General features: G+C 36.8%; 59 protein-coding genes, 1 tRNA gene and 1 other RNA gene (1 of these 61 running past the window's edge). 3 read left to right on the plus strand and 58 right to left on the minus strand.

Annotated elements, in window-relative coordinates; translation table 11 throughout:
* Positions 1-395: 395 nt before the first annotated feature.
* The 15 genes from lysS to spoIIE all read right to left on the minus strand — a co-directional run bounded on the left by lysS (position 396) and on the right by spoIIE (position 16,728).
* A complete protein-coding gene (lysS, locus tag D8M05_RS15100) occupies positions 396-1,877 on the minus strand; it encodes a lysine--tRNA ligase (RefSeq protein WP_121133255.1) in 1,482 nt (493 codons plus the stop codon).
* A 517-nt stretch (positions 1,878-2,394) separates the two neighbouring features.
* Entirely contained in the window at positions 2,395-2,619 is a 225-nt protein-coding gene (locus D8M05_RS15105; RefSeq protein WP_121133257.1) for a helix-turn-helix domain-containing protein, read from the minus strand.
* Entirely contained in the window at positions 2,589-3,104 is a 516-nt protein-coding gene (folK, locus tag D8M05_RS15110) for a 2-amino-4-hydroxy-6-hydroxymethyldihydropteridine diphosphokinase (RefSeq protein ID WP_121133259.1), read from the minus strand. Before folK ends, D8M05_RS15105 begins: the two co-directional genes overlap by 31 nt.
* Positions 3,101-3,466: a dihydroneopterin aldolase gene (gene folB, locus D8M05_RS15115; RefSeq protein WP_121133261.1), complete on the minus strand. Its 366-nt coding sequence runs from the start codon at positions 3,464-3,466 to the stop codon at positions 3,101-3,103. The genes folK and folB overlap by 4 nt, the downstream gene beginning before the upstream one ends.
* On the minus strand, positions 3,459-4,292 hold the full coding sequence (gene folP, locus D8M05_RS15120) for a dihydropteroate synthase (protein WP_121133359.1): 834 nt from the start codon (positions 4,290-4,292) through the stop codon (positions 3,459-3,461). The genes folB and folP overlap by 8 nt, the downstream gene beginning before the upstream one ends.
* Positions 4,293-4,422: 130 nt before the next feature.
* Positions 4,423-5,352, minus strand: a complete 930-nt coding sequence (cysK, locus tag D8M05_RS15125) for a cysteine synthase A (RefSeq protein ID WP_183072819.1) — start codon at positions 5,350-5,352, stop codon at positions 4,423-4,425.
* A gap of 98 nt (positions 5,353-5,450) precedes the next feature.
* Positions 5,451-6,353, minus strand: coding sequence for a peptidylprolyl isomerase (locus D8M05_RS15130; protein ID WP_121133263.1), 903 nt, complete (start codon positions 6,351-6,353; stop codon positions 5,451-5,453).
* Between the two features lie 19 nt (positions 6,354-6,372).
* On the minus strand, positions 6,373-7,242 hold the full coding sequence (hslO, locus tag D8M05_RS15135) for an Hsp33 family molecular chaperone HslO (RefSeq protein WP_121133265.1): 870 nt from the start codon (positions 7,240-7,242) through the stop codon (positions 6,373-6,375).
* 4 nt (positions 7,243-7,246) lie between these two features.
* Positions 7,247-8,029: a type III pantothenate kinase gene (locus D8M05_RS15140; RefSeq protein ID WP_121133267.1), complete on the minus strand. Its 783-nt coding sequence runs from the start codon at positions 8,027-8,029 to the stop codon at positions 7,247-7,249.
* Between the two features lie 124 nt (positions 8,030-8,153).
* Positions 8,154-10,154, minus strand: coding sequence for an ATP-dependent zinc metalloprotease FtsH (gene ftsH / locus D8M05_RS15145; RefSeq protein ID WP_121133269.1), 2,001 nt, complete (start codon positions 10,152-10,154; stop codon positions 8,154-8,156).
* A gap of 175 nt (positions 10,155-10,329) precedes the next feature.
* Positions 10,330-10,869, minus strand: coding sequence for a hypoxanthine phosphoribosyltransferase (hpt, locus tag D8M05_RS15150; RefSeq protein WP_121133363.1), 540 nt, complete (start codon positions 10,867-10,869; stop codon positions 10,330-10,332).
* 24 nt (positions 10,870-10,893) lie between these two features.
* On the minus strand, positions 10,894-12,291 hold the full coding sequence (gene tilS / locus D8M05_RS15155; RefSeq protein WP_121133271.1) for a tRNA lysidine(34) synthetase TilS: 1,398 nt from the start codon (positions 12,289-12,291) through the stop codon (positions 10,894-10,896).
* A 117-nt stretch (positions 12,292-12,408) separates the two neighbouring features.
* Positions 12,409-13,356 carry a protein kinase domain-containing protein gene (locus tag D8M05_RS15160; RefSeq protein ID WP_121133273.1) on the minus strand — a complete coding sequence of 316 codons (948 nt, stop codon included), beginning with the start codon at positions 13,354-13,356 and terminating at the stop codon, positions 12,409-12,411.
* Positions 13,325-14,059, minus strand: coding sequence for a vWA domain-containing protein (locus tag D8M05_RS15165; RefSeq protein ID WP_121133275.1), 735 nt, complete (start codon positions 14,057-14,059; stop codon positions 13,325-13,327). Before D8M05_RS15165 ends, D8M05_RS15160 begins: the two co-directional genes overlap by 32 nt.
* A gap of 215 nt (positions 14,060-14,274) precedes the next feature.
* On the minus strand, positions 14,275-16,728 hold the full coding sequence (spoIIE, locus tag D8M05_RS15170) for a stage II sporulation protein E (protein WP_121133277.1): 2,454 nt from the start codon (positions 16,726-16,728) through the stop codon (positions 14,275-14,277).
* A gap of 329 nt (positions 16,729-17,057) precedes the next feature.
* Here spoIIE and D8M05_RS15175 point away from each other — a divergent pair.
* A tRNA-Met gene (locus D8M05_RS15175) sits at positions 17,058-17,131 on the plus strand.
* A 704-nt stretch (positions 17,132-17,835) separates the two neighbouring features.
* Here D8M05_RS15175 and D8M05_RS15180 read toward each other — a convergent pair.
* From D8M05_RS15180 to metG, 25 genes are all read right to left on the minus strand, one after another.
* Complete coding sequence (locus D8M05_RS15180; RefSeq protein ID WP_121133279.1) at positions 17,836-18,225, minus strand: S1 domain-containing RNA-binding protein; 390 nt, start codon at positions 18,223-18,225, stop codon at positions 17,836-17,838.
* Positions 18,226-18,294: 69 nt separating this feature from the next.
* Entirely contained in the window at positions 18,295-18,630 is a 336-nt protein-coding gene (locus D8M05_RS15185; protein WP_121133365.1) for a septum formation initiator family protein, read from the minus strand.
* 53 nt (positions 18,631-18,683) lie between these two features.
* Complete coding sequence (gene yabQ, locus D8M05_RS15190) at positions 18,684-19,283, minus strand: spore cortex biosynthesis protein YabQ (protein WP_121133281.1); 600 nt, start codon at positions 19,281-19,283, stop codon at positions 18,684-18,686.
* Positions 19,280-19,582, minus strand: a complete 303-nt coding sequence (gene yabP, locus D8M05_RS15195; protein ID WP_121133283.1) for a sporulation protein YabP — start codon at positions 19,580-19,582, stop codon at positions 19,280-19,282. Before yabP ends, yabQ begins: the two co-directional genes overlap by 4 nt.
* Positions 19,583-19,640: 58 nt before the next feature.
* A complete protein-coding gene (locus D8M05_RS15200) occupies positions 19,641-19,898 on the minus strand; it encodes an RNA-binding S4 domain-containing protein (protein WP_121133285.1) in 258 nt (85 codons plus the stop codon).
* A gap of 6 nt (positions 19,899-19,904) precedes the next feature.
* Entirely contained in the window at positions 19,905-21,350 is a 1,446-nt protein-coding gene (gene yabN, locus D8M05_RS15205; RefSeq protein ID WP_121133286.1) for a bifunctional methyltransferase/pyrophosphohydrolase YabN, read from the minus strand.
* Positions 21,337-22,941 (minus strand): putative polysaccharide biosynthesis protein, encoded by a 1,605-nt coding sequence (locus tag D8M05_RS15210; RefSeq protein ID WP_121133288.1) that lies wholly within the window; start codon positions 22,939-22,941, stop codon positions 21,337-21,339. Before D8M05_RS15210 ends, yabN begins: the two co-directional genes overlap by 14 nt.
* Before the next feature lie 157 nt (positions 22,942-23,098).
* Positions 23,099-23,635 (minus strand): stage V sporulation protein T, encoded by a 537-nt coding sequence (gene spoVT / locus D8M05_RS15215; protein WP_121133290.1) that lies wholly within the window; start codon positions 23,633-23,635, stop codon positions 23,099-23,101.
* 138 nt (positions 23,636-23,773) lie between these two features.
* A complete protein-coding gene (mfd, locus tag D8M05_RS15220) occupies positions 23,774-27,298 on the minus strand; it encodes a transcription-repair coupling factor (protein ID WP_121133293.1) in 3,525 nt (1,174 codons plus the stop codon).
* Positions 27,299-27,375: 77 nt separating this feature from the next.
* Entirely contained in the window at positions 27,376-27,606 is a 231-nt protein-coding gene (gene fin, locus D8M05_RS15225) for an anti-sigma-F factor Fin (protein ID WP_121133295.1), read from the minus strand.
* A 97-nt stretch (positions 27,607-27,703) separates the two neighbouring features.
* Positions 27,704-28,273, minus strand: coding sequence for an aminoacyl-tRNA hydrolase (pth, locus tag D8M05_RS15230; protein WP_121133367.1), 570 nt, complete (start codon positions 28,271-28,273; stop codon positions 27,704-27,706).
* A gap of 163 nt (positions 28,274-28,436) precedes the next feature.
* Entirely contained in the window at positions 28,437-29,060 is a 624-nt protein-coding gene (locus D8M05_RS15235) for a 50S ribosomal protein L25/general stress protein Ctc (RefSeq protein ID WP_121133297.1), read from the minus strand.
* Positions 29,061-29,183: 123 nt separating this feature from the next.
* On the minus strand, positions 29,184-30,137 hold the full coding sequence (locus D8M05_RS15240) for a ribose-phosphate diphosphokinase (RefSeq protein WP_121133299.1): 954 nt from the start codon (positions 30,135-30,137) through the stop codon (positions 29,184-29,186).
* Positions 30,138-30,153: 16 nt separating this feature from the next.
* Positions 30,154-31,533 (minus strand): bifunctional UDP-N-acetylglucosamine diphosphorylase/glucosamine-1-phosphate N-acetyltransferase GlmU, encoded by a 1,380-nt coding sequence (gene glmU / locus D8M05_RS15245; protein ID WP_121133301.1) that lies wholly within the window; start codon positions 31,531-31,533, stop codon positions 30,154-30,156.
* 373 nt (positions 31,534-31,906) lie between these two features.
* A complete protein-coding gene (gene spoVG, locus D8M05_RS15250; protein WP_121133303.1) occupies positions 31,907-32,203 on the minus strand; it encodes a septation regulator SpoVG in 297 nt (98 codons plus the stop codon).
* 213 nt (positions 32,204-32,416) lie between these two features.
* Positions 32,417-33,235: a pur operon repressor gene (purR, locus tag D8M05_RS15255; protein ID WP_121133305.1), complete on the minus strand. Its 819-nt coding sequence runs from the start codon at positions 33,233-33,235 to the stop codon at positions 32,417-32,419.
* 67 nt (positions 33,236-33,302) lie between these two features.
* Positions 33,303-34,154, minus strand: coding sequence for a 4-(cytidine 5'-diphospho)-2-C-methyl-D-erythritol kinase (gene ispE / locus D8M05_RS15260; protein ID WP_121133307.1), 852 nt, complete (start codon positions 34,152-34,154; stop codon positions 33,303-33,305).
* 351 nt (positions 34,155-34,505) lie between these two features.
* Complete coding sequence (locus D8M05_RS15265) at positions 34,506-34,667, minus strand: small, acid-soluble spore protein, alpha/beta type (protein WP_183072820.1); 162 nt, start codon at positions 34,665-34,667, stop codon at positions 34,506-34,508.
* A gap of 181 nt (positions 34,668-34,848) precedes the next feature.
* A complete protein-coding gene (gene veg, locus D8M05_RS15270; RefSeq protein WP_121133311.1) occupies positions 34,849-35,106 on the minus strand; it encodes a biofilm formation stimulator Veg in 258 nt (85 codons plus the stop codon).
* Positions 35,107-35,312: 206 nt separating this feature from the next.
* Entirely contained in the window at positions 35,313-36,188 is an 876-nt protein-coding gene (yabG, locus tag D8M05_RS15275) for a sporulation peptidase YabG (protein ID WP_121133312.1), read from the minus strand.
* A gap of 116 nt (positions 36,189-36,304) precedes the next feature.
* Positions 36,305-37,180 carry a 16S rRNA (adenine(1518)-N(6)/adenine(1519)-N(6))-dimethyltransferase RsmA gene (gene rsmA / locus D8M05_RS15280; protein ID WP_121133314.1) on the minus strand — a complete coding sequence of 292 codons (876 nt, stop codon included), beginning with the start codon at positions 37,178-37,180 and terminating at the stop codon, positions 36,305-36,307.
* Positions 37,173-37,739 carry a ribonuclease M5 gene (rnmV, locus tag D8M05_RS15285; protein WP_121133316.1) on the minus strand — a complete coding sequence of 189 codons (567 nt, stop codon included), beginning with the start codon at positions 37,737-37,739 and terminating at the stop codon, positions 37,173-37,175. Before rnmV ends, rsmA begins: the two co-directional genes overlap by 8 nt.
* Positions 37,740-38,263: 524 nt before the next feature.
* Positions 38,264-39,466 carry a resuscitation-promoting factor gene (locus tag D8M05_RS15290; protein ID WP_121133318.1) on the minus strand — a complete coding sequence of 401 codons (1,203 nt, stop codon included), beginning with the start codon at positions 39,464-39,466 and terminating at the stop codon, positions 38,264-38,266.
* Positions 39,467-39,701: 235 nt separating this feature from the next.
* Positions 39,702-40,481 (minus strand): TatD family hydrolase, encoded by a 780-nt coding sequence (locus D8M05_RS15295; protein ID WP_121133320.1) that lies wholly within the window; start codon positions 40,479-40,481, stop codon positions 39,702-39,704.
* Positions 40,482-41,116: 635 nt separating this feature from the next.
* A complete protein-coding gene (gene metG / locus D8M05_RS15300) occupies positions 41,117-43,135 on the minus strand; it encodes a methionine--tRNA ligase (RefSeq protein WP_121133322.1) in 2,019 nt (672 codons plus the stop codon).
* A gap of 280 nt (positions 43,136-43,415) precedes the next feature.
* Here metG and D8M05_RS15305 point away from each other — a divergent pair, with 280 nt between their 5' ends.
* The gene (locus D8M05_RS15305; RefSeq protein ID WP_121133324.1) at positions 43,416-43,691 is read left to right on the plus strand and encodes an AbrB/MazE/SpoVT family DNA-binding domain-containing protein; all 276 of its coding nucleotides are present in this window, start codon (positions 43,416-43,418) and stop codon (positions 43,689-43,691) included.
* Positions 43,692-43,845: 154 nt separating this feature from the next.
* Here the strand turns inward: D8M05_RS15305 and rsmI are convergent, their stop codons facing one another.
* The 18 genes from rsmI to tadA form a co-directional block, all read right to left on the minus strand.
* Entirely contained in the window at positions 43,846-44,718 is an 873-nt protein-coding gene (gene rsmI, locus D8M05_RS15310) for a 16S rRNA (cytidine(1402)-2'-O)-methyltransferase (protein WP_121133326.1), read from the minus strand.
* A complete protein-coding gene (locus D8M05_RS15315; RefSeq protein WP_220667591.1) occupies positions 44,715-44,990 on the minus strand; it encodes a GIY-YIG nuclease family protein in 276 nt (91 codons plus the stop codon). The genes rsmI and D8M05_RS15315 overlap by 4 nt, the downstream gene beginning before the upstream one ends.
* The gene (locus D8M05_RS15320; protein ID WP_121133328.1) at positions 44,983-45,723 is read right to left on the minus strand and encodes a tRNA1(Val) (adenine(37)-N6)-methyltransferase; all 741 of its coding nucleotides are present in this window, start codon (positions 45,721-45,723) and stop codon (positions 44,983-44,985) included. The genes D8M05_RS15315 and D8M05_RS15320 overlap by 8 nt, the downstream gene beginning before the upstream one ends.
* Positions 45,724-45,890: 167 nt before the next feature.
* Positions 45,891-46,235, minus strand: a complete 345-nt coding sequence (yabA, locus tag D8M05_RS15325) for a DNA replication initiation control protein YabA (protein ID WP_121133330.1) — start codon at positions 46,233-46,235, stop codon at positions 45,891-45,893.
* Between the two features lie 6 nt (positions 46,236-46,241).
* Complete coding sequence (locus D8M05_RS15330; protein WP_121133332.1) at positions 46,242-47,075, minus strand: PSP1 domain-containing protein; 834 nt, start codon at positions 47,073-47,075, stop codon at positions 46,242-46,244.
* 6 nt (positions 47,076-47,081) lie between these two features.
* Entirely contained in the window at positions 47,082-48,071 is a 990-nt protein-coding gene (gene holB, locus D8M05_RS15335) for a DNA polymerase III subunit delta' (protein WP_121133334.1), read from the minus strand.
* Positions 48,072-48,177: 106 nt separating this feature from the next.
* The gene (locus tag D8M05_RS15340; protein WP_121133335.1) at positions 48,178-48,609 is read right to left on the minus strand and encodes a YaaR family protein; all 432 of its coding nucleotides are present in this window, start codon (positions 48,607-48,609) and stop codon (positions 48,178-48,180) included.
* Between the two features lie 120 nt (positions 48,610-48,729).
* Positions 48,730-49,059, minus strand: coding sequence for a cyclic-di-AMP receptor (locus D8M05_RS15345; RefSeq protein ID WP_121133337.1), 330 nt, complete (start codon positions 49,057-49,059; stop codon positions 48,730-48,732).
* Positions 49,060-49,093: 34 nt separating this feature from the next.
* Positions 49,094-49,720 carry a dTMP kinase gene (tmk, locus tag D8M05_RS15350; protein WP_121133339.1) on the minus strand — a complete coding sequence of 209 codons (627 nt, stop codon included), beginning with the start codon at positions 49,718-49,720 and terminating at the stop codon, positions 49,094-49,096.
* 140 nt (positions 49,721-49,860) lie between these two features.
* Positions 49,861-51,321: an aminotransferase class I/II-fold pyridoxal phosphate-dependent enzyme gene (locus D8M05_RS15355; RefSeq protein WP_121133341.1), complete on the minus strand. Its 1,461-nt coding sequence runs from the start codon at positions 51,319-51,321 to the stop codon at positions 49,861-49,863.
* Between the two features lie 290 nt (positions 51,322-51,611).
* Positions 51,612-51,803, minus strand: coding sequence for a sigma factor G inhibitor Gin (locus D8M05_RS15360; protein WP_121133343.1), 192 nt, complete (start codon positions 51,801-51,803; stop codon positions 51,612-51,614).
* Positions 51,804-51,873: 70 nt separating this feature from the next.
* On the minus strand, positions 51,874-52,137 hold the full coding sequence (locus tag D8M05_RS15365) for a pro-sigmaK processing inhibitor BofA family protein (RefSeq protein WP_121133345.1): 264 nt from the start codon (positions 52,135-52,137) through the stop codon (positions 51,874-51,876).
* Positions 52,138-52,277: 140 nt separating this feature from the next.
* A complete protein-coding gene (locus D8M05_RS15370) occupies positions 52,278-52,487 on the minus strand; it encodes a YaaL family protein (protein WP_121133347.1) in 210 nt (69 codons plus the stop codon).
* A gap of 15 nt (positions 52,488-52,502) precedes the next feature.
* A complete protein-coding gene (gene recR, locus D8M05_RS15375; RefSeq protein WP_121133349.1) occupies positions 52,503-53,099 on the minus strand; it encodes a recombination mediator RecR in 597 nt (198 codons plus the stop codon).
* A 139-nt stretch (positions 53,100-53,238) separates the two neighbouring features.
* Positions 53,239-53,559, minus strand: coding sequence for a YbaB/EbfC family nucleoid-associated protein (locus D8M05_RS15380; RefSeq protein WP_342772270.1), 321 nt, complete (start codon positions 53,557-53,559; stop codon positions 53,239-53,241).
* Positions 53,560-53,622: 63 nt separating this feature from the next.
* Entirely contained in the window at positions 53,623-55,311 is a 1,689-nt protein-coding gene (gene dnaX / locus D8M05_RS15385; protein ID WP_121133353.1) for a DNA polymerase III subunit gamma/tau, read from the minus strand.
* 254 nt (positions 55,312-55,565) lie between these two features.
* Positions 55,566-55,829, minus strand: an RNA gene (gene ffs / locus D8M05_RS15390) — signal recognition particle sRNA large type.
* Positions 55,830-55,878: 49 nt separating this feature from the next.
* Positions 55,879-56,331: a tRNA adenosine(34) deaminase TadA gene (gene tadA / locus D8M05_RS15395; RefSeq protein ID WP_220667592.1), complete on the minus strand. Its 453-nt coding sequence runs from the start codon at positions 56,329-56,331 to the stop codon at positions 55,879-55,881.
* 181 nt (positions 56,332-56,512) lie between these two features.
* Between tadA and D8M05_RS15400 the strand changes: the two genes are divergently transcribed.
* Positions 56,513-57,671: the 5' portion of a glycoside hydrolase family 18 protein gene (locus D8M05_RS15400; protein WP_121133357.1), read on the plus strand. Its footprint extends 131 nt past the window's final position; only the first 1,159 of its 1,290 coding nucleotides appear in the window; its start codon is at positions 56,513-56,515; its stop codon lies beyond the right edge, outside the window.

Genomic DNA, 57,671 nt, shown 5'->3' on the forward strand with positions numbered 1-57,671 from the left:
AACACCAATTAATCAGACGAGTCTTAGCTTTTAGAAGTGTTACCTTCTATAGAAAGAAACTAGCGTTTCTTTTGTATAATAAATCATACTGGTTGTTTTGTTCAGTTTTCAAAGAGCAATTCGTTTCGTCGTTTCCTAATGGCGACTTTATTAATATAACATACTTGAGTTTATAATGTCAACTCTTTTTTAAAACTTTTTTAATATGTCATTTATGTTATTGTCGTAATTTGTCGGAACAACGTAATTTACTTTACCATGTATACAATTTAAAATCAAGTGTTTTAAAAAAAATATTTTAATACCTTTATTCGTTTATATAATACCCATATTCATAAATATAAAACATCAATAAAAAATCCCCACAGGATTTTCCTATGAGGATCATTAATTATTTATTTGTTACGCATTTGCGGGAATAATAAGACATCACGTATCGATGGTGAGTTAGTAAGTAACATAACAAGGCGGTCAATACCGATTCCCAAACCACCAGTAGGAGGCATGCCATATTCTAAGGCTTCGAGGAAGTCTTCATCCAATAGATGCGCTTCGTCATTTCCTTCTTCTCTTTCCTTCATCTGTGATTCAAATCGCTCGCGTTGGTCTATCGGATCATTCAATTCACTGAATGCATTAGCATGCTCTCGTCCAACAATGAACAACTCAAACCGATCGGTAAATCGCTCATCCTCTTTATTTTTCTTCGCTAGTGGAGAAATTTCTACTGGATGACCGTAAATAAATGTTGGTTGAATTAATGTTTCTTCTACTTTTTGTTCAAAGAATTCATTTACAACGTGGCCATAAGTCATATTATCACGGATTTCTACATTATGTTCTTTTGCAAGTGCTCGCGCTTCTTCATCACTCACTTGTTTCCAGAAGTCTACTCCAGTTTGCTCTTTAATCGCATCAACCATATGAATTCTTGCCCATTTCGGCTCCAAATCAATTTCATTTTCACCATATGTTATTTTCGTAGTTCCTATTACATCTTTTGCAATGTGAGCAACTAAGTTTTCTGTTAGGTTCATAATGTCATTATAGTCAGCATATGCTTCGTATAGTTCAATCATTGTAAACTCTGGGTTATGTCTAGTTGATACCCCTTCATTACGGAATACTCGACCAATTTCATAGACTTTCTCTAAACCACCTACGATTAGTCGTTTTAAATGTAACTCAATCGCAATTCGCATATATAACGGTATATCTAATGCATTATGATGTGTAGTAAACGGACGCGCTGCTGCACCACCAGGAATACTATGCATCATTGGCGTTTCCACTTCAAGATACCCATTTCCATTTAAATACTCGCGCATAGATTGGATAATTTTGCTTCGTTGAATAAAAGTTTGTTTACTTTCCATATTTGTAATTAAGTCCAAGTATCTTTGGCGATAACGTTGTTCAACATCTTTTAAACCATGATATTTCTCAGGTAATGGGCGTAATGATTTTGATAATAAGTGAAATTCATTTACTTTAATAGATAATTCACCCATATTTGTTCGGAATATATCACCACTCACTCCAACAATATCACCTAAGTCAATTGTTTTAAATACTTCATAAGCTTCATCACCAATAGCATCTTTACGTACATAAATCTGAATTTGTCCACTCAGATCCTGGATGTGTGCAAAGCCGGCTTTTCCTTTTCCACGCTTCGTCATTATTCTACCTGCTATTGTAGCTTGTTCGCCTTTTTCATCTAATTCTTCTTTGGTTAATGATTCATATGCATCAAATATATCTTTCGCTACATGAGTACGATCGAACTTCCCACCAAATGGATCAAGCCCTTTTTCCCTATAATCTTTCAATTTGTCACGTCTTACAAGCATTTGCTCATTTAATTCTTCAGACACAATAAAGCCCTCCAGTCATTTATATAAATGTAAGTATATAAGAAATCATGATTTATTTAAAGTATGTAACACTTAACGAGGGATGTATAAGATATGTTCACAACCCCATGCCAACAATCAAACAAAAAACTGCCAGCATGTAACTGACAGATTGACATTCAATAATGATGACCTCTTTATAGAATAACACGCATCGGTATCGCCTAATATTCCATTATTCAGGTGAAAATTACGAAGCTTTACTTTCTACTTCTAATTTATCAACATACCCATTTCTGATTTACGAAATGCTTACAGATTACTTCATTTGTTTAATTATATCCCAATCAGCATACCCTTCATACATGTTTCCTTATTCTAGCATGAACTGTTAGGACATATGCACCAGCTTCTACCATCGTTCCCTCAGGTACTAGGTATCCGATATTGATAGCTGTGATTTCTGCTTTCGTATTTTTAATTTATAAAATGCGCAGTTTCCACAAACGCTCCTCTTTCAATACCAAGATTTTCAAACTCAATAGCCATTCTTGTTCACACCATCTACTATTAGTTCTTCCTCAGATATACCTAAAACCGCTGCTATATGAACTAATATTTCATTGTTTACTTCTCTCGTTCCTCTTTCTATATTTCCAATTAGCGTAATGGAAAGACCTACTTCCCTAGCAAAATCGATTTGCGTATACCCCTTTAATTTCCTGAATGCCTTTATTCTTCTACCGATTCGTGCTGCGTCCATTCTCTAACACCCTTTATATCTGATTCTAGTAACTGCTTTATCATATCACTCACACTTCTACACCATTTGGGTATTAAAATATCAGGAGCAATCTCCTCTAAGGGTATAAGCACAAAAGCGCGTTCATGCATTCTGGGATGGGGTATTGTCAATCTTTCTGCTGTACTATCTTCTTTATTGAATATTAGAATGTCAAGGTCTATTGTTCTTGGTCCGAACCTTATCTCTCGGGTTCTTCCTAATTCCAATTCTACCCGTTGACAATAATCGAGAAGCTCCATCGAAGAAAGTGACGTTCTTACTTCAATAACCATGTTTAAAAAGTCATCCTGTTCCGAATACCCAACAGGTGTCGTTTCATAGATGGTTGACTTCTTTGCAACGACAATGTCTTCATGCTTTTCTAAAAATATAATTGCATCCTCTAAATAGTTCAATCTAGGTTCAATGTTTGTTCCTAAGGATAAATATGCCCTGTTGTTCATGATGTTTTCTCCCTATAGATTTCTACCGCTACTGATTCATAGTGACCTGGAATTGGCGGATTCGGTTTCGTTAAGCGTACTGTACAAGCAGTTAGTAAATCAAAAGTTCCTAATAGTTTATTGGCAATACGTTCTGCAACTGCTTCAATCAAATTACTAGCTTCTCCCTCAACAATTTCTTTTATTATTTCATAAACTTGTCCATAGTGAATAGAATCATTCATGTCATCCGACACGCCAGCATTTTTCAAATCAAGAAACAGTTCAGCATCCACGTTAAATCGCTGTCCCAACCGATTTTCTTCAGGAAACAGTCCGTGATAACCGTAGAATTGCATCTTACTTAATGTAATTTTATCCAATTATATCGCCCCTTTTACCAAGCATCGCATCCATCATGATCGCGAGCTCCTTATTCACCTTCACATTATGTACACGTACGATATGGGCACCCTTTGCAATCCCTAAACATGTAGTAGCACCTGTCCCAATATCTCTTTCTTTAGGTGAGGCTATATTCAGCACACTCCCAATGAAGCGCTTGCGTGACGTTGCAAGTAAGAAAGGATAGCCCATTTCTACAAACTTCTCTAAGTGATTCATGACGACTAGATTTTCATTTGCTGATTTCGCAAAGCCTATACCAGGGTCGATAATGATATTTTCTTTTAACACCCCGGCATTTAAGGCAACTTCAATACTTTCCTCTAAATCATTCTTCATATCATTAATAAGCGATATGTACGATTCATTGGTTCGATTATGCATTAATATAATTGGTACATTTAATTCTGCAGCTACCTTTGCAATGTTCGGATCTTTTTTCGCTCCCCAAACATCATTAATAATGTCTGCCCCAGCCCCAATTGCATATCGGGCGGTTTCCGCTTTATATGTATCGATTGATATTGGTATATCTACCTGTTCTTTAATAGCTTTAATCACTGGTACAACACGGTCTATCTCCTCCTGAACAGAAACGGGCGCATGACCCGGTCGTGTTGACTCTCCACCAATATCAATGATATCGGCACCTTCCTTCTTCATCTTTATGGCCTGATCTACAGCCCTTTGAATGGTTGTATAGCTACCACCATCTGAAAATGAATCTGGAGTAACATTTAATATACCCATGATATGTGTTCGTTCATTTAAATTTAATGTTTTTGTAGCAGTCTTTAATATCATAAATTTCCCAACCTTCTTCCTCATGCAATTTCCCTATATATCGTACCATATATTATCGAACTTACTCTAAAGTATTCTAACGAAGCATAATAAAAGGACTAGCACGAGTGCTAATCCTTTTATTACATTCTTATTTATCGTCTTCAAATTGATAAAGAGGCGTTGATAAATATCGTTCACCATTATCAGGGAAAATCGCAAGCACCTTTTTACCTTTACCTAATTGCTTAGCAACTTTTTTAGCTGCCGCAATTGCCGCACCTGCAGAAATCCCACCAAGAATTCCGTTGGTTTTCGCAACCTCACGAGATGTTTCGAATGCAACTTCATTTTCAATAGTAATTACTTCATCATATACCTTCGTGTCTAATGTTTCTGGTATAAAACCTGCCCCAAGTCCTTGAATTTTATGTGGACCTGGAGATTCTCCAGAAAGAATTGCTGATGCGGCAGGTTCTACTGCATATATTTTTATCCCATCGAAATTTTCCTTTAATACTTTTCCAGCACCAGTAACGGTACCACCAGTTCCAACTCCAGATACAAATGCATCCAATCCATCTGTCATTTGTTTAACTATTTCTTTACCAGTAGTACGTGCATGGACTTCTGGATTCGCTTGGTTATTAAATTGTTGTGGCATAAAATAACCATGTTCCTTCTGTAAATCCTCTGCCTTTGCAATTGCACCTTTCATTCCATCGGCACCTGGTGTTAAAACTAATTCCGCTCCATATGCACGTAATAAATTACGACGCTCTAAACTCATTGTATCAGGCATAACAAAAATCGCCTTATATCCTTTCGCAGCTGCTACCATAGCTAGACCAATACCAGTGTTGCCACTTGTAGGTTCAATGATGGTATCTCCTTCTTTTAATATGCCTTCTTCTTCTGCCGCTTCAATCATTGCCAAGGCGATACGATCTTTTACAGAACTACCAGGATTAAAGAACTCTAGTTTCACATAAATATCTGCACTATTCTCATCTACCACATGATTTAGTTTTACTATCGGTGTTTCCCCAATTAAACCTGTAATTGAATCTGCTACTCTCATTATATATCCTCCTCTTTTAATTCCAAGTATTCTAATAAGGTTAATATATGTTTTTTTCGGAATTTTGTCAACTGAAACGTAAGTCATAATACAGGTTTTTATTCATCATATATCCAATTGATATCTAATTCTTCCCACAGACTTCTTGCATGTAGGGACTGTTTTTCTTCCTGTAATGCTAATTCACTTTTAACATATGGCTTCATTTCCTCATAGGTGAAATTGATAGAAGGCAATTTACGGTGAAGATAGATAATTGCTACACCATTATCGGACTGAAATGGCTCACTATACGTATATTCATCTATTTCTGCAGCTACATCTTCATATCCATTTGGGAAAAACTGACTATTGGTGTGTATAAAACCAAGATAACCACCGTCATCCTTTGTTTCTTCATCATTCGAATACTCCTTTGCTAGTAAGGAGAAAGTTGCTCCATCATTCAATTCTTGCATTACCTTCTCAGCTGCATCAAAGGTATCAACAAGAATATGAGAGATTTGCATTGCCGAGTTAAAGTTGTACTGATCTCCATTGATCGTATAAAAATGCCTCAATTCTTCCTCAGAGATATCTGTATTCATGGTTAATAGTTGTTCTAATTGGTAACGATAAATTATTTCATCGCGCCATCTAGCTTCCATTTTCTCTCTACTTTCCTCAGACACAACACCTTGCATTGTAGTTAATAACGCAATTTCCCTTTCAATTACTTTCTCGTCTATCTGTATATTTCGTTCCTCAGCTAATTGCTTAACAACAAATCGGTCTATCATAGCTTGTAATTGACTTTTCCCGTAAGAACCTTTTAATGTGTTTATCCACTCTTCATAGGTGATTTCTTCATCATTTATTGTGGCTACAGCATCCTTAACATTCACTTTCTTACCTTCTATATCATCAACATCAACACTGCCTTCATTACTCATAATAAGAATGGAAGCAATATTTGTGACTAGAAGAACAACAATAATAGCAAGTAGTAATTTTCTTGACATGAAACCGTACTCCCTTTCACTATTGTTTCAGCTCTTCCAGCTCTACTTCTGTGAATGTATATTTTTCATTACAGAAGTGACATGTTGCTTCCGCTCCATGATCCTCATCAATCATACTTTGTATTTCATCATTTCCTAAGCCAACAATCGCATTAGCGATTCTTTCCTTAGAGCATTTACACCTAAATTCAAGGGGTAGCTGTTCATGTATTTTTACTTCCTGACCCTCAAATAAACGCTGTAGTATTTGCTCGGGTGTATATCCATCTTGTATCAATTTTGATATAGCAGGAAATTGATTAATCTGATTCTCTAAGTGACCAACAACCTCTTCATCCGCACCAGGCATTACTTGTACGATAAAACCACCAGCAGCAAGAATAGTATGATCAGGATTAACAAGTACTCCAGCACCAACAGCAGAAGGTATTTGTTCAGATGTTGCTAAATAGTATGTGAAATCCTCACTTATTTCCCCAGAAATAATCGGAACCTCTCCAGTAAAGTAATCTTTCAACCCTAGATCTTTTATCACACTTATTTTCCCTTGCTTACCAACCGCACGACTGACATCTAGTTTCCCTTTATCATTTAACTCAAAGTCAATATGCGGGTTAATAACATACCCGCGAACTTGTCCTTTTGCGTTACCGTCTGTAACTATTGCACCAATTGGTCCGTCCCCTTCTACCTTAACAGTAAGGGAATCTTCTCCCTTTAACATCGCTCCCAAAATCGCGGTAATCGTAAGTGTTCTTCCTAAAGCTGCCGATGTAGTTGCCCATGAATCTTGACGCCTACGAGCTTCCTCTACCAAATTTGTCGTTGTAGCTGCATATGCACGTATCATTCCATTATAAGTTGTAGCTTTAATTAAATAGTCGTTCATCATGTCATCTCCTATATTCGCCATTTAGCTTTTGATAAATTAAATACAAGCCTTTCAAGGTTAAATTGGAATCCACAATATCAATCGTTGTTGAATCCTTTGCAATTAATTTTGCTAATCCACCTGTTGCTATCACTTTAGGTTTTACCTTTTCTTGTGCTTTTATTTGATTTACTAATCCATCAACCATACTAACTGTACCAAAGTAAATACCAGATTGCATCGCCTGGGCTGTTGACGTACCAATTACTTGTTCAGGTGATTCTATCTCTATTTTCGGAAGTTTTGATGCATTACTGTATAATGCCTCCATCGAGATATTCATTCCTGGTGTTATAATACCTCCGCAATATTCCTTATTCTCATTAATATAACAGTAAGTTGTTGCTGTACCAAAGTCTATAACGATAAGTGGCGCTCCATACGCCTCAATTGCTCCAATCGCATTCACTATGCGATCTGCACCAATTTCCTTCGGGTTATTATAATTCATATTTAGAAGTTCTTTCGTATTATCTTTCCCAACAATCAAGGGCTCCATTTTAAAATAGTCCCTACACATTTTTTCAAGTGCAAACATAATTGGGGGAACCACTGAAGATATAATAACACCCTCTATATCTGAAAAGTGAATTCCTTTATAATCAAACAGAGACTTTATTAACATACCGTATTCATCTTCTGTTTTATATCTATCCGTTTTAATTCGCCATTCATACTTTAACTGCTCTTGTTCAAATACACCTAAAACCATATTTGTATTACCAACATCTAAAACAAATAGCATCTCTATTCCCTTGCCTTTCATAAAAGGTAAAAAACACACATATAACATGTTATTTTCTAAATATACCACACTTTAGATTGATGACCAAAAGGCAGCCACGATGAAATGTGGCTGCCTTTTTTAATTATTTATTCTTTTCATCGTCCGAGGAATTCTTATCACCCATAATAGGGTCATCAATGTAATTCTTTTCTTCCTCTTCCTTAGACTCTTTCGCCTCTTCAAAAGAAGTGTTTACTTCTTCCTCTTCTTTTGATTGAATGTTAACTTTAACATCCTTTTCTGTAACATCTGGTTCAGGAAGCTTTCCTTCCTCGAACAAGGATTTTATTTGTTTCGCATCTAACGTTTCCACTTCAAGAAGCGTTTGTGCTATTAATTCCAATTGCTCTCTATGTTCCGTAAGAATCTTCTTCGCACGGTCATAACAATAATTAATAAAGTTCTGCATTTCCTTATCAATTTCATATGCAATTGTATCACTGTAGGTTTGTTCATTTTGTATATCCCGGCCGAGGAATACGTTTCCTCCACCACCACTTGTAAATTGAAGTGGACCAATTTTATCACTCATACCATATTCGGTAATCATTTTATTTGCAATGTTAGTAGCACGTTGGAAGTCATTATGAGCACCAGTGCTTACTTCACCAAATATTATTTCCTCCGCTACACGACCACCTAATAAGCCGGTAATTTTATCGAATAATTCGGGTTTTGTCATGAAGTAACGGTCTTCTTTCGGTAACATAACTGCGTATCCACCAGCTTGACCACGAGGTACAATCGTAACCTTATGTACCATATCAGCATCATCAAGTACCATACCAATAACCGTATGGCCACTTTCATGGTGAGCTACGATATTTCTTTCCTTCTGGGAGATTACCCTACTCTTCTTAGCAACACCAGCAATGATTCGATCTGTTGCTTCATCAATGTCATATTTATTAATCGATTTACGATTATCACGAGCAGCAACCAGTGCCGCTTCATTTAATAAGTTCTCTAGATCAGCACCAGAGAAGCCTGGAGTCCGCATTGCAATCGTCTTTAAATCAACTGAATCATCAAGTGGTTTATTTTTAGCATGTACTCTAAGTACGGCTTCACGACCATTTACATCAGGACGCTCAACTGCTATTTGACGATCAAAACGACCTGGACGTAATAATGCTGGATCTAGTATGTCAGCACGGTTTGTTGCAGCAATGATGATAATTCCTTCATTTGCAGCAAAACCATCCATCTCAACTAACAATTGGTTAAGCGTTTGTTCACGTTCATCATGACCACCGCCAAGTCCTGCACCACGTTGACGACCCACTGCATCAATTTCATCTATAAATATAATACATGGAGCATTTTTCTTCGCATTTTCAAATAAATCACGTACACGGGATGCACCAACCCCAACAAACATTTCAACAAAGTCTGAACCACTAATAGAGAAGAATGGTACCCCTGCTTCTCCAGCAACTGCACGTGCAAGCAATGTTTTACCTGTACCAGGAGGTCCAACAAGTAGTACCCCTTTTGGTATACGTGCACCAACCGCCGAGAATTTCCTAGGATCTTTCAAGAACTCAACAACTTCAACAAGCTCTTGTTTTTCCTCATCTGCACCTGCAACATCTGTAAATCGGACTTTTTTCTTTTCTTCGGTATACATTTTAGCCTTGCTTTTTCCAAAGTTCATCACACGGCCACCGCCGCCACCACCTTGAGCTTGGCTAAAAATAAATAAGATAAATAAACCGATTAGTAAGAATGGAAGTATGCCTGTTAAAAAGGTAAGCCAAGGGCTTGGTCTTTCTTCCTCAATTACATTTAGAACACTTTGCTCTCTTGCGGATTCTGTAACTTGAGCAATAATATCTGTATTATCTGGTAATTGAGCAACAAACGGTTGCCCTCCATCTCTCAACTCACCTGTAACACGATAGATACCATGTGCTGGTTGTAAGATCAATTCTTCAATTTCGCCATTATTTAAGGCGACCATAAATTGTTGAACATCTAATTGTTCTCTCTCTTCACCTTGTCCATTGAATACTCCGATAACGCCTATAACAACAAAGAAAATAAGTACCCAAAAGAACACATTACGAAAAATCTTATTCATTACGTACCTCCTCCCTAAATGGGAAAACTATAGTTCATCGTACCATATGAAAAACTGGGATTACAACTATTTCAGCTTAATAATTCACGAATAAAATACGGGTTAAAATATAATCATTAACAGCGATTATCTGTAACGATATTAAGCATCGTAATCACTAAAAATTAAAATGTTATTATCCACCATAAACCTCTGGTTTTAATACACCAATATAGGGCAAATTACGATATTTTTCTACATAATCTAATCCGTACCCAACCACAAACTCATTAGGAACGTTAAATCCAACCAAATCAGCTTTCAATTCCGTTGTACGCCCTTCTGGTTTATCTAATAATGTAACAATCTTGATTGATTTCGCTTTACGGTACTTAAATAGATCAACCAAATAGCTTAATGTCAAACCGCTATCAATGATGTCTTCAATAATAATTAGGTCTCTACCTTCAACTTGTGTATTAAGATCCTTAACAATCTTAACTTCTCCTGTTGAGCGCATTTCATTGCCATAACTTGAAACATCCATGAAATCCATTTCAACGTGACAATCAGTATAGCGTAATATATCCGACATAAACGGCATAGCTCCCTTTAGAACCCCTACCGCAAGTGGAAACTTACCATCGTATTCCTCTGCTAATTGTTTCCCTAACTCTTTACATTTACTACGGATTTCTTCCTCTGTAATTAATATTTCCTTTATATCATTGTGTATGTTATCTTTCTGCATTATATCCTCCTACAATTGGCCTTTTTCATAATATAATTTAACCCAAGGTCCATCCTCTTCTCGATTTAAAGCGGGTTGTCCTTTTTTTAATCCAACTATCCATAATACCTGATCTTTATTATCTACTAAAATCGGCCAATTATCGCGTTCTTTTTTTGGTATCTTAGCATCAATAAATATATCCTTTATCTTCTTCGTACCGTTTAATCCCTTCCATGTCATTCTATCCCCAGGGATTCTTGTCCTTATATGTAATGGGAAAACAGTCTGATCAACGTTGCAATAATAAACATCGTCATCATGGGTTTCTTTCCTATCCGTAAAACATGCGGTTATGGATGAGCCATCTGTAAACGTAGCTCTCCCTGGCACATCCAAAGTTTGGTGTAAAGAAGGGGCAACGGAGTGTTCAGAAAGGAAGTAAAATACGATAGCACCATAGGACTTCTCTACCTTTAATCGTAATGGGAAATCTATTTGAACGTTCCCATTATTCCTTTTCATTAAATCGAAAAACTGTACCTCATGTACATAGGATAAATCCTTAGGTATGTCCTTATATAGATATTTTAATATTAGATGAAAGGCACGTCTTTGTAAAGCACGGGCACCTCTTGTAAACATATCAATTTGGAATGTAGCAGTCCTTTCTTTAGAATCAAAATGAACAGCACCTTTAACTAAATCCCTTGCCATTTCTTGCAAATATACCTCATCCTCGTAAAGGGTTTCACTTAAGTATTGTATGGTAGAATGAACATTATGATTCCTCTCTTTTAGTAATGGGAGTATATTTTTCCGGAAAAAATTCCTCGTATAAGTCGTATCAAAATTACTGTTGTCTATTCTTGGAATAATATGATGATCACTACAATACGCCATAATATCCGCTTTTGTTACACTTAAAAACGGCCTTATAATTTCACCTTTATGGAAAGGGCGCCTCACAGGGATTCCAGAAAAATTACTTGATGTCGCTGAGCGGGTCAGTCTCATAAGCATTGTCTCTATCTGGTCGTCACCATGATGACCCAATGCAAGTATATCCGCATCATGTCTCTTCATCTGTTCCTGAAAAAATTGATACCTCAGTTCTCGTGCAGCTATCTCAGTTCCCAACTTATTCTCTATTTTATAAGCAGGGACATCGATGGATTTCCCAACAAATGGAACGTTCCACTTTTCACACATATCCTTTACATATACTAAGTCTTGATAGGATTCCTCTCCCCGAAGTTGATGGTCAACAGAAATAGCAATTACTGTTAAATTCCACTTTTCTTGTAGAGATATTAAAAAATGTAGCAATGCCATCGAGTCGGGACCACCAGATACACCAACTAATACGGTCATATTTCTTGTTAAAAGTTGATGTTTTCTAATAAATTGTAAGACATCTTGATTCATATAGCCATCTCCAGTAACTTACCAAACTAGGTTTCCTTTTCTATCCCTATTATATAGTGAAATCAATAAACCTCACAACATATAGAAACTGCTGTCCCTCTATAAGAGAGGCTTATCTTATATAAAAATAGATATAAGATAATAGATGAATGCAATCAAGGTGATTCCAGCCGTTTCGATGAGGAAAGGAACTTTATTAGCTGTTTTCGCTTTTGCTTGCCTTTGTGATCTAGTCTTTCTCTGCGCTCGGTGTACAACGTTCATTACTTCTGCTTTCATTTCAGCACTAGACTGATAGTTACCAATTAGAGCATTCTTAAGTATATATCGATATGGTGCTAATACTTTGACATCATCAATCTTTTTAAATAATTGCTTATCGGATGGTGAGCCTGACTTACTCCTAACAAACCTCCTAGGGTAGTAAATATTTAGAAATACCATAACAAGACTAAACAGATCATAGCTAGGTTCTGCTTTTCTAGTACCCATTCCCCAATACCCTCTATCGTAAAACTCGGTATATTCTTTAATTGCCCTCCCTATTTGTGTCGTACCGCCAACATCTACCCACCTTAACCTCGGTGGTGCAGACGTCACAATAAGGTTATCCTGTTTTAAATCACCAAAAACCCAACCTGATTGATGTAGTTGTTCAAGGTCTTCTAGTAATTGAAGCATAAATACACCAACCCATACATCACCATTATCCTTAATAAATGTACTAATTGACTGACCATCTAAATACTCCATTACATAAAAGGAATACGTATTCCCATAGGTTGATACCCAATCATCCACATCCAGTAAATAAGGTCCAAGACGACTTCCTTGGACCTTCTGTAAAGACTTCAGCACATTTACTTCCACTGTCATAGAAGTACCTTTATCACTTATTTTGAGGGCAGCTAACTTCGCGCCCACTTCGCATAAATAAACTGTTCCAATTGCACCGTTTCCTAGCTTTCTTTTTATCACGTAGCGTTTATTATGCCACTTCCCTTTTAAAACCATTCCAGGTTTTAAAAGAAGATCATGCTTCTTCTCTGCCTGGTTCATCTTCATTTCTTAAACTCCTTAGAAGACTCTTCTTACTAAATTGATACATTGCCTCGCGTAAGGCTGGACCAGTAGGGGTAATTCCACCACTAGTAAGTTTAGGGAAAACAGCAGAAATAGAGTCTAGTTTCGGTGACCAATCGAATACCTTTTGAATGTCTTTTCTTTTCCCAGGAAAAGAATAAATACAAAATCGATTCTTACCAATTCGAGAGTTCAGACTAATAGATAAATCAATGAGAGATTCTTTAACAGTTTGAAGTTTATCATGCATACTTGCACTTGTATCAACTAGAACTAGTACTTCTAAATCACTTGTCTCCCCAATATCCTCAACAACCTCCATGATTTCCCCTCGTTTCTCTGGGTCCACATCTTCTATTGTTTGGTTGTTTCCTAGAATTTGCTTAAGTTCCTTATTTACGAATCCTTGTATCGTTTGTGTCATTGCTTGCCTCGTAACCATCTGTACCGTTTGTGATAATGATTCAGTGTAAACAATTTGACTTACTCCACCGCCAGAAAGGGCAATATCCTCGACTTCTCTTAGGCCACTAACATCTTCCGTCTGGCCATCATCTAGTATTCCGATGACATTTATCGTCAATCCTTGTTCATAAGCAATTGCAGCAACTGCTGCTGGGTCCTCACCCTTATTTGAGCAACCATCCGTTATCAATAAAACCTGCTTTAATGTCCCACTTTTCACAACAACGCCTCCCTTATAATCCCACTAGCATCATTACCCAAAAACCAGCAGAATATACAAAGAAAAGTTGAAGGGGCTCGATCTGCGGCGACATGCGTAAGCAAGAGACCGTAGAACAAAGGGGGTGATACTCGAAGTGTCTATTGCTTACGTCACGAGCCGCATGCCCCTGAAGCTGGAAACAGAAAAGTGATGGACCCATAATTCACTCGTACCTACAAAGCCTTTTGGCCATAGACTGGTACTGCCGACCATTTTGGTTTATTTTTATTGATCTTCGCTACTAAAACTGTCATATCATCATCAATTTGTCCAGATTTTGTTCGAATAACCTCTTCTAACAATAAATCTGCAATTTCTTGCGGATCTGAAGTTGTCATTTCCTTTAACTTTCGTTTCATCCATATATCGGTATTTTCAATATGCATTGGGCCATCAAATATGCCATCACTCATCATAATTAACAGGTCCTCTGACATCATTTGTTCACTAACAATATCAACATCAAATTCTTTAATAATTCCGATTGGTAGATTACTAGCTTCTACCTTAATAATACTATCCCCTCGTTTAATGAAGCTCGGGGTTGAACCAATCTTTAAAAATTGAACAAATGCATTATGCAAATCAATCATAGCCAAATCTAACGTAGCAAACATTTCATCCGTCGTCCGTAACGCTAGAATGGAATTAATAGATTTTATCGCAACCTTCTCTGGAATACCTGTTTGCAAAATTTGCTGCAGTAGTCTTAATGTCTCTACACTTTCTTCACGTGCACGTTTTCCATTACCCATTCCATCACTAATTGCCATTGCATACTTCCCAGCCCCAAGTTCAATGGTTGTATAACTATCACCCGAAACAATTCCACCTCCTTTTGCCGCATTTGCTGCACCAATTGATACAACAAATTCCTTCGCAGAACCAAAAGCCAAATAACTTGTCCCATTTGGGAATGGAGAAACTTCTTCTTGTTTTACAATAACCATCTCATTTAGGATATCCGATATAACTGGAGCAATTAATTTTGCTCCCTCCCCATGATAATTATAAAAAGAAGCTGTCAATTCAATATCAACATTTCCCTTCTCTAGCGAATAGATATCTAGCTTTTCTAGTTCTATTCCCATATGCTTTAACGCATGAATGATTTGATCTTCTTGATGATCATGGTTTTGCCTTTCTTTTACAATTTCCTTTGCAAAGTCTCCCATGACCTCCGACACACCTTGTAATTGATCTGCTACTAGTCTTTTACTTTCCAAAACCTGTTGTTTTAGTTTACGATTGGCCTCAAATAAGGTTATCTCTTCCTTCATCACTCCTACTACCTTCTTCGATTTCACACAATGATTCTCAAACTCTCTCATTACCACTCGATTTGGTTGTGCCTCCCTTTCAATATCCCCCTTCATTTCTTCCATTAGCGAATAAGTAGTATCAAATTCCTTTTGCCAACAACGATCTTTCATAAAGCAAGTCTGACATGTCCGTTCTGTAACTTGACTTAGAAAGTAATCCGTCTCCTTCCTTTTTTCATTTTCGTCAATGCTTGACGTGTCAACAGTATCAAAACTTTTTGCCAAAGCACTGAACACCCCCGAAAATTGCTCGACACGTTTTGCAGTTACATTCCTTACCTTTTGCAAATACCTCTCTTGTTCATTCTTATATTCCTCTGTTCCTGGGATATATCGCGATATTTGCCTGAACCATGCAGCTGGCGTTACCAAAAATAAAAGAATTGCAATGGATGACTCTAATATGGATGGTAATAGATTTGCAGAACCTCCATAGATTCCTATTAAACAGGTTCCTACTAATAAACCGATTGACACACCAATCTTCTTTCCTTCTTTCAGTAACCCTCCTAAAAGCCCTGAAAAGGCTAATAAACTCATTTGATAGAGGTTAGCTACGTTCGCAAGTGTCAGGATTAACCCAGCTACAACACCTACAGTAGACCCAATAGAAGCACCGCCAATAAGGGCGAATATTAATACAAAGTATCGTGAAAATACTTGCTCTATCTGCGCACCATAGAACTGCCAACCGATTGCTCCAGTTAAAATGGACGCGATGAGGATGATCAAACAGACAATCTCTTCATTTTTTAATGTGGGTTTATATCTTTTTGGTGATATTAATGGAATACTTTGCATAAAGATTAATACTAGAACAGCACCAAGCACACCTTCGACCGCTAAAAGCATCCATTCATAAGATGTTAATTGGTTATTCAAGGAATATAAAAATATTCGTGAAAGGGAAGTCGATAAGAATACAAATAACGGTATAAGGATCTGTTGGTTACTTTTATTTTTAAACAGTGCTGCCATAAAGATAAATACTATCATTGCGATAAAGATGAATATACTATGGGTAAGGGAGTAGCTCAATGCCCCTAAAAGGATTGCCAACATTGTATTAAAGGTTTTCTCCTTATGCATAAACCATATTGTTGCAATAAATGCTACCGAGAAGGGTGAAACTTCAGATAAAATAATAGCCCGTCCTAATAAGAACCCAACAAGGAAAAATAACAACCCTTTCTCAAAAAATATAATTCGCAGTTTAGCAGATATATTGTTTCGTAGTTTCTCTGCTTGTCTATTTTTCTCAAGGCTAAGTCCCCTTGTATCTACTTTCGTAATCGAACTCATCATACTATCCTCTCCCATCTTTTTCACATAAGTAAAACATAATATGCATAATTTTTTTGTCAAAACAACAGAGTAAGAACTAAAAATCGTTCGACGCTATTCTATGCAATAAGCAAATTTCTACATAGAAGCATGAGATAACTTGTCTATCCTAAAATAATGGGGAGATATTTCCTTTACTAGAATGTTATATTTGGCGAATGACAAATTGTTATGGCGAATTGTCCCCTATAATTAATTACACTATTACTAACATTTCAAAGTTTATGTGTTTGGTTTTCTTATTGACAGATACATTCTAATGATGTATGATATTTCTTGTGTCACAATTTGGCGGCGTAGCTCAGCTGGCGAGAGCGTACGGTTCATACCCGTGAGGTCGTGGGTTCGATCCCCTCCGCCGCTATCATGAACAAACCTATTACCAATATGGTAATAGGTTTTTTGTTATATATTATAGAGAACGTCGTTGCTCTTTTAAATTTAGCTAATAGTTGATGTAAAGAGTGGATATATTTAATTCAGTATTGTGTGAAGCACGTCGTTCCGGAAACACACTTCGCTTTCCACGGGCGGCTGGTGAGCCTACTCCGTGCTGTCGCACTCCATAGTCTCACCTAGGCCTGTCCTCCCGTAGGAGTCTTCGTGTGTTTCCTCCACTAAGAATCTGCTCTACTTTTATAAATCTTAAATTGTGCTGTTTATTACAGAAAACAACTATCTAAAACGTGATTTCATGGTATATAAACTCAACTTAATTAGAACAACTATCATAGCGGAGGCAGAATACGAAGACTCCTCGAAAATACAAACCAATTTTCTTCGTGCGATGTAACGCTGTCGTAGCCTTCCTTGTCCTACGGGAAAAGCACGTGTCCGAAGACCAGGAAGAAGCGTTCTTGGCGTCACGAGGGGGCTGAGGCCGTGCCCGTGGAAAGCGAAGTATTCTGCTGGAGCGATTGGCAGCACATAACATTAATAGACATGAGCGAGAGCTACACTATTCTGAATTAAAATTAAACACAAAAAACAGGTAGCTGCAATGATACAAGTACCTGTTTCTTTTTTCATATATTCTAGAGCATTGACAAGTATATAGACAGCAGGCTTCTACCCTCTTTTAGCACCTCGACCTCCACGCTTGGATTCCGTGTGCTTCTTCAAAGAAGCTAAACGATCTTCAGAGTCTTTGAGGAAACGATTCATCTTTGCCTCAAAATTCTCCTGACGTTCCTTTGGATTTTTTTGGCGTACTGGACGGGGGTTGCTTTTCGCTTTCTTAATGGAAAGTCCAATCTTACCATCCTTTTCGACATTTATAACTTTTACTTCAACCTCGTCACCGATCTTTAGATGATCGTTAATGTCTTTTACATAGTTCTCAGCAACCTCACTAATATGAACTAAGCCCGTTTTTCCTTTTTCAATCTCTACGAAAGCCCCAAATTTAGTGATTCCAGTTACCTTTCCTTGCAGCTTGCTGCCTACTTCGATTGACATAAAAAAAATGCTCCTCCTTAAAGATTAGATAAAGTTCACTTATAGTATATTAAACAACTTAGGAAAGTGTCAATAAGACGGGGATTCATCGGGAATCTTAAAAATTAGCTCCCCTTCTTTAGAAAAGAAGTAATTCGTTCGAGCGATATCTAATATATAATCCTCATTTTGAAGTAGCTCGATTTCCTCTTCTAACAATAATTCCTCATGTTCTAAGTCAGCTAACGTATCTTCAAGTTGTTCGTATTCCTCTACCTTTTCTGCATAAACAGCCCGTTGTTGAAGATGGTATCCTGCCATACTTCCCAAGACAATTAGTGTTATTAGAGAAAATAAAACCAATCGACGTATTAACCGTTGTCTTTTCCTTTTTTGTCGCTCTATGTATACATCATATTGCTGCATATAATTTGAATCTATTCTAGTAACCGCTTTTTCTTTCCGAGAAGACAAAGCTCCTACCTCCTCTTCGGCCTAATTTCCTTCAACCATTTATTAACTATATTCTTCATTTTACTATAAAATCCTGCAATTTGAAGAAAATAATTTTTTATTTTTTGAGGCAGAAGGTTATAGATCCCTTTTAAAATCCACCAGATAGGAGCAAATAGAAGCTTTAAGGTAAATAATAGAACTTTACTAAGTAATCTAAAAATCCCTAAAAGGAGAGTAACTAAAGCCATAACGATCCATATAACTGGGGTAATAATAAGTACTTGTACGAGTCTCTCACAAAACCTGTATATTGCAGCAATTATACGAATGATTTGCTCTAATAATGCCTTATACAACTTCGCTGCAAATACTTGATAAATAGAAAAACCTAATAGACAAGCAAGAATGACATAGAAGCGAATCTCACCCGCATTTATTCGATATAAAACATAGAAAATAATCAATGTCTGTGTCAGCCAAAAACAAACTTCCAAGAAGTACGTTAGGACAATTTTCCTCTTCCAATATATTGTAAAACGACGAAAGGTTTCTAAAACTACCCCTAAATATAGGCCACTTAGAACCATTGTAATCATCGTTAGAAATTGTACACTAAGCGTCATCTAAATAACTTGCTAAAGAATCCTTTAGCTTTCTCCTGCCCTTGGTCGTCCACATAGGAAAGCTCATAAATTTTGCCTTTTATTGTTACTACTCCTTCTCCAACATCCAAATTCTTAAGCTGCAAATTTTGGCCACGAACAATTAGATAACCCATGACCGTTTCTAATAAAAACTCCTCATTATCAAAGCTATCTACTTCTTTAACCCCTGTAATTTCAAGGTTGCGCCGATTGTTTAATTTAACGTAATGGTCAGTTTGTGCCCGTGTTACGTTTTCCTTATTATCATAATAATTCATAAAAAACGCCCTCCTTATCTCATTACTAATTTATGAAAGGAGGGACAAGTATAGAACTTTATTCAGCTTTTTCTTCTTTAACAATCGTATATAATGTTTCTGCTTCATCTTTTCTTACCGTTTCTCTTAAATCGTTCACTTTAACAGTAACGATCTTCTGCCCAAAGCGGATGGATAATTCATCACCTTGTGATACAGAGGATGATGCCTTTGCTACGTTTCCATTGATTTTTATTCTACCTTGTTCAGCAACTTCTTTTGCTAACGTTCTACGTTTTATAAGTCGTGACACTTTCAAAAATTTATCTAATCTCAAATGTTTTCACTCTCTTTCCTTTGCTTGGTCCCAAATTGCATCCATTTCTTCTAATGAAGTGTGCCGGATGTCTTTCCCCATGGTTTGTAATTGTTCTTCAATAAAATGAAAGCGAGAAGTAAACTTATTATTCGTTTGTGTTAATGCAATTTCTGGATTAATTTTATAATACCTTGTTAGATTAGCTAGGACAAATAAGACATCACCAAATTCCTTCTCAATATCTTTGCTATCACCAGAATCAATCGCCTCTTTTACTTCTCTAACTTCCTCATCAAGTTTAGCCCATATATCGTGTACATTGTCCCAGTCAAATCCAACCTTCGCAGCTTTTTTCTGTAATTGGTAGGCTCTCACGAGGGAAGGAAGAGGTTTAGGAATACCATCCAGTACCGATTTCCGCTTTTCACCTTTTTCTTTTCTTTTTAATGCTTCCCAATTCGTTGATACTTCTTCGGATGTTTGAACAGTAGTGTCTCCAAAGACATGTGGATGACGATAGATCATTTTATTCGTAATACCACGAATCACATCATCTATCGAGAAATAACCATCATCTTCCCCAATTTGACTATGTAGTAATACATGCATAAGGATGTCGCCAAGTTCTTCAACAATACCTTCATCATCCGCGTCATTAATTGCTTCAATCAATTCATAGACTTCTTCAATTGCAAACTCTCGTAAGGTCTCATGAGTCTGTTCTCTATCCCATGGGCAACCATCTTTTGCTCTTAGTCTCCTCATTACTTCACGTAAATTCGTAAATGTGTGATTTAGTAAATTATCCGGTACAGGTGGCACATAAACACTTGTTAAATTATTCACTTCCATACTATGGTCTAATTCTTCTATTGGAACCGTAGTAAGCTTCTCTTGCTCACTTCCAGCCGCTTGAACAATTGTTATTTTATAATCTGGAGGTAGATCTTCTAATAGAGAAAGTTTAACCTCAGATGCGATAAACCGATCATATACCTGGCAAAAGATTAAATGGTGGCGATAATCTAACTGACTCCGCGTAAATGATGTCGCATCGACAAATTGAAAGCCTTCAATTGGATCCATTTTCAAGGCAGTAAACATGTCATCTAGATAGCTTTGTCCACCAGTAATTGTTACTTCTATTTCATTTTGTTCCAATAATAATTGGACGGTTTTCTCAGCTAACATCGGATGCCCTGGAACAGTATAGATTATGTTGTTTTCCCTTGATTTCTTCAATAATACTGCTACAATACGCTCATATACAGTAGAAAAATCCGCTTCTTGTTCATAGATTTGATCAAATGCTTCAAAAGCAACTCCTTCTACTTTTAGTGATTCAATAACGGGATGATCCATTGTTCTTGTATAAACTGTTGCTGATTTGTTTATTAGCTTTTTATAAACTCCGATAGATAATTGGTCAACATCACCCGCGCCAAGTCCAATAATTTCAATTTTTCCCATTTAATTTCCTCCCTTTATGGATACGAATTAAAAACGATGAATATGGGAGCACTTCTAATTCCTTTTCTGTAAATGCCCCACTCCTTAATAAGCTAAACAAGTAGATTATGGCACCAGAAGATGCGGTAAATAGCACGTAACCTAATAATTCCATACGAGATAGGCGTACAATATCTGGCAAGAGAACATGCAATAAGCCAATATAAAATAACATAATGACAGTCGCCTTCAGAAGGGCAAGCCAATTTATTTGCTGGAAGAAATGCAACGAAGGTAACTTCCTTTTTAATTCCAGCATAACAAAGGTTACTAACCCAAGTAGGCTTAAGACAGTAGCGATTGCCGCACCAGTCATTCCCCACATTGGAATAAGTAGCTCATTTAATATCCATTTTATAAAAAAAGCTACTATTATAAATCCAGCTGTTCGTTTAATATAACCTAGGCCTTGAAGAACAGAGGACGCAGTTATAGCAAGTGAGCATAAAATAATAGAAAGTACAAGAATTCGCAAATCCATTGTTCCTTTACTATCCTCATATAATAATATGTTCGTTTCCTCAAAAATAGCAATTAGCCCAACTGTAGCTCCAATTGCAATATAAAAACTAAACGTTAAAGCATTGCTTATGTATTGATTAAAAGTCTCCCAATCCTCTTCTAGTTTCTGTTTAGAAATGGAAGGAATGAGCGCTAATGCCAAGGAAGACCCTAGTACAATCCCTAATTGAATTAGCGGTTGTCCTCTATCAAAGACACCCTTCGCTTCCATCGATTGAACCTTCGAGAAACCATGTTCCATTAGGCCCTGCATAAACGTAAAGGTATCTGCTAATTGAATGATTAAAAGCGTCATGTGATTTAAGGTCGCCACAATTCCTAACGTGGCAATCGTTAGGATGTAATCCTTCCATGGAATAACCTCTTTCTGATTGGCTAGTAGTATTGGCTTATCTTTTATAAAGAAAATCGATAATACAATAATAGCCGCAATTCCACCTGCTATAGATGCAAATGTTGCAGCATTTCCAAGGTCATATAAGCTCTTATCCCTTGCAGTAACAACTATTGCTGCTGCAATAATAATAAATACCCTTACTAGTTGTTCCCCAACCTGCGAATATGCGGTTGGCTTCATAACATAATTCCCTTGAAATATCCCACGTAATAGCGCTAAAAAAGGAATAATTAAAAATACAAAAGCTGCATATCGATATGTATTTACTAAATGCATATCTCCCACCCTATTAGCTATCGTGCTGGCATGAAGCATGAAGAAAAGGAAAAGAGCTCCATTTATTATAATTAGTATCGTAAATATAGGAACAAAAAAGCTTGAAAAGGAAATTGCTTTTCCTTTTGCTTTCAATTCAACAATTATCCTTGAGATAGCTGAGGGAAAGCCATATAAAGATAACATCATTGCAATGCCTAGGATGGGATACACCTGTTGATAAATATAAAAACCAACATCGCCTGTTAGATTCTGGAGCGGAATTCGATAGCCCGCACTTAATACTTTACTTACGAAGCCAGCAATCGTTAAAAGTAATACTCCTTTTACTAGCTTGTTCGATTCATTCTCAACCATTGTTTACGTCCCTTTTCTTAAACAATCCTTTATGTTCATCCGCTTTATCGTAAATTCACCCTTATTATAGCATAGAACACACCTAGCAGGCGGTGCCTAATCAAGGTGAGAAAAAAGGCAAAAACCAGAAAAAACCGATTTTTGCCCTTCATACCTTCTATTCCATCTGTTTCGCTAAAAATCCTGCAGCTGTTTCGATTGATTTCTGCTCTACATTACTAAGCTTGTCTCCATCTTTAGAAAAAATCATTACACATCCGATCGGATCACCATTTGCTATAATTGGACTAATACAATAACCATTAACCTCAAGCTCGGTTCCCTCTATAATTTCTAATGTACTTTGATCTGTCTCCATTACCGCAGAACGATTTCCAATTGCTTTTGTTATTTTTGAACCAATATTTTTGTTTAAGTAATCTTTTTTAGATTCACCAGAAACCGCAATAACTTCATCTCGATCGCATATAAGAATAGGGAAATGAAGTGAATCAAACAATGCTTCTGCATATTCTTTTGCAAAATGTCCTAACTCATTAATTGGTGAATATTTTTTTAATATAACTTCTCCTTCTCGATCAACAAATATCTCTAAAGGATCTCCCTCACGTATGCGTAAAGTTCTTCTAATTTCTTTAGGAATAACCACTCTCCCTAAATCATCAATTCGACGTACAATACCAGTAGCCTTCATATTCAAATTTCCTACCTTTCTATGATGATTACTTGCTTTTTCCGTTTTTTCTAATATCTGTTCGGGCGTGTAATAATCACCAGGTGTGGTTTTAGTATAAATCATCTCTGGAAGAACTATACATCATACGTGAATTTTTTAGCCATTTCTATCTACTGTAGTCATTTTTTTTATAAAATCAAGGACAAGTTCATACCTTGTAGAAGGCGTTTCATTAGAGGATTGGAAAACAATTTTTAAGTTATTGTTTTCTGTTCCTAATTGCACCTTTCTTCCGAATTCATTAGCGATATCAAACAACTTCGAGCCATCAATCTGCTGGCTACGCTGTTCATCCACAATCAAAGTAATTTTCTTATTTCTTTCAGTAATGGATTTAATACGTTCTCTTCTAGCAAACATTTTCAAAGTTGACACCGTCATTAAATGTTCCACTTCAATCGGATAATCACCAAAGCGATCCACTAATTCCTCTTTTAGATTAGCAATTTCCTCATCTGACTCTAAAGAGCGGAATTGCTTATAAATTTCAATCTTTTGCTTTTCATCCTTAATATACTTATCTGGAATGTAAGCATCCAATTGAAGTGTAAGCTCTGGTTCGAATGGTTTAATTTCTTCTAGTTCTTTACCAGCCTTACGGGCATCGATAGCATCCTTTAACATTTGCGAATACATATCAAACCCTACAGAGTCAATAAATCCATGCTGCTGCGAGCCTAAAAGGTTTCCAGCACCACGAATCGATAAATCACGCATTGCAATTTTAAATCCTGATCCCAACTCCGTAAATTCTTTAATTGCCTGGAGCCTGTTTTCTGCTACCTCTGAAAGAACTTTATCTTTTTGATACGTGAAATAGGCATAAGCAATACGATTAGACCTACCAACACGACCTCTGAGCTGGTAAAGTTGACTAAGTCCCATATGATCTGCGTTACTTATTATTAATGTGTTTACATTAGGTATATCAACACCTGTTTCAATGATCGTTGTACTAACAAGAACATCGAATTCCCCTTCTAAGAATGATACAATCACATTTTCAAGTTCTGTTTCGTTCATTCTCCCGTGAGCAACTGCAACTCTCGCCTCTGGAACGAGCATCCCTATATCTCTTGCTATCTTTTCAATATTTTCAACCCGGTTATATAAGAAAAATACCTGTCCATCACGTGCCATTTCCCGTTCAATTGCATCCCTTACAATAATAGGATTGTATTCCATGACATACGTTTGAATTGGAAAGCGGTTCTCCGGAGGGGTTTCAATTACGGAAAGGTCCCTAACACCAAGCATCGACATATGCAATGTTCTCGGAATTGGTGTTGCCGTTAGTGTGAGAACATCAACATTTGATTTCATTTGCTTAATCTTTTCTTTATGTTTCACACCAAATCGTTGTTCTTCATCAACGACGAGAAGCCCTAAGTCCCGGAACTCAATATCCTTTGATAGGAGGCGATGTGTTCCAATAACAACATCAATTACTCCTTTCCTCAGGCCATTATTTGTTTCTGTTTGTTGTTTTTTCGTACGAAATCTACTTAGTAGTCCAATGTTTATTGGATAGTCCTGGAATCGTTCCCGTATGGTTTCATAGTGCTGCTGTGCCAAAATTGTTGTTGGTACTAATATCGCAACTTGTTTACCATCCATTACCGCCTTGAATGCTGCCCGAATAGCCACTTCTGTTTTTCCGTATCCAACATCCCCACAAAGTAAACGATCCATAGGGCGAATACTCTCCATATCTTGTTTAATTTCAGCAATACACCTCAGTTGATCATCTGTTTCCTGATATGGGAAAGAAGCTTCAAACTCCCTCTGCATCTCTGTATCTTTAGAAAAAGCATAACCCTTTCTCGCTTCTCTTTCTGCATAAAGCTTGATTAAATCATCTGCAATATCTTCAACACTTGATTGAACTTTCCTTTTTACCTTCGTCCATTCTGACCCACCCAATTTATAAAGCTTGGGTTCCTTACCTTCTGACCCGACGAATTTCTGCACCAAGTCAATTTGGTCAATTGGAACATACAATTTGTCATCACCAGAGTAACGAATAAGCATATAATCTTTATGCAAATTATTTACTTCTAGAGTTTCTATTCCTAAATACTTACCAACACCATGATTCGCATGTACAACAAAATCTCCAACTTTTAATTCTTGGTAACTCTTAATTCTCTCCGCATTAGAAATTTTCTGCGTTTTCCTCTTCCGCTTTACCTGCTTTTTAAAAAGTTCATTTTCCGTAACAATGACAAGCTTGTGCATCGGTAGTTCAATACCACTACTCATATTTCCTACAGCTATGGTTGGCTTCTCGACTGGCAATTTCAATTCCTTTGTAACAGCAGCCTCGATGTCGTAATCTGTAAAAATAGAATGGATTTTCTCTGCTCGCTTCTCATTTGGGGCCAAAATAACAACAGAGGAATCTCCCTTATTCCAACGATTTAACTCATTTTTAAATAGATGCATTTGCCCATGGAAATCCTGCATCAACCTTGTTGAAAGATTAATAATATTTTGTGGATTAGTGTTTGGAATATGTCTTAAAAATACCGATAGATATAGTCGGTTTTGTTTCATATGATCTAAAACCGTTTGCCAGTCAAATGAGAATCTACTATTTTGAACCATCTTTCCTGATTCGAGCATACCGCTGTACCATTCCGCTTCATCTGCATCTAAATTGCTAGCGGTTTCTTGTATTCGACCCATCTCATCTAAGATAACGATTCCATCATCTGAGAGGTAATCTAACAGACTAGCAGGCTCTTTATAGAAGTAATCAATATACTTATACATCTCACCGAAACGTTCTAGATTCTTTAATCGCCCTATATCATGTTCGATTACCTCTATTAGTGATTCTTTTATTTCAGGCTTTTTCACTTTTTTAAGTGTTGCTGTAAGTGCATCTTCCAATCTGTTTGCAGCTGATAACATATCTTCCTCTGTTAATAACAGCTCTGAAGCTGGTTTAACGATGACTTCCTTTTGCTTATTTAATGACCGTTGCGTCTCCGCATCAAAATACCTTATGGAATCAATCTCATCATCAAATAATTCAATACGTATTGGCCGTTCTTCCGTTATTGGATAAATATCGATAATTCCACCGCGTCTAGAGAATTCCCCAGGTGTGGTAACCATTGATACACGTTCGTATCCCATTTCAATTAATAAAGATAAGTACTTGTTGATATCCATTGTATTTCCAAGTGTAAACGTTAGTTGATACGTATTGAAATAATTCGGAGGAGGTAGAATTCGTTTTAATGCTGCAACAGGAGCTATTAAAATACCAGATTTATTTTTACTCCATTCTGTTATTGCCTCTATTCGCTCGCTTCTGAGCTCTGGACTTGAGATTGCAATTTCCGAAGCAATTAACTCATTAACTGGATATAAATGTACATGCTCCTCACCGATTAATTCCGCTAAATCATCATACAGTTGCTGTGCATGGATAAGTTGATGTGTAATCAATAATATTGGTTTGTTAATCGACTGGTCGATAACTGAAACTAGCATTCCTCTAGCAGAGCCAGAAAGGCCAGCTACAAGTTGCTCATTCATGCCGTTCTTTATCCCATTGATAATCGACTGGATATCTTCCTTTGATTGTAAATAATGACTAATCTCTTTCATCGTTTTACCCCCGCTAGTTACTACTTGAAAGCGCAAAAATGCCTTGGTCGGTTACCAAAGGCTTTCCTGCGTATATTCTATTGTATAAAAAAGTCTAATTCATGATACTCTGGATACCTGCCTAATGACTCCTCACAATTCTCACAGATTGTTCGGACGAAGACATCACCATTATCTTGATATTGTATCATTTCTCTTTTTTCCTGTACGGATAATTGTTCAAAACCTAATAGACTAGTGTCAATTACTTGGTTTTCCAATTTACCAACTTCATGTCCACAATGTCTGCATTTATAGACAATTGACACGTAAACTCCTCCTCAGACATTTAAATTAAAACTTATTATGAAGTTTGTCCGAAAAGCAATTTATTATACATTTTAACAACAACAAAGCACTAGAAAATTAGACCGATTGGTTATACTTATTCATTACTTCCATAAAAGATTCACCTTTTATCCAAGCTTCACATGCATCTGCACACTTTTGTATACTCTCATCAACATTACCAAGTTCCTCTTTAGGGAATTCTCCTAAAACATAATCAATAACAGATATATTGGTGGTAGGTCTACCAATCCCAATTCTTATACGGTTAAATTCCTTTGTCCCTAACTGATCAATTGTATTTCTTACCCCATTATGACCGCCATGGCCGCCTTTTTGTCGTAAGCGTATCTTCCCCGTTGGTAAATCCATATCATCATAGATCACCAACAAATCTTCTAGTTCTAGATTATAATATTCCATAAGCGGGCGAATAGACTCACCTGATAGATTCATAAAGGTTTGCGGTTTTAACAGTATCACCTTCTCACCTTCATATTGCTCCATTGTGTATTGTCCTTTAAATTTCACCTTGCTTAGTTCCCAATTATGACGCGCTGCAATTCCGTCTATCGTCATAAAGCCAACATTATGCCGCGTTTTCTCATATTTCTTTCCTGGATTTCCTAAACCAACAATACATTTCATTTTTTGATTGCTTCCCTTATTTATTATTTTTCTTTTAAAGAACATAAATGTATACCTTCTTACGTCTCTTGTATTAGGGTAAGACATAAAACAAGCCCTCCTACTAAGAATGAACGTTTTCTTGTAGGAGGGTGTGCCTGTTGATAGTCTGTTACTTATTCATTCACTCTTTCTCATCATCTTCTTCTTTTACATTAGATTCTGCCGATTCTTCGAAGGTAGCCTCCTGTGCTTCCTCTTTTTCTGCATCAGGCTGTAACATTGTAGCAATTACAGTTTCATGGTTATCAAGGATTTCATAACCAGCGTTTGTTGGCAAATCAGCTACAGTAAAGTTACTTCCTATTTCCAGCGAAGAGACATTCATCACAAGTTCCTCAGGAATATCACCTGGTTTTGCACGTACTTGAACCTCATACAATGGCTGCTGGAGAATACCATCATGTTTCGGTTCACCTTCTAGTTTTAATGGTACAGAAACGTCGCGCGCTTCAGACATATCGGCTTTATAGAAATCAACATGAATTAACTCAGATTTAATCGGGTCCATTTGATATTCATGAAACATCACATCTACAGCTTGGTCTTCAGCTATTTCAAGTGTAAATACTGCATTTCTTCCTTGATCACGAATTGCCTTGACTAAATCAACACTATTTACTGCAATGGATTCAGGACTTTGACCCTTCCCATAAACAACACCAGGAACGTTACCATCTTCTCTAAGCAGTCTCTTACTTGAATTCGTTTGTTCCGCTCTCTTTAAGGCCTTTAATGTTACCTGCATATTATATTCCTCCTAATTAATTAAACTTCATATCGTTAAAATCGTTCAATTTATAACTAGTTGTAATTTACGGAGTAAAGATTCGTCATATAACATTATTTCCTTAAAAGCTAAGAGATAAACCTATTCAAAGAGGATACTAACAGATTGCAACTCATGTACACGTATTATTGCCTCTCCAAGAAGAGGTGCAACAGAAAGTGTCGTTACTTTTTCAATATTTTTTTCTTCTGGCAGTACAATACTATCCGTAACCACCAATTCTTTTATTTTTGAGTTTTCAATTCGTTCAATTGCTGGTCCAGATAGTACTGGGTGCGTACAGCACGCATATACTTCCTTCGCCCCATTTTCAATTAATGCATTTGCTGCAAGAGTAATCGTTCCTGCTGTATCAATAATATCATCAATTAAGATAGCTGTTTTTCCTTCAATATTTCCAATAATATTCATGACCTCAGCCACATTAGGACGCGGTCTGCGCTTATCAATGATCCCAATAGGCGCCTTCAAGCGATCAGCCATTTTGCGAGCACGTGTTACACCACCGTGATCTGGTGAAACAATAATTAGGTCATCAAGTTTTTTTTCTTCAAAGTAACTAGATAAAATTGGAACAGCTTGTAAGTGATCAATTGGAAGATTGAAAAAGCCTTGAATTTGTGGTGCATGTAGATCTAAAGTAATAACACGATTTGCACCAGCTGTTTCAATTAAATCTGCAACCAATTTCGCTGCAATCGGCTCACGAGAACGTGCTTTACGATCTTGTCTAGCATATCCGTAGTAAGGCATAACAATATTAATTGATTTTGCAGAAGCTCGTTTTAGTGCATCTATCATAATAAGTAACTCCATTAAGTGTTGATTTACTGGAGCACTGGTAGATTGCACAACATAAACATCACATCCACGAATACTTTCTTCTATATTAATTTGTACTTCTCCATCACTAAACCTAGAAACCGTACATTCTCCTAATGTTGTTCCAATATGCGCTGCAATATCTTCTGCTAATTTGCGATTAGAATTCAATGATAAGACTTTCAACGATGAATCGCTGTAGTTAGATGACATGGATTTGAACCCTCCGTTAATCTCTTTTTCTATTTTCTAGTTTGGCTACATAACCTTCTTTATTCGTTTGCCTAGCTCTTGCGATGGATAAAGAATCGTTTGGTACATCCTCTGTAATGGTTGAACCTGCTGCAACATATGCACCTTTGCCAATCGTTACTGGCGCAATTAAATTGGAATTACATCCAATAAATGCATCATCCTCTATCGTTGTTAAGTATTTATTTTTACCATCATAGTTCACTGTTATTGTACCACAACCTACATTCACATGGTTGCCAATAGCTGCATCACCCAAATAAGTCAGATGGGAGGCTTTGCTTCCATCACCCATTGTCGTCTTCTTAATTTCGACAAAGTTCCCTACTTTTGCATCATTGCCAATAGCTGAATCTGGTCTTATATGTGCAAATGGACCAATATTTACTCGTTCACCTATTTTACTATCGCTTGCAACGCTATGTCTGATAACTGTCCCCTCACCAATGGAGCAATTAGACACTTCACTATTGGGGCCGATTTCTGTATTTGCCTTAATCGTAGTAGTACCTTTAATAATGCTTCCTGGGTATATCGTAACGTCAGGGTCAATAGTAACATCAGGGTCAATATACGTATTATCAGGATCAATAATCGTTACACCGTTACGCATATGCTTTTCATTCACACGTTTCTTCATGAATTGTTCTGCCTTTGCCAAAGCGATTCGGTCATTAACTCCTAAGGTCTCTTCAAAATTATCAGTCATAAATGCACTTACTTTATCTTGCTTGTCTCGTAGAATTTCAATTACATCTGGTAGATAATATTCCCCTTGGACATTATCATTTGAAACTTCATTTAATGCATTAAAAAGTGCCTGGTTATCAAAACAATATGTACCAGTATTAATTTCAGCAATCTTTCGCTCATCTTCTGTTGCATCTTTATGTTCAACAATACGCTCTACTTGACCCTCTTTATCACGAATTACTCTACCATATCCAGTAGGGTCACTAGCCTCAGCAGTTAATATTGTAGCACTTGCTCCTTCTTTCTCGTGGAAGTCAAAAAGAGCCTGAAATGTTTCATTCGTAATTAAAGGTGTATCACCACAAACAACAATTGTTGTTCCTACTTTGTCTTTTAATATACCCTTTGCTTGTAGGACTGCATGACCTGTTCCAAGTTGTTCCTCTTGAATTACAAATGTACTTTCATTACCAATCGTTTCCTTTACCTTTTCTGCTCCAAATCCGACAATAGTAACTAATTCATCTAATTGTAAGGGATTTAATTGGTTAATAACATGCTGTACCATCGGGCGACCCATTACAGGATGAAGTACTTTGTAAAGTTTCGACTTCATTCTTGTTCCTTGTCCAGCTGCTAGAATCACAGCATAACGATTTGTCATTTGGAAACCTCCAATTATTCCTCTTTCGCATTGCTGACAGTACAAATCACGCGGCAATTTATTACCATACTGACAGAAAGGCAAGATTATTTCATCTAATATTTAAAATGGGATAGGACTTTCCCTAATTTAAAATTTATATTATCCATAATAAAATATATCTTAAAAGAGTTGTTATTTCAACACCTATCTAACGCCCGATAAGATTTCACCTGGGAATAATTATTATATAGTGGAGTTAAATCATGTGGAAAGTGACATACAATAGAAAACTGGCATCTGGGGAAGTTTTTATCGAATGTCTTTGTTTGAACTTACACAAAAAAGAAGGTCAACCTTATAAATAAGATTTGACCCCTTTTATTAATCATATTTAGGATGCTCCTGCTTCCTCATACTCAACTTCTACTTCTACCTCACCAGCACGGTGGTACTCCGCTAGTACTGCATCCTGTATTTTCCCCCGTGTTCCTGAATTAATTGGATGTGCAATATCCCTAAATTCCCCGTCAGGAGTTCGTTTGGAAGGCATTGCTACAAATAGCCCATTATTACCATCGATCACACGAATATCATGAACAACAAATTCCTGATCCAATGTAATAGATGCAATTGCACGCATTCTGCCCTCTGTATTAACGCGGCGCAATCTTACGTCAGTTACTTCCATGATGTCTCACCACCTTTTCCCTTTGAACTTAATTAAATAATTCAACAAAACTATTTAAATTCCTGCTCAATTTTCAAAAAAATATATTATTTTTTTGAAAAAATTACTTTTTTAATAAAAAGGTAGGCAAAAAGAGCTCTTCGAAGTAGCTCTTTTTAACGGATAAGATATTGCGAAACATCATGAAAGTAACTCTATCAACGTATTATATTATTAGTTGTCTTTTAAGAAATTCCCTGGTTCAATTTGAATGTCTTTTTGAGTCATGTCTAAGTTTGCTATTTTAATCAGAGATGTATAGTCTGTAACAACACGTTCATCCTCTTCATCTTCAGCTTCAACGAGGACACCAATAGCTTGTACCTTCGCATCAAATTCCGATAATAGATTAATCATCCCATTAATGGTCCCGCCAGCTTTCATAAAGTCATCAATAATACACACATTACTACCCTCGTCAAAACTTCGCTTAGGTAATACCATTGTTTGGATCTTCCTCGATGAACCAGATACATAATTGATACTAACTGACGATCCTTCGGTAACTTTAGGATCTCGTCTAACGATAACAACCGGAACACCTAGGAAGGATGCCACTGCATAAGCTAACGGAATACCCTTTGTTGCAACTGTCACGACCACATCAATATCTAACTTCGAAAACCTAGATGCAAATATACGCCCAATTTCTCGAACAATTGTTGGATTACCCAAAATATCTGTCATATAGAGATATCCACCTGGTAAAATTCGATTTGGGTCTTCCAACTTTTCACGTAATTCATTTACAAACTGTAAACTTTTAACGTCAGTTATCTCTGGAATATATTTTACACCGCCTCCTGCTCCAGTAGTTCTTTCAAGGTACCCTAACCCTTGTGTCTGAAACACATTATCAATAATGTCTAAATCCTCACTTACAGATGACTTTGTCGTCTCACATAAATCAACGAAAAATGGTAGTTGTATATGTTTCCTTGGATTTTCTATGAAATACTCCGTTAATACAACCAATCGATTACTTCTTTTCATCACTACACCTCTAAAACCGTATATTTTTAACATAATATATCACTTTTGTACGTATTTTTGCAAACAATTATCCAATTAGCCGAACGAGATAAACTTCATCACAAAAACCACGCATACCATTGTATATTCTTTTTGCTTTATTCTCATGTTCAACCAACCCGTAAACTGTAGGGCCACTCCCACTCATCATAACTCCAGAAGCTCCGATGTTTTTCATTGCCTGTTTAATATGTTTCACTTCTGGATGTATTTCACTAGTAATCGGTTCAAGAGAATTTCCGATGTTACGACATAATTTATAAAAGTCCTTTTCATATAGTGATTCGATTACCTTCTCCGTATTAGGATGATAGAGCCTTTCTATATTGATTTGTTCAAATATTGTCCGCGATGAAACCCCTATATCTGGTTTTGCAAGGATAATCCAACATGGAGGAGGAGATGTTAGTGTTTCAATTTTCTCTCCATACCCTCTAGCAATAGCTGTCTTACCATAAATGCAAAACGACACGTCCGAGCCAATTGTCGCACCAATTGCTGCAAGTTCTTCCATAGAAAGATCCATCTTCCACAATCGGTTTAACCCCCGTAATACTGCAGCAGCATCCGCACTTCCACCACCAAGGCCTGCTGAAACCGGTATACTTTTTTCGATTTTGATATGAACGCCTTTCTTAATCCCATACTTATCTTTAAATGTTTCTGCAGCTTTATATGCCAAATTCCGTTCATCACTCGGTACATATCGGCTTTCTAATGAGATTTTTATTTTATCCTGTTCAAGCCCAGTGAGTTCAATACGATCGGACAAATCGATAGTAGTCATAATCATTTCAACATTATGAAGCCCATCATCTCGTTTATTCAACACATCCAGTGATAAGTTTATTTTTGCTGGCGCTTTTTCATAGAGTGCCACTACCTTCACCTACTTGTCCCTTCAAAAGATAAACAAATTGTATCATATTAGAAAGACGGAGGCGACTGCTTTGGGGTGACTGCATAAGCAAGGGGTCGGAAAACGCTTGGTTTTTAGCGTTTGGAGTGCCCATTGCTTATGACACGAACCCCAAGGAGCCGAAGTTAGACAAGAAAAGCGATGGCGACTGGTTAGAGGCGAAGTGCATAAGCAAGGAACCGTAGATTGCTTGAACTTTAGCAATCGGAGTGTTCATTACTTATGTCATAAGCCTCTAGGAGTCAGAGCTAGACAAAGAAAGACGGAGGCGACTGCTTTGGGGTGACAACTATCGAAAAAGGCAGACCCTAATTAGGATCTACCTTTTCCTACCATATCTGCCTGAGCCATCTCTATCGCACGCTTCACCATATTCCCGGCATCTCTTGATTTGATACCGCCCCAACCCTCTTTTTGTACCGTGTCGTAAAACCCTAATTCCTTGGCAATTTCTTCTTTCAATTGATTAGACATTATGCTTCTTCTACCCACGAAAGAACAACCCCTTTATAATTTGCTTTTACGACATTTATAGGATATGTAATTATATAAATACGAAACAGGAAGTTGTGTACAATAATGGAGAATTTCACCTTATTGTTTTTACATAATAAAGAAAAAGCAGTAGACAATATATTGTCTACTGCATTAAATATTAACTTATGGATTTATTACGCTCTTCTAGAAAATTAATTTCTACAGTTTCAGTTAAAACGTCTGCATAGCTGTATGAAACACGTTCGAATGCATTCTCATCTTGATCCAGCTCAACAATGAATACAGAAGGATAGGTTTCTGCCAAAATACCTGACCTGATAATCGTCTTCCTTCTACCACCGTTAGCCTTTAATTTTAATCGTCTTCCAACCTGACACTCAAGACCCTGCTTAATTTCGATTAATGTTTTAGCCAATACACTCCACCTCACTAAATTAATTATATCATACGCTTGTTTAATAGTCAAAACTTAATATTATAACAAGATATATTTTCTGATGTCAACAATGAGTTTTGTCTACTTTTCATATTATTTGTAGATGATAACATTTTATGTATATTATTTTGCATTTTTATTACAAAAAGAAATCTTATCCGATACGATGTCGGATAAGATTTCCCTTAATCTATTTCATCATCCTCTTCAGCTAAATAAGGCATTCCTGTTCGGAACAATCCCCTTGTTTCTATTCCACCCATTCCTTTTTCCCCTGTCATTGTATTCTTTAGGACATCCCATACACTTACACTTTCCATAAATGGGGTGTAGGCAATTTTGGCTGCAATATAGACGGGATCAAGTGCATGAATATTAACCCTGGAAGGAGAGCTAGCAAAATTAGCTCCTGCCCGAATCAAAGACTCAAAATGGGATTGGCATGCACCTGCAAAAATAATTAACTGGTCTACATTAGGGTTAATTCTTCTAGCTTCTCTGACTGTTTCGGCAAAGTACTTTGAATGCCTATATGCACGTAAATCACTTTTCGTGCCTTTATTTTTTGAAAATGAATCGTGTCCCGTAATTACAATCATATCTGGCTGTATTTTTTCAACCAAACTACCGATTTGATTTGGCATTTCTTTTTCATTTAAATGCACTCCATGAACTTGAAGACCAAGTCGCTGATAAAGAGCAATACACTTCCTTAAATACATTTGGTCGCCATCTAAATGTAGTACTTTAGCAGGTATTTGAAAGTACTTTGTATAACTTTGATAACCATCTGTTGATTGATACTCTCTTTTATCCTTCATTAATTGGTAATCCTGACGAAATAAGCGGTAGGAAAACTCCTCTTTTTCTTCCTCCTTTTTCCGCCTCTTTTCTAGCTCTCGTTCATTAATTTGTACTAAGTCATCAATTGGAGCATCCGCTTCTAATCGAATATCTTCCCCGTACAAATTAGCTTTATCTTTCTTTATCTCGACAACGCGAAATAAGATATCATTATTATAAGACTTCCGTGTTACGAGTGAACCACTTGAAAAAACCATACACTCACCTCACTACTTTCACCTAGGTGAAAGCATTCCTTCTACAGATTATGAGATCATATGGTAATCTGTTCCAATAAATTATAGAAAAAAAGCCATGCTATGATAGCATGGACTTACTGTTCTGCTTTCCAAAAAGTATTCGCTAAACGAGCGAACTCCTCAATACTCAGGGACTCTCCTCTTCTTTTTCCATCAATTTCTGCTTTTTCTAGTAAATCTTGAATCCTTTCCTTTTCAGCCTTGTCCTTATAGAAACTCTTTAAGTTGTTTTGCAATGTCTTTCTTCGTTGGGCAAAGCTCGCTTTCACTAACCGGAAAAAGAAGTCTTCATTCTCCACATGCACAGGTGGATTTTGCCTCATCGTTAATCGTAAAATTGCAGAGTCTACATTTGGTTTTGGCATAAATACAGTGCTAGGAACAGTCATTACAACCTCTGCCTCTGTATAATACTTAAGGGCAATGGTTAATGACCCATAGCTCTTTGTATTTGGCTCTGCTGCCATCCGATCTGCTACTTCTTTTTGGATCATTACCGTAATACTTGATACAGGCAGTTTATCTTGAACCAACTTCATCAATATTGGTGTGGTAATATAATAAGGCAAATTCGCAACAATATGGATGCCTTGATTAGGCTTGAATTGTTCCTTTATCACCTGTACAACGTTAGCCTTTAATATATCTTCATGAATCACTGTAATATTAGAATAATCCTGTAAGGTGTCTTCTAAAATCGGTAGTAATCTTTGATCAATTTCAAATGCAACTACTTTTTCCGCATGTATAGCAAGTTGTTCCGTTAACGCTCCAATACCAGGGCCTATTTCTATAACAGCCGTATCTTTATTAATACCAGCGTGTCTAATAATATTTTCAAGAACATTGACATCTACTAAGAAGTTTTGCCCTAAACTCTTCTTAAATGCAAAATTATATTTGTTTAAAATTGCCTTTGTCCTTGTAGGTGTAGCAATAAAATTACTCATCCTTTTCCTCCTGTTTAATCCTCGTCATGACTTGTTCAAATTCATCTTTCGTTATTTGAAACAAAGAAAGTCTTTTTAACAGCTGTTTTCCATTTGTATGACCTATCAGTAATCGCTCACCTAGTCTATTTCTCAGGTAACTTGCCTTCTTCCCTCCAATAAGTCCATGCCGTATTAAATCGCCTTTCGTTATCTCACTATCTTTACTCTCAGCTAATTCATAAACATCTTGTAATGCTTTTTGTATGGCTCGAATGGAAGCATGCTCAATACCAAGGCTATTATTATGTGGATTACTTGCCCTTGCCTCATCACGTGTTAGAAATGCATGTTTACAACCTGGAATAGCTTGGTCAATAATATGTCTAATTCTTTCACCTGGATAATCAGGGTCCGTAAAGATAATAATACCTCTTTTTTCTTTTGCATGTTTTATTTGTGTGAGAATTTCCTTATTTATTGCCGAACCATTCGTTTCAATTGTATCAGCATCAACTGCTTTTTTTACTTTTGCAGTATCATCTCTTCCCTCTACCACAATTACCTCTTTTATTTTCAAACCATTTCCTCCAATAATATGATGTGACGCTAGATTATTTAAAATGGCTGTTTTCTAAAAGATTGTTGTTTTTTCAGCTATTGTAAATTTAATTCATAGTTGATGTAAAGTGTTGATCTCTTTAATTCAGAATAGTCTTGAATACACCGTTCCGGAAAGACACTGAGTTTAAGTTACTAACCATTATCTCCTTTGATACGGAAAGTAAAAAAGCATAGTACTACTTCACTAGTCTGGGTGAGTGTAGGGCGGTGACTCCTGCGGGAATAGCACGTGTCCGAAGACCCTGGAAGAAGCGTTCTGTGCGTCACGAGGAGGCTGAGGACGTGCCCGCGAAAAGCATCCGCCCGGAGCGATCCCAGACGGCGAGATGTGCTCCGATTTAAGATAATCTGAATTAAGTTAGTTTGGAGTTTATATAAAATGTCAATTATAAAAAAACAACAAATCATGCGAAAAGAGCCTTTAAAACAAAAATGCTCTTACCACTTAGCATGGTAAGAGCATATATCTAACATACATGTTTAATCAAGTATTTTCACTTTAACCTTTCTTACGCCCCAATTGTATGCTTCAGATTTATTAGGTACATGGACATCAATGCGATTTCCTATAATATGTCCACCAGTATCTCCTGCAATTGCTTCACCATATCCTTCAATCCAAACCTTTGTACCAAGCGGAATAACATTTGGATCCACAGCAATTACTTTCATATTGGGATTTGATTTTAAGTTAATTCCTGTTGCAGTATATCCAGAACATCCACTACAAGTAGCTGTAAAAGCACTCGCTGTCATTGTAATTGTCTTCCCACTAGAATCAGAATTGCCACTTGAACTAGACAATGTTACAAGATTAGCTTCTGGTTCTTTAGTACCAATGGCAACTACTTTATTAACGCTTTCTTCTGTTACTTCTTCATCTATAAGTTCACGGTTAACTTCTACACCGTTTTCTAATGTGACCTTATACGTTCTAGCTGTTTCTCCCTCTTTGCCTTCTGTAACAACTTTTTGTTCACCTTTAGGAAGTGAATTATCTTGCTTTGTTTCTGTTTCAAATGCAATCTTATCTGTTATCTTCTCTTCTTCAATATCAACTCGAATAACAGTAATCTTCGTATCAGCTGTCACGTCTTCATTCAGTGAAGGTTCCACCTTATCATTATCGTCTATTTTGATATTATTTTCTTTTAATAGTTCTTCAACTGATTTACCAGTCGTATGTGCTTTCTTTTCGTTCCCACCATCATTAATAATAATTTCAAATGCTTTTATAATATCGATATGAGTTCCGTCTGCTAATTTATCTGCATCTTTATGAGAGATGTCATCGTTGTCTGTTAATGAAAAGTTTTGCTCCTCCAAAAATTCCTCTACTGTATCCTTTGTAGTAAAATATGTACGAGAAGTATTATCTATTGTAACAGTGATTTCCTTCGCTGTTTTATAATCAATTGCCATACCATTTTGTATTTCTTCATCCAAACCATGTGATAATGCATCATGTTCTCCTACTACTATATCTAGCTCCGTTAATAGTTCTCCAACGGTGTTTTGATGGGTTTTTACTGTTTCTTCCATACCGTTGTCTGTTACTACTACATTTACTTTGGTAGCTTCAAATATTACCATACTGGAAAATAAAACTAGTGCTAAAATACCAATACTAGAGATAACCAGCTTCAATTTTGACGCCGGCAATAGCTTTGAAATAATTCGCATGCATCTTGCCTCCTTTGTATCAACGATTATATTAACTGCCCAATACAAAGTCAAAGCTATTCCGATTACGTTTATTTTACAATTAGATTACACTATCTAATGAAATATTCTAGAAACTACTATAGTGCCTATTCATACTAGTCTTCATAGCAGTTTGAAAGATGCTAAAAGAGACTAGAGTTAACCTCTAATCTCCAAAAATACTCTCAAATTTATTCTTTTTCCTTCTCTTTTGTTACAATTCAGTATCCGTAATTTTAAAAAAGTGTAGTGCATTTTCAGTTGTTTTTTTGCAAAGTTCCTCATAGGAGATGCCTCTTAATTCGGCTATTTTCTCTGCAACTAAAGCTACATAAGCTGGTTCATTCCGTTTTCCACGATTTGGATGTGGTGCTAGATAAGGCGCATCTGTTTCTACTAACAGGCGATTAATAGGGACCTGTTTTGCTACTTCTTTTGGTAGTGGAGCATTTTTGAATGTCACTGGGCCACCAAGTGAAATGTAGAAATTCATTTCCAAGCATGCGTTAATATAGTCTACTGAATCATTATAGCAATGCATGATTCCTCCTACTTCTTTGGCATTCTCTTCTTGTAATATTTGAAGAATATCTTCTGTTGCTTCCCGGTTATGGATAATAATTGGCATGCCTACCCTTTTAGCTAATCGTATTTGCTTTCGAAAAACTTCCATTTGGACATCCTTTGGTGACTTATCCCAATGATAATCGAGCCCCATCTCTCCGATAGCAACAACCTTAGGATGCTGCGATAATTCTTCAATCCAGGCTAATTCTTTATCTGTCATATCGATTGCATCTACTGGATGCCACCCAACGGCTGCATAAATTGTTTCATACTGTTCAGCTATTTCTATTGCAAGGGGTATCGTTTCATGATCAAAACCAACTACTGTCATATATTTTACACCCGCGTCAAACGCTCGCTGAATCGTTTCCTCCCGATCATCCTTAAATTGCTCTGCATTTAAATGTACATGTGTATCAAATAACATAATTATTCATCCTCCTTATATTGCAATTAGGCTCTTTCTATAAGCTTTCTATAGTTGATATAAAGTGTAGACTAACTTAATTCAGTATTGTTTAGCTCTCGCTTACACTTATTAATGCTATGTGCTGTAATTCGCTGCGGCAGAATGCTTCGCGGACCTTAGGGCACGGCCTCAAGCCCTCCTCGGAAGAAGATCACTTCCTGTGGGGTCTTCGGACACGTGCTGTTCCCGCAGGAGTCTAAGCATTCTGCCTACGCTATATTGAGTGCTCTAGATGTTATTAAAGCTATCAAACGTAAAATTACGTTCTGGGCAGTTTTTCCTCGCAAAAGCATCGTTTTTTTAGTGGAAATCAAGTAGAGCAGGAACTTAGTGGAGGAAAGACACGAAGACTCCTACGGGAGGATAGGCCTAGGTGAGACTGCGTAGTGCGTTAGCACGGAGGAGGCTCACCAGCCGCCCGTGGAAAGCGAAGTGTCTTTCCGGAACGGTGTATTTAGGAAAACTCTGAATTAAAGAGATCAACACTCTATATCAATTGCGGCATAACACAAATCTCCTAGAATTTAACTTCATTTTAAATGCCTTTAATATAATAATACCCTGCTAGACATGCTAGCAGGGTATTTGTTTTTTTATGAAATAGACGAGCCATTTCCAGCATCTATTGGAGCTTCAATTACTTGCAGTTTTCCATCTTTTTCGGCAGAAAGAATCATTCCTTGACTAATTTCCCCACGCATTTTACGAGGTTTTAAATTTGCAACAATTACAACCTTTTTGCCGATTAACTCTTCAGGATTTGGATACCATTCAGCAATTCCTGACAGAATTTGACGATGTCCATTGTCACCAGCATCTAAACGGAACTTCAATAATTTATCTGCACCTTCAACTTTACCGCAATCAATTACTTCAGCTACCTTTAGTTCCACTTTCTCAAAGACATCAAATTTAATTTCCTTTTCCTTTACCGATACAAGTTCTGTCTCATTTGGATCCCATTCATTCTTATCTTCCTCCGCTGCTTTAGCACCACTTGCCATTTGCTCTTTAATGTAAGATACCTCTTCTTCCATATCTAAACGTGGGAAAATTGGTGTTCCTTTTGCTACTACTTTTGCATTCTCAGGAAATAGTCCAAATCGAACTGTACTCCAAGTACCACTTGTTTCACTTTCTATTCCTAGTTGAGCAAAAACCTCTCTCGGCGCATGAGTTAGGAATGGTTGAAGTAAAATAGCAGTTAGACGCAAGCTTTCAGCAAGATGTGCCATAACACTTTCTAATTCCTTTTCCTTCCCTTCCTCTTTCGCAAGCTTCCAAGGCATTGTTTCATCAATATACTTGTTCGCACGAGATATTAATGACCATACCTGACTTAAAGCTGTACTGAATTGCATGTTATCCATTTCTTTTTGATAGACAGTAATGACACTCTCTGCCGTTTGTCTTAATTGATCATCATATGCTGTTACATTTCCTTTATATGCAGGAACGTCTCCAGCCAAATATTTATTAATCATTGCAATAGTACGATTTAATAGGTTACCTAAGTCATTTGCCAAATCATAATTAACCCTTGAAACGAAGTCTTCTGGTGTAAAGACACCATCGCTACCAAATGGAACTTCCCGCATTAAATAATAACGCAGCGCATCTAAACCATATCGTTCTACTAGCATCTCAGGATAAACGACATTTCCTTTTGATTTCGACATTTTTCCGTCTTTCATTAATAACCAACCATGACCAAAGACCTTCTTAGGTAAAGGCAAATCTAAAGCCATTAACATAATTGGCCAATAAATAGTATGGAAGCGCACAATCTCTTTACCAACCATATGCACATTAGCTGGCCAGTATTTGTCGTACAATGTTGTGTCATCTGTTCCATAACCTAATGCAGTAATGTAATTTGCTAATGCATCAATCCATACATAAACAACGTGTTTGGGATTACTTGGTACTTGAATTCCCCACTTAAATGTTGTCCGGGAAACAGCCAGATCCTCTAAGCCTGGTTTAATGAAGTTGTTGATCATTTCGTTTTTACGAGATTCTGGTTGAATGAAGTCAGGATGGTCCTCGTAATATTGTAATAATCGATCCGCATACTTACTCATTCTAAAGAAATAGGATTCCTCTTTAATTAGTTCAACAGGGTGCCCGCTATCAGGAGATTTCCCACCAATTACATTTCCAGCATCATCACGCAAGACATCTACTAATTGCGTTTCCGTATAGAAAGTCTCGTCAGGAACCGAATACCATCCTTCATATTCATCAAGGTAAATATCCCCCTGTTTTAAGAAGCGTTCAAAAATGTCAGCAACTACCTTTTTATGTATTTCATCAGTTGTACGTATAAATTTATCGCTACTAATCTCGAGCAATTCCCACAAATTCTGCATGCCCTTAGCCATGTTATCGACATATTCCTGCGGCTCGATATTCAAATCCTTCGCTTTATTTTCGATTTTTTGGCCATGTTCATCACTACCTGTTAGATAAAACACATCAAATCCTAACATTCTCTTGTAGCGTGCAGCTACATCACATGCAATAGTAGAGTAGGCATTTCCAATATGTAACTTACCACTTGGATAATATATCGGTGTTGTTATATAAAATGTTTTATTTCCTTCTGGCATAAATTTCTACCTCCTAATTACGCTGCCATTATAGTTATATCAATATTTCTATTGTAGCTATTATAACGTACTTTGCCAAATTCTGTACAAAAATAATTATTGACGAATCCATACATTTGTAACCTTATATTTCATTAATTTTTCAAAAAGTTAATTATTTATATTGACATAAATGCTAATCGTTGCTATCCTATACCAAGAAAAAATGCCAAAATAGGCTGACTATTAAGATAAATAGTGGCTAGAAATGTATCCATTAGTAGGGGGAAATAGAAAATACATGAAATCAACAGGGATTGTAAGGAAAATAGATGAATTAGGTCGCGTTGTGTTGCCAGTTGAATTAAGACGAACACTAGATTTACATGAAAAAGATCAGATGGAAATTTATGTCGAAAATGACAAAATAGTATTGAAGAAACATGCACGTAAATTAAAATGCCAAGCTACTGGAGTCGTATCAGATGATAACCTTGTGTTAGCAAACGGAAATGTTATTTTAAGTAAAGAGGCTGCAAAGCAATTACTTAAGGAGATTGAATCCAACTTTGTATGAATCTCATCATTTTCTTTAAAAATTGTACTTTACAGTCATTATTTTAATTTGTTAGAATAAGATAACAATTAAAGAATACCCAAAAAGTCATAAAGAGAGCTGACGCATGCATAAGCACGTTAGCTCTCTTTTACATTTCTATGTTCGCACAATGCTACTTTACATGGTATATTTGATAAACTTCTCTCTTTGGCATTTTCCGGTCTACTGCTACAAGTTTTATTGCTTCCTTGTTTGACACTTGTTTATTTTCTATGTAATAGTCGATGTGCTCACGAATAGATAAATTGTCCCACCAATTTGAAAGCTCTATCGTTTCTCTTGTATCATTACCTTCAACAACAAGGCAAAATTCCCCCTTTGGTTCGTTTTCCCTCATCCATTCGATTACTTCATCAACATTTCCCCTTGTATACTCTTCAAAGCGCTTCGTTAGCTCGCGTGCAGCAACCACATTTCTGTTTCCTAATGTCTCACCTATTACCGCTAACGTGTCTTTTACACGATATGGTGACTCATAAAAGAGTAATGTTGCTTGAATATGCTTTAATCTTTCTAGTTCTGCTACCTTTTCTTTCTTCTTCCTTGGTAAAAATCCATAAAAGTAAAATTCACCAGCAGGCAAACCAGAGCCAACTAAAGCACAAAGAGCTGCATTAGCACCAGGTAGAACAACGACTTTTTCATCTCTCTCAATGGCTGCTTTAACTAACTCATATCCTGGGTCTGATATTGCGGGCATTCCCGCATCACTGACAAGGGCGATTGATTCCCCTTGTTCAACCTTTGTAAGTAATTGATCTTCCCTAGATAATTTATTGTGCTCATGATAACTAATGAGTGGGATAGAAATATCAAAGTGATTAAGGAGTTTTTTTGTATTTCTTGTATCCTCCGCAGCAATTACGGATACACTTTTTAAAATATTTAATGCCCGATATGTAATATCTTCAAGATTTCCGATTGGTGTAGGAACAATATAAATTACACCTTTTGAATCGTCATCAAAACTTTTCTGTACCTTCATTCTCTAACACTTCCTTCAGACCAATTACGAACAAGCCTTAGCTTTTCTTTTCTGTCCAATTGCTTGATTTGATATTCCCTTTTCATTGCTTCTTCTTTTGTATGGAATCTTTCAATATATACCAACTGAAAGGGACCTCTACCTCTAGTATATTTTGCACCTTTCCCATCATTATGCATTTTTAAGCGGTTGTCCAGATCATTGGTGTATCCAGTATATAACGTATTGTCCTTACATCGAAGCATATAAACAAGGTGCTGCATATCAGCCATGGAATATTTCCTCCGCTTCCTTTGTATAGGTTCCATCTTCATTATAAATATACAAGGGAGGTAAAATTTTCATATCTGATTTTCCATCTCGAATACCTTCAATTAGTAACATGTTTGCTTCTTTTCCTACTCGTGGGTAAACAAGTTGTAACCGTTTCGGTTCGAGTCGATAACTTCTAAATAATGTTACCAGATCAACTAGTCTTCCCGGACGATGCACCATTGCAACCTTACCACCTGGTTTCACATGCAATTTACAAGCCTTTACGACATCTTCTAATGTGCAGTATACTTCATGACGAGCAATCGTTAAGTATTCATTATGGTTATATTCGTTAACACTTTTTGTTGGAAAATATGGTGGATTACAAGTTACGACATCAAAGGAACTATGTCCAAGTATCGGCTTCATTTCCTTTAAATCTCCATGTAATACATCCAAGCTGTCACTTAAACCATTCAATTCAATATTTCTTTCGGCCATATGGAAGATACGTTCTTGAATTTCAACTCCAGTAATTCTCCCTTTCGTTTTCCTTGATAATAATAAAGGGATTACCCCGTTACCAGTACATAAGTCTAGAATCGTCCCTCTCTTTTTGGGCACAGATGCGAAATGTGCTAACAATACCGCATCAAGCGAAAAGGCAAAAGCTGTTGGGCTTTGAATAATTCGCATACTTTCATCTGCTATTAATAAGTCAATTCGTTCATCATCATATAATTGTATCATCTTCAGATTCCTGCTCCTATAACGTTTGGTTCATTAGGTGTAAATCTTTATCATCTAACAACATTTTAGTCCGTATTTAAAGACTATTTTCTAAAAGATTGTCAATACGAAAAAGTGCCTATTTAAAAGAAAGCTGTCTCATATCCTGAGACAGCTATACAATCTTGTTATTTCGTTTTATCAAAGAATTCTAGGCAAAACATACAGTCTTCATTTCGCCTTGGACTACCAAATTCTAAATTACAAATATGGAAACCTTCATCATATAAACGTGCTAAGTTATCATAACCTTCACTTGGAAGTTTCCCTTTTTTCTTTTCAGGTTCTTCTTTTACTTTTGTTTCCTCTACTTGATTCAAGTGGTTTCTAAGATTATGGTTCTCCATACCAAGCCTATGATTTTCTTCGAGTAAATCACTTAGTCTTTGTTTCAGGTCACCAAGCTGCTCATATAATTCACCTATTTGCTTTTCCATATCTGATACTTGATCAAAGATCTGTCTATTATTCACGCCCACTCACCTCGTTATTCTGTGACCCTGAGCTAAAATTCCCTCTTCAATAAGTTCATCCAATGTATATTCGATAACACGTTCTTTTTCAGGAATTTCAATTTGGATTAGTCTCTCCAAAATATTTAATCCAACAACTTTTCCTTTTCCGTATGGCGTATTTATAGTTTCCCCAATATCGGGTAATTCACGCTTTGCAGTTTCATAATCATCATTTTCATATTTTAAGCAACACATTAAACGACCACATAGACCAGAGATTTTTGCAGGATTTAAACTTAGATTTTGGTCTTTTGCCATTTTAATAGATACAGGTTCAAAATCTCCCAAGAAAGTAGAACAGCAAAGCATTCTACCACAAGGTCCGATACCACCCAGCATTTTCGCCTCATCACGTACACCAATTTGCCTTAGCTCTATTCGAGTCTTAAACATAGCAGCTAAATCTTTTACTAGTTCCCTGAAATCTACTCGACCATCTGCAGTAAAATAGAAAATAATCTTGTTACGGTCAAATGTATACTCTACTTCTACTAGATTCATATCAAGTTTATGGTCTATAATCTTATTAGTACATATATCAAAAGCCTTGTTAGCTTGTTCTTGATTCTCAGCAACGGAAAGCTTATCTTTTTCGTCCGCAGTACGTATTACCTTTTTTAAAGGAAGTACGACATCTTCCTCGTCAACCTTTTTATTGGTAATAACAACTTTCCCAAACTCTATACCACGTACTGTTTCAACAATTACATAGCTATTTAAGGGAATATCATCCATACCAGGGTCAAAATAATATATTTTACCCGCCTTTTTAAAGCGGACACCAATTACTTCTATCATTTGATTTCACCTCTTTATTTGAAGTGTAAGTTGTTCAAACACAAGAGTCGGTTGAACGTTTTGCTTCAATTTTCTTTTTGCTTGTAAAATGGCATTTAATATATCCATTAATTTTTCCTGAGAAAAGCGCATTGCTAACTTTTCCAATAAAGAATTATTTGATTGAAAGAAAACAAGTGCATCTTCGTTTCCAATATGATAGTAAAGGATATCTTTAAAAGCCAATAATAACAAATCAAGTCCTCTCTCTTGATCATTTCTATCTTTTAAATGAGGTACCAAATGACTATGAAGGAATAGATAGACGTCTTCAGGTTTTGATGAAAACATTTCTACCAATTGTACCATTAATTTTCTAGCTTCTGCAAACCACTCATCTTCATTCCAGGCAAATGCTTCTTTTTGATTATTGGTCAATGCACTCATCAAACTAGCTGATTCTTTATCCATCCCATTTTCGATTAATTGTTGTTTGAAATAAATAGGATTTAGTGGCTTTAAGTCAATCACCTGGCAACGAGAACGGATGGTAGAAATAATGGATCTACTATTTTCTGTCAGCATGATTGCAGTTGTCTGAATGCTCGGTTCTTCTAAAAACTTCAGAATTCGATTCGATGCATTAACCGTTAATGTATCCGCATCTTTTATCACATAAACCTTACTATTCGATTCTAGCCCAGAATAAGTAAACTCTTTTTGGAGATTTTCAACTTGTTCTTTCTTTATTGACTTTCCATCAGGTTCAATCAAGTGGACGTCTGGATGATTACCGGATACGATTCTCCTGCAATTACTACATGCATTGCATGGTTCAATGCCTATTTTATTCTCACAAAATATACCTTTTGCAATTAACAGAGCAATTGCTTCTTTCCCAGTTCCACGTTCCCCTTGGAGTAAATATGCATGAGAAATACGATCCCGCCTAATGCTGTTCGTAATTAGTTTACTTGCAAGTGGTTGTATCTTTTCTAATTCGGCCCATGTTTGCATATGTACCCGTCCTTACATTCATAAAAATCGAATGTTACTATATTTAATTGATCAGTTGGAATAGGCGAGATTCCGAGATTCCATTTCTCCTATTCCAACGACCTTGTTACGTATATATGTTAACCAACAGTCCCTTTATCTCACCAATAAGCCCTAAGATATTTACCGTTTTTTGCTCTTGGCCCATAATCTCTTCTGTTAGACTTAATAACTTTTCATCAATTTCTTTCACAAGACTTAATTGTCGATTGCCGCCAAAGCCAAAGCTATGATCCTTTTCTATTTTGTACCCACTCGATACCGTCTCTTGCAAGAAGTCTTTAATCATTCTTTTAAATTTCGCAAGGTCACGAAATGTTCGAGAACGCGCCAACTTATCACCTTGCATCGTTATATTCTTCATTAGCTTTTCGATTTCTTGCTGTTTCAATTGAACTGTTTGTGAATGAAGTGTTGAATGAAAAGTATTTGCATCTGTTACCGGTTGACGAGTAAACTTGGAATCTGTTTTCGTTTGTAGTTCATTTGTAATCTTCATATTATCAGGTCCTATTCCTTTAAAGGGAATTTTAATCTTGTCTGTCTAGCTTAAGCAACACAGCGACTAACGAGACTTCCCTCACCTCCGTACATGGCATGGGCGCTTCTGTATTCCTTTTTAAAATTGAAAAAATGATTCGATTGGTAAGACAAACACTGTAGCTCCTCCAACTTCAACTTTAACTGGTCTTGGAATGTATGAATCTGCATTCCCACCCATTGGGGAAATTGGCGCTACCATTTGTTCTCGTTGTGAACAATTATCTTTAATAATCGATAAAACACCATCCACTCTTTCATCTTTACAACCAACCATTAAAGTCGTGTTTCCTTCTTTTAAGAATCCACCCGTTGTAGCAAGCTTGGTCACTTGAAAATTACCTTCTCCTAATGCGCTAATAAGACGGTTGGAGTCTTTATCTTGTACTACTGCAAGAACTAATTTCAATGTTCTCCCTCCCTTAATAACAATATTATATTCATTAATGAAGATAAGAGATAATCAATTGATATACATCCTTTTCAACATCTTCTAGTGCTTGATCTGCATTTATAACATGCATTCTTGACGGGAATTTCTCAAGAAGTACTTTGTATCCTTCATAAACACGCTCATGAAAATGTAATTCCTCTCGATCTAAACGGTTTCTCTCTCTATCCTTATTCGACGCGATACGTGCTAAACCCTTTTTTGGCTCAATATCAAAAAATAATGTTAAATCTGGCATATGGCCTTTTATAGCAAATTGATTAATAGCAAATACTTCATCGATTCCCAAACCCCTTGCATAGCCTTGATATGCAAGGCTACTATCAATAAACCGATCACATAAAACCACTTTACCTTGGTTAAGAGCTGGTAATACCTTTTCAACTAAATGCTGTCTTCTCGCAGCAGCGTATAACAATGCTTCTGTACGCTCCTCCATGTCTGTATGGGCTGGATTAAGAATAATTTCTCTAATTTGTTCTGCTATCTCAATTCCACCTGGTTCACGTGTTCTAAGTACGTCATAACCACGTTGTTGTAATTGATCATATAGGTGATTCAAGACTGACGTTTTGCCAGCACCTTCTCCACCTTCAAACGTTATGAAATATCCATTCACGAAAGATAATCTCCTTTATTTGTCTATCTCTAGGGCCCGTGCTGTTAGCGAGACTTCTCGCACCTCATGGAATGATAACCATTGGACATGTCGAACTTCCTTAAACAATCCGTTCATTGCATTTCCTATATCTCTTACGGCTAAAGGCCTGGAGGTACGTCGCTAACCGGACGCCCTGTGTTTTCCTTACTATATATCTTTATACCTGTATGTCGTTGTTGAATCTTCACACCTTGTGATAATAAGTGCTGTATTGCTTCGATATGTGCTGCTGTAATTCTTTCCCCTTTTAAGATAATGGGTACCCCTGGCGGATATGGGATTACCGACTCAGCCGCTATCTGATTCATCCCCTGGTCGATGGGGACGACTATATGGGATAGTCTTTTCATTGTTTGATAGGAAAAAACTAAACCTTGAATTTGTTCATTAAATAACTTTGATATATCTATTGTAGCATGTTTTACCCTATTTATTAATTGTTCATTCACGCTTTTTACTGCTTTTTTTAAATCCTTGACCTTTCCAAATGGTGCTAAGCCATGAATAAATAATATTTGATTATGTGTGCTAAGTTCTGTATAGACTTGTTCCTTTTCAAAGGCTCGAACGACCTCTTCTGTAGATAACCCATGTTTCACGTGTAACGTTATTTTTAATAAATCACTCTTTTCAGAAATTGGTACTACACTCCAATGGTTCGATTCACTTAAAATATTTCTAACATTTAACACACTCTGCTCAATTGCATGCAAATCATTACGATCTAATGTAGCTAAATAATGTCGTGCAATATCAAGAGATGCCATTAGTGGATAGGAAGGGCTACTTGATTGCAGCAGTTCTAGGTAATGTGCAACCTTATCCATTAAGTCAAATTCTGTTCTAATATGTAAATAGGAGGCCATTGTCATTGCTGGTGCCATCTTATGAGCAGATTGAACAACAATATCTGCTCCTAAATGAAGGGAGGAGGTTGGAAAAGGACTACCTAATGAAAAATGAACACCGTGTGCTTCATCCACCAACACAGGAATATTATAGGAATGTGCAATTTCTATCATTTCTCTTATTGGATAAGTTATTCCAAAGTAATCTGGATAGGTTAATACAACTGCCTTCGCATCTGGATGTAATTTAAGCGCTTTTTGTAATGTTTCAATACTAGGATTTGTATACCGACCTAATTGCTGGTCATATTCTGGGGTAATAAAGATTGGATTTGCACCACTTAGTTCTAATCCATTTATGATAGATTTATGACTATTTCTCTGAACAATAACCTTATCTCCTTCATTACAAACTGCAAGAATCATCGCCAAGTTCCCTGCTGTACTTCCACCTACTAGAAAAAAAGTATGTTCAGATTGAAAAAAGGAAGTTGCTAAGGCTTCCGCTTCACGAATCACACCGGTTGGTGCATGTAAATCATCTAGGTCTGGTAACTCCGTCATATCTATTTTTAACATTTTCCCATAATAATCAATTGCTTTGTTATCATATATTTGTCCATTTTTATGTCCTGGGACATGAAAGGATAATGGATTATTGCTATCCATTTGCTTTAATTTCGTAAATAATGGGGTTATTCCCTGATACATTTCAATTCTCCATTCCGTTTGTTTCTATTACTTTTATTATGGCAACAAAAAAAGCCTTTGCAAGCAAAGACCTTCATTAATAAAATCAAAAAGCAGGATAAAAAGAGCCGAGAAGTTCGAGGCGGTAAGCCAACCACATCGAATAAACATCTTTGCTGGCCTGCACCGGGGAATAAACTTCTCCAAATATGCTTTCATACGCAGGTATTAATACGTGAATAACGGAAAAGCATAACGTTAGAAATTCAATATTTCATTTTTACCGGACTCTTTGAACATCCTCTTATAGACTATGAATATAATTTCGGTTGACTAATATTCTTCAGCTTCTTCAAGTAGTAATTGTATTTCTCTTCTCTTGGCTCGGTATGGATAATATTGTGCTCACACGCTGTGCATATAAACATATTATATAAATGAATGCCTTCTTGCTTATCTTCTTCACAGATGCCACAATGCTCATTTCGAATTAACTGTTCCATCTTCCCACCTCCGTTAGAAACTAGTATCTCCTAATCTAACGGATTCTATACAACGAAACTTTGAAAATTTTCACAAAATAAACCAATGTATCGCCGCAAGTGAAGCTACTCCAAATAACCCAAGGAATCCCGATATAGCAGTTGTTAATAGATTAATAGGAATATGTAACCCTACCGCACCACCAAAAACATTCACGAAAAATAAAAACAACACACCTATTCCTAATTTAATCGCAGCTTGTCCAATAAATCGCATTGGCTTAATTGGTGCCCCAACTAGTAAAAGAATAATAATAAGAGCAACCATTATCGTTATAACCATTGTAGAATTCATATCGCCCACCCTCTCATTCTTGTCCTCTTATAGTACATATGATATGACAGGAGAAAAAAGAACTGTAAGCAAAAGAAAAACAAGGAGAATGGTTTCTCCTTGTTTTGAGCTTAACAATATCATTATATTAATCTATTAAATTATCGAATCGCACTTAATCTCCGATGTCTAGCTTCCCGTAATGCATATACATATTTTGCCTCGGCAATTGCTAATTGTACATACCCATCTTGGGTAGGATCGATACTTCTATCCATAATTGACTGGATTTGTTTCCATTCTTTTTCAAAGCTAAAAATGGAAGCTAACAACTGCTTATCCATATCCTTCTTTTTTATGTTCTTTCCCAAACGACTCACCTTTTTCTACAGATCTCGTCTTCCCTCTAAAGCCTTAGATAAGGTTACTTCATCTGCATATTCCAAATCTCCACCAACAGGCAAACCATGTGCAATTCGTGTCGTACGTATGCCTGATGGTTTAACAAGGCGTGAAATGTACATTGCAGTTGCTTCGCCTTCAATATTAGGGTTAGTTGCAAGGATAATCTCTTTTACTTCTTCATCCTTTAATCGGTTGAGTAAATCAGGTATATTAATATCCTCTGGTCCAATACCATCCATCGGGGAGATGGCACCGTGTAGAACATGATATTTCCCTCTAAATTCTTTCATCTTCTCCATCGCAATGACATCTTTCGGATCCTGGACAACACAGATAACAGAATTATCACGAGAAGTATCTGTACAAACCGCACAAGGGTCTTGATCGGTTATATGACCGCACACAGAACAATGTGACAATTCCCGCTTTGCATTAACCAATGCATTTGCAAAATCCATTACATCATCATCATTCATATTAATAACAAAAAAAGCCAGACGCACTGCAGTTTTTGGACCAATGCCTGGCAATTTCGTAAAACTATCAATCAGTTTAGAAATCGGTTCTGGGTAGTACATCATTTGCCTCCTAGCAATCAAACGGAAGCGGCCATTTAGGCGAAATAAATTAAATACTACATATTTTATTTCGCCTAAAAGAAAAGTCCTCTTTTATCATTCAGGCCGCCTATGCTTTAGTGGATATTACCAAATTAAATTAGAACATTCCAGGCATGTTTAGTCCTTTTGTGAATTGTCCCATCGTGGAATTTGTCTTCTCATCAATTTGTTTTAGGACATCGTTGGTTGCAGCAAGAATAAGATCTTGCAGCATTTCGATATCATCAGGATCTACAACTTCTTCCTTGATTTGCACATCTGTTATTTCTTTTTTACCATTTGCTACAACGGTAACCATTCCACCACCAGCAGAAGCTTCGAATGACATTTCAAATAACTCATCCTGCGCCTGCATCATTTTCTTTTGCATTTTTTGCATTTGTTTCATCATATTATTCATATTTCCCTTCATGGAAATACCTCCTTGATAGTTTAAGTTATATTTGCTACTTGATTCGAGTAAAATTGTGACAACTAAACCTTATTCATGTATTTCAACGATATCCTCACCAAATAATTTCTTAGCCTCTTCAACTAATGGATCATTTTGTTCTTTTGGGGTTTCATGAGGCTTTTCTTGGTTTTGGATATATTCAGATCTGAGCTCTGTCCAATTACTCTCTGGAATAGGAATAATCGTCATCTGCTTGCCTAGAACATTTGCTAATACAGATTCTACCGTTTGCTGATGTTCTAGAAAAAGCGAGCAATGAATTTCATATCGAAAAGCAACAACAAGTCCCTGCTCTGAAGCAGCTGCTGGTTTGCTATCCTGTATGGTTGCATGTGCTGGGGCATTCATTCCTTTTAGTTTATTTAAGAAATTAGCCCATCCTGATTGAACTTCTTTTAATGCAGGCTTTTCGGCTTGTTTTAAAACTTCACGTATCCGCTCATACGGAACCTTATAACTATTTTTGGATGACCGATTAGCCTTTCGCTTTTCCTTTGCTGGTCCTGGTTGCATGCTACCAACAGTAGGGTTTTGTTTAAGTTCATTTAACTCTGTTTGAAGGCTCGTAATTTTTTGGTTTAGCTGTATTACTGCATCTGTATCAATTGTATGTGCTGATGTATCATGCTCATTATATCGATTGGTAATGCTAAGAATTGCAATTTCTATAAATACTTTGGGGCTATTTGTCCATTTCATTTCTTGCTGGCATTGATTTAGTTGCATGATTGCATCTTGAATCCACTCAAGCGTAACCGTTTTTGCTAAGCTGTTAAAATCGGCATCTGCTCTAGCCCTTTCTAATAAACCCTCTAAATTCGGGGCGCTTTTATATAGCAACAAATCACGCATAAAGTATATCAGATCATATACAAATCTTCCCGGGTCTTTCCCATTTTGAATAATATTATCCAATAATAGAAGTGCATCCTGTATGTTTTTATCATACATAGCCTTTGTAATATCGCCTAATACTCCCTGAGAAACACCACCTGTAACTGCTAAAACATCGTCAAGCTTAACCGCTTCTTCACTATATGAAATTGCCTGATCTAAAATACTTAATGCATCCCGCATTCCACCTTCAGCTGCTAAAGCAATACTTTCCAATGCTTCATCAGAGACAGATACATGCTCTACTTCAATTATAGTTTTCATACGATTCATAATTGCTTGATTAGAAATCGGCTTAAAATCAAACCGTTGACATCTTGACAGAATTGTTAGTGGGATCTTATGGGGTTCAGTTGTTGCCAATATAAATACCACATGTTTTGGCGGCTCTTCCAATGTTTTTAATAATGCATTAAATGCATTATTAGAAATCATATGCACTTCATCAATAATGTAAACTTTATATGGAACTGAGCTTGATGCATATTTAACATTTTCACGTATTTCACGAATATCATCGACACTCGTATTTGATGCAGCATCAATTTCAATTACATCAGAAATGGAACCATCCTGAATACCCCTACACGCAGCACATTCATTGCATGGTTCTTTCACTGGAGCATGCTCACAGTTAATCGTTTTCGCAAAAATTTTCGCCGCACTTGTCTTCCCCGTTCCTCTTGGTCCAGAGAATATATATGCATGAGAAAACTTTTCTTCTGCAATTGCATTTTGCAGTGTTCTAGTAATATGGGTTTGTCCTGCAACATCACTAAATTTCCTTGGACGCCAAACACGGTATAAAGCTTGATAACTCATAGGCAGATTCCCCTCTACATTCTACTGTCCATTATAACCGATTTAAGGGTGGAATGTGAACTGTCAGGATGAAATCATTTAACATGAATTTCAGAAAACTTGTTAGTAACCAAGCCTTACAGCGGATGCCTTAACCTACCCTAATGTAAATAGGGATTTTAATTTCCCTATTTGCTAAAAAATCCCCTATCAATAATGATAAGGGATTTAAGAAGTTAGACAATATACGCTAACTTTTACTTTTTTATGTATAACCGTGCACCCATCGTCGATATACGACTATACGCGTTACTTAAGTTCATGGCTCAGCCTAGGCTTCCCTGCGGCACACAGAAATGACCACTTACTGCTGCTTCCTTCCGGACCTGACAGGATTCATGGGTTTCTGTTGCGCAGGACCCGAGCGTCAACACCAATCCCTTAAGGCAGACCGCACAGTCGTACACCTCGGATGGGAATTCAGCCCCGCTATAGCGGATTGCGAGTACAGGGCACCGCTACCTCCCCGCTTAGCACGGTAGTTATCATTATAGCGAGTTTTGGAGGATTTTGCAATGATAAATACCATTACTTTGTTTTCCTTTTTTTTCTAAGTGTTTGAAAAAAGTTCGTTAGTAGTAACGAACATTCCTCTTCCAATATGCCACGCGCAAGCTCCACCTGATGGTTGAATCTTGTTTCATTTAATAAATTCATCATTGTACCAGCACATCCTGCTTTTGGATCTGGTGCTCCATATACGACACGTTTTATTCTTGATTGCACAATGGCTCCTGCACACATTGGACATGGTTCTAGCGTCACATAAAGTGTGCAATCTTCCAGTCGCCAACTACTTATTTTTTTATTTGCCTCTTCAATTGCAATCAACTCTGCATGGGATAGTGTCTTTTGTGTTGATTCACGCATGTTGTGCCCAGTAGCAATAATATCATCTTTATAGACAATCACTGCTCCAATTGGGACTTCTTCCATTTCTTGTGCTTTTTTTGCTTCTTTTATTGCTTGTCGCATATACATTTCATCTATCACATTATCACAACGCTTTTATAAATTTTTATCATATTGATTCTATATTAAAACTGCAGATGAATTTTAGCAAACAAATTAAAGGCTTTTAACATACTTCAATGCTGTGCATATCCTCCTTTCACTTATCATATAGTTTTAGTAATTCATAATTACAGAAGGAGGAAGTTGATTGCAAATTCATGTTGTACAACAAGGGGATTCTTTATTTTCAATTGCCAATACATATCAATCATCCATAGGTGGCATTATTAATGCGAATGAATTAGATGCACCAGATAATCTAGTCATTGGTCAGGCACTCGTTATTCCTATTGTTGGACAATTTTATTTCGTCCAACCTGGGGATAGTTTATATTCCATTGCTAGCAGATTCAATATGACATATCAGGAGTTAGCCCAAATCAATAATTTCCCTGTAGGTAACATGCTTCCTGTTGGACTACGTTTATATATTCCTGAACCACCAACGAAACCACCAATCACTTCAAATGCCTATATCGAGCCTTTTGGTGATAGTGTTTCTGAAACACTTGAAAATGCTGCAGAAAAAACTGCTCCATACCTTACCTACTTAGCTCATTTTAGTTATCGTGTAAATCGTGATGGGACCTTACAACCTCCACCACTAGGAAATCTTAGGCAAATTGCTGAGGCAAATAATACTGCCCAGATGCTTGTCGTAACTAACTTAGAAGATGAAGGGTTCAGTGATGAATTAGGGCATATTATTGTTACAGTCCAAGCCGTGCAAAATACACTACTAGATAATATAGTTAATGCTGCTCAAGCAGGAGGCTATTCTGATGTACATTTTGATTTTGAGTTCTTACCACCAGATGACCGAGAAGCATATAATGCCTTTTTACGTAAAGCAAAAGATCGCTTATCCCAAGCTGGGCTATTAATGTCTACAGCACTTGCACCAAAAACAAGTGCAACACAGGAAGGTGCATGGTATGAAGCACATGATTATGGTGCACACGGGGAAATTGCCGATTTTGTTGTATTAATGACGTATGAATGGGGATATAGTTACGGGCCACCAATGGCTGTTTCCCCACTAGATCAAGTAAGAAGAGTGGTTGAATATGCCTTAACGGAAATGCCCGCTAATAAGATTTTATTAGGGCAAAATCTATATGGATATGATTGGACCCTTCCATTTGTACAGGGTGGTGCTGCAGCGCGCGCTGTTAGTCCACAGCAGGCAATTACAATTGCAAGGGAGAATAATGTACCAATCCAATATGATTACACAGCACAAGCACCATTTTTCACATATACAGATAACGAGGGGAATAACCATGAGGTCTGGTTTGAAGATGCCA

The sequence above is a fragment of the Oceanobacillus bengalensis genome (assembly GCF_003628445.1).
Classification (GTDB): Bacteria; Bacillota; Bacilli; order Bacillales; family Amphibacillaceae; genus Oceanobacillus; species Oceanobacillus bengalensis.

What these genes read in the sequence shown, in the direction of transcription:
- recR (WP_121133349.1), bottom strand. Translation starts at nt 53,099, where the DNA reads ATGTACTACCCAGAACCGATTTCTAAACTGATTGATAGTTTTACGAAA.
- yabG (WP_121133312.1), bottom strand. Translation starts at nt 36,188, where the DNA reads ATGGTTTTTTCAAGTGGTTCACTCGTAACACGGAAGTCTTATAATAAT.
- metG (WP_121133322.1), bottom strand. Translation starts at nt 43,135, where the DNA reads ATGCCAGAAGGAAATAAAACATTTTATATAACAACACCGATATATTAT.
- D8M05_RS15365 (WP_121133345.1), bottom strand. Translation starts at nt 52,137, where the DNA reads ATGAATTCTACAATGGTTATAACGATAATGGTTGCTCTTATTATTATT.
- D8M05_RS15210 (WP_121133288.1), bottom strand. Translation starts at nt 22,941, where the DNA reads ATGGTTGAGAATGAATCGAACAAGCTAGTAAAAGGAGTATTACTTTTA.
- rsmA (WP_121133314.1), bottom strand. Translation starts at nt 37,180, where the DNA reads ATGAGTAATTTTATTGCTACACCTACAAGGACAAAGGCAATTTTAAAC.
- D8M05_RS15160 (WP_121133273.1), bottom strand. Translation starts at nt 13,356, where the DNA reads ATGAAGATGAACCAGGCAGAGAAGAAGCATGATCTTCTTTTAAAACCT.
- D8M05_RS15315 (WP_220667591.1), bottom strand. Translation starts at nt 44,990, where the DNA reads ATGGCTGATATGCAGCACCTTGTTTATATGCTTCGATGTAAGGACAAT.
- folK (WP_121133259.1), bottom strand. Translation starts at nt 3,104, where the DNA reads ATGAACAACAGGGCATATTTATCCTTAGGAACAAACATTGAACCTAGA.
- purR (WP_121133305.1), bottom strand. Translation starts at nt 33,235, where the DNA reads ATGAAAAGAAGTAATCGATTGGTTGTATTAACGGAGTATTTCATAGAA.
- D8M05_RS15305 (WP_121133324.1), top strand. Translation starts at nt 43,416, where the DNA reads ATGAAATCAACAGGGATTGTAAGGAAAATAGATGAATTAGGTCGCGTT.
- rsmI (WP_121133326.1), bottom strand. Translation starts at nt 44,718, where the DNA reads ATGAAGGTACAGAAAAGTTTTGATGACGATTCAAAAGGTGTAATTTAT.
- D8M05_RS15140 (WP_121133267.1), bottom strand. Translation starts at nt 8,029, where the DNA reads ATGCTATTTGTTTTAGATGTTGGTAATACAAATATGGTTTTAGGTGTA.
- holB (WP_121133334.1), bottom strand. Translation starts at nt 48,071, where the DNA reads ATGCAAACATGGGCCGAATTAGAAAAGATACAACCACTTGCAAGTAAA.
- mfd (WP_121133293.1), bottom strand. Translation starts at nt 27,298, where the DNA reads ATGAAAGAGATTAGTCATTATTTACAATCAAAGGAAGATATCCAGTCG.
- yabP (WP_121133283.1), bottom strand. Translation starts at nt 19,582, where the DNA reads ATGAATTATTATGATAATAAGGAAAACGTAACACGGGCACAAACTGAC.
- D8M05_RS15355 (WP_121133341.1), bottom strand. Translation starts at nt 51,321, where the DNA reads ATGTATCAGGGAATAACCCCATTATTTACGAAATTAAAGCAAATGGAT.
- D8M05_RS15360 (WP_121133343.1), bottom strand. Translation starts at nt 51,803, where the DNA reads ATGGAACAGTTAATTCGAAATGAGCATTGTGGCATCTGTGAAGAAGAT.
- pth (WP_121133367.1), bottom strand. Translation starts at nt 28,273, where the DNA reads ATGAAATGTATTGTTGGTTTAGGAAATCCAGGAAAGAAATATGAGAAA.
- tadA (WP_220667592.1), bottom strand. Translation starts at nt 56,331, where the DNA reads ATGTATATGCGACAAGCAATAAAAGAAGCAAAAAAAGCACAAGAAATG.
- tilS (WP_121133271.1), bottom strand. Translation starts at nt 12,291, where the DNA reads ATGAATCAAGATGTCTTACAATTTATTAGAAAACATCAACTTTTAACA.
- yabN (WP_121133286.1), bottom strand. Translation starts at nt 21,350, where the DNA reads ATGGGAAAAATTGAAATTATTGGACTTGGCGCGGGTGATGTTGACCAA.
- yabQ (WP_121133281.1), bottom strand. Translation starts at nt 19,283, where the DNA reads ATGACGCTTAGTGTACAATTTCTAACGATGATTACAATGGTTCTAAGT.
- D8M05_RS15240 (WP_121133299.1), bottom strand. Translation starts at nt 30,137, where the DNA reads ATGTCATCTAACTACAGCGATTCATCGTTGAAAGTCTTATCATTGAAT.
- spoVG (WP_121133303.1), bottom strand. Translation starts at nt 32,203, where the DNA reads ATGGAAGTAACTGACGTAAGATTGCGCCGCGTTAATACAGAGGGCAGA.
- ftsH (WP_121133269.1), bottom strand. Translation starts at nt 10,154, where the DNA reads ATGAATAAGATTTTTCGTAATGTGTTCTTTTGGGTACTTATTTTCTTT.
- hslO (WP_121133265.1), bottom strand. Translation starts at nt 7,242, where the DNA reads ATGAACGACTATTTAATTAAAGCTACAACTTATAATGGAATGATACGT.
- D8M05_RS15340 (WP_121133335.1), bottom strand. Translation starts at nt 48,609, where the DNA reads ATGAAGATTACAAATGAACTACAAACGAAAACAGATTCCAAGTTTACT.
- D8M05_RS15185 (WP_121133365.1), bottom strand. Translation starts at nt 18,630, where the DNA reads ATGCAGCAATATGATGTATACATAGAGCGACAAAAAAGGAAAAGACAA.
- D8M05_RS15105 (WP_121133257.1), bottom strand. Translation starts at nt 2,619, where the DNA reads ATGGACGCAGCACGAATCGGTAGAAGAATAAAGGCATTCAGGAAATTA.
- D8M05_RS15330 (WP_121133332.1), bottom strand. Translation starts at nt 47,075, where the DNA reads ATGATAGAAGTAATTGGTGTCCGCTTTAAAAAGGCGGGTAAAATATAT.
- glmU (WP_121133301.1), bottom strand. Translation starts at nt 31,533, where the DNA reads ATGACAAATCGTTATGCTGTGATTCTAGCAGCTGGACAAGGAACAAGA.
- dnaX (WP_121133353.1), bottom strand. Translation starts at nt 55,311, where the DNA reads ATGAGTTATCAAGCTTTATACCGTGTTTGGCGTCCAAGGAAATTTAGT.
- D8M05_RS15290 (WP_121133318.1), bottom strand. Translation starts at nt 39,466, where the DNA reads ATGCGAATTATTTCAAAGCTATTGCCGGCGTCAAAATTGAAGCTGGTT.
- D8M05_RS15235 (WP_121133297.1), bottom strand. Translation starts at nt 29,060, where the DNA reads ATGCAGGTAACATTAAAGGCCTTAAAGAGAGCGGAACAAACGAATTCA.
- folP (WP_121133359.1), bottom strand. Translation starts at nt 4,292, where the DNA reads ATGATATTAAAGACTGCTACAAAAACATTAAATTTAAATGAACGAACA.
- cysK (WP_183072819.1), bottom strand. Translation starts at nt 5,352, where the DNA reads ATGAGAGTAGCAGATTCAATTACAGGTTTAATTGGGGAAACACCGATA.
- D8M05_RS15295 (WP_121133320.1), bottom strand. Translation starts at nt 40,481, where the DNA reads ATGTTATTTGATACACATGTACATTTAAATGCAGAGCAATTTAAGGAT.
- spoIIE (WP_121133277.1), bottom strand. Translation starts at nt 16,728, where the DNA reads ATGATGAGTTCGATTACGAAAGTAGATACAAGGGGACTTAGCCTTGAG.
- D8M05_RS15265 (WP_183072820.1), bottom strand. Translation starts at nt 34,667, where the DNA reads ATGTCTAATCAATTGAAAGAAGAAATTGCCAAGGAATTAGGGTTTTAC.
- D8M05_RS15320 (WP_121133328.1), bottom strand. Translation starts at nt 45,723, where the DNA reads ATGATACAATTATATGATGATGAACGAATTGACTTATTAATAGCAGAT.
- D8M05_RS15130 (WP_121133263.1), bottom strand. Translation starts at nt 6,353, where the DNA reads ATGTCAAGAAAATTACTACTTGCTATTATTGTTGTTCTTCTAGTCACA.
- spoVT (WP_121133290.1), bottom strand. Translation starts at nt 23,635, where the DNA reads ATGAAGGCTACTGGTATTGTACGTCGAATTGATGATTTAGGGAGAGTG.
- D8M05_RS15180 (WP_121133279.1), bottom strand. Translation starts at nt 18,225, where the DNA reads ATGTCAATCGAAGTAGGCAGCAAGCTGCAAGGAAAGGTAACTGGAATC.